Raw genomic sequence first — 56,557 nt, forward strand, 5'->3', positions numbered from 1 at the left:
CGGGCTATGTCGCGTACTGGAAGTACCTGCAGGGCGGCGGGCGGCCTTTCCTGACGCAACAGGAAGAGGCAAGGCAAGCGGCACCGGCCGCCTTCGCGCAGACGTAGCGGTGTCTCCTGCCGCCCGGAAACGCTCCGGGTAGGCGGTTTGTCATGGTCCCGAGCCCAAGCGAGCAGGGCGCTTGACTCCCCCGCAAAGGGGCGCTTCGCTCATGTGCGAAGACAGCGCGATTCCTAAAGTCATCCCCAGGCCGAACGCTTCTGCCCATGCCGGGCAAACAGGCGATTCAGGCCGGTCACGACAAACGGGGAACACGCATGGAACTGCTCGCACCACTGCCAAGAACCTTCATGAACCTGCTGCGGGAAGACGCAGGCATGTCGTTCATGGAGGTCGCGCTGATCGGCGCTCTGGTGATGGTCGTGTGCCTGCTCCTGCTGCTCGCCATCCGGCGCAGCGCCTGAACTCACGGAGCCGACCATGCAAGAACTCGACGCCGTTCTCGAACTGCTGGCAATGCTGGCTACAGACGTTCGAATGCTCGCGCTCGTCGCACTGCTCGCAGTGGCTGCCGTCAGCGACTGGCGCTCCTACCGCATTCCCAACTGGCTGACCTTCGGCGGGGCGCTCTTCGCGCTCATCTACGGGACGCTTGCCGCCCGCACGCCGACTGCAGGCGCAATGAGCGCTTTCGGCGGCCTGGGCGTGGGCTTCGCCGCGATGCTGCCCTTCTATGTGTTGGGATTGATGGGAGCGGGCGACGTGAAGCTCATGGCCATGGCCGGGGCCTTCATCGGTCCGCAGCAGACGCTGATGGCGGTGCTCTTCACCTTCATTGCCGGAGGCGTGGCGGCACTGGTGTTCGCCATCCACCGCCGTCGCCTGGCGCACATGCTGGCCAACGTCAAGACGGCGGCGCAAGGCATGGCGATCTCGAGCATGGCGGGCATCCGCCCTACGGGGCACGTTCACATGAGCCAGTCCGTGGGAAAGCTGCCCTACGGCATCTGCATCGCGGCGGGCACGGTGGTCGAAGTGCTCGCGCATCAACTGGGCTATGTCTAGCCCTCCCATCTTTTACCTGCGACGGAGGTTCGTATGAAGAACATCAAGGCAATCGGGCTGATCCTTCTGGCCCTTCTGACGGGGCTGGCGGCCGCGGTCTACGCGGCCGGGTGGATCTCCAGGCAAAGCGGCATCGCGTCCAACAAGGTCGTGGTGGCTGCCGTCGACATCGAACTGGGCAGCCGCGTCAACGCGCAGATGCTGTCCACGGTCGACTGGCCCAGCGGCTCCACGCCGCACGGCTCGTTCAGCGACATCAAGGCGCTGGAGGACCGCGTGGTGAAGGTCGGCGTGCTGCGCGGCGAAGCCATCATGGAAGGCAAGCTGGCGCCGGTGGGCACCCAGGGCGGGTTGTCGGCGGTGATCGCCAGTGGCAAGCGAGCCATGACGGTGCGCGTCAACGACGTGGTCGGCGTCGCCGGCTTCGCGCTGCCGGGCAACTACGTCGACGTGATGGTCAACGCCCAGCAGGACAAGGGCCGTGGCGAGGAGGCGTCGCAGATCAGCAAGACCGTGCTTGAGAAAGTGCTGGTGCTGGCGGTGGCACAGGAGGCCAACCGCGACGACACCAAGCCCAAGGTCGTGAGCGCCGTGACGCTCGAACTCTCGCTCGAGGACTCGGAAAAGCTCGACCTGGCACGCAGCGTGGGAACGCTGTCCCTGGTGCTTCGCAACCAGATGGACAAGACCACGGTCGCCACCGGCGGCATCACCAAGGGCCAGCTGTTCGGCGAGAAGGCCATCGTGCAAGTCTCCACCGCTGCTGCGCCGGCCCCGGCCCGCCCGCGTATTCATCGTGCAGGCCCCGCCGCTCAGCCGGCTTCCCAGTGCGTGGAAGTCATCCAGCACGCGGGCAGCTCGCTGACCTGTTTCTGATCCGGTCACCAGGAGGAACACCAAGTGCGCCATCTCTCAACAACACTCGCCAGTCTGCTGGCGACCCTCGCGACAGTGGCGGCTCCCGCCATGGGCGCGGAGGTCGCGGCAACCGCCTCGGCCACGGCCGCCATGCCCGCCGCAGCACTTGCAACGCCTCCGGCGGCGGCGGGCAACGCCGCCAACGCCCGACGCTGCACCGCCATCATTCCGGACGACCAGCCAACCCAGGCCGTGCTGGGCAAGTCGGTGGTCATTCCGCTGAAGGCGCGTGTGGTGCGCATCGTGGTCAGCGGCCAGCCGTCGGCAAGGGCACCCGCTGCCGCTGCCGCCGCCGTGCCGGCAGGCATGCAGCCCGCGCCGGCCATGGCCGCCAATGCGAACACCGGCGATGGCGTTGCCGACGTCGACGTGACGTTGCTGAGCCCGACCGACCTGTTCTTCCGCGGCCGCCAGGCAGGCTCGATGAACGTCGTGCTGCAGAGCGCCGACGGCACCTGCTACATCAAGGACGTGATCGTCACCATCGATCCGATGGCGCTGCAGGCCAAGCTGGCGGAGCTGATGCCCGAAGAGCGCCGCATCCGTGTGCGCAGTGCAGAAAAATCCATCGTGCTCACCGGCGAGATCAGCGACGCGCTCAAGCTCGACGACGTGATGAGCCTGGCATCGGCCTACGGCGCGGACGGCAAGAAGGTGGTGAACCTGCTGCGCATCGCGACACCGCAGCAGGTGATGCTCGAAGTGAAGATCGCCGAGGTCAGCAAGACCCTGCTCGACCGGCTGGGCGCGCGCGTCGGAATTGCGCGTTCGGGCAATGGCGGGCTGAACAACTACTCGCTGATTTCCAATTTCCTGAGCACGGGCGCGGGCCTGGTCCAGGCGCTACGCATCGGCCGCACCTCGCTGACCATCGACGGCCAGAAGGACGACGGGCTGGTTCGCATTCTTGCGGAGCCCAACATCATGGCCATCAGTGGCCAGCAGGCCAGCTTCCTGTCGGGCGGCAAGATCTTCATTCCGGTGGCGCAAAGCTCCGCCGGCGGCAGCGGGACGAACATCACGCTGGAAGAGAAGGAGTTCGGCATCGGGGTCAAGTTCACCCCCACGGTGCTCAACGGCGACCGGATCAACCTCAAGATGGTGTCCGAGGTGTCAGACCTGACGCAGACCGGTTCGCCCTTCACCACGGTCGGAGGCGTTACCGCGGTGCTGCCCTCGCTGACGGTGCGGCGCGCCGACACCACCGTGCAGCTCAACGACGGGCAGAGCTTTGTCATTGCGGGGCTCATCAAGAGCAATGTGAACGAGACCATCAAGCGCTATCCGGGCCTGGGCGAAGTGCCGGTCATGGGTGCGCTGTTTCGCAGCACCGAGTTCCAGAACGAACAGACCGAGCTGATGTTCGTCATCACGCCGCGCCTGGTTCGTCCGCTGGCCGAGTCGCCGCGGGTACCGACGGACAACCACGTCGTTCCCAGCCGCGCCGAGGTTTATTTCAACGGCGCCCTTGAAAGCGCCACCCCGGCACCGGCCGCCCCGGCCAGCGAAACCCCGTGAGGAGCACCGTCATGTTCATCAGATCGACCGCCATTGCGCTCGCATGCCTTTTTGCCACCGGCTGCTCGCATGTCACGCCCAACTACGACGCGCGCTTCGGCGACGCGGTGCGCGATGCAAGGAAAAAGATGACGCTGAACCCGAACGCCGGCAAGAACGGTGACCCGGTCGCGGGCATGGACGGCCGCTCGGCGCGCGAGTCGATGAATCAGTACCACGAGTCCTACAAGTCGCCGCCGCCGGCGGTCAACGTCATCAACATCGGCGGCAGCATCGGTGGCCAGGGCGGTGGTTCGGGCAAGTGACGGGTTGCGTTTTTCTCCCGAATTCGATCCTCGAAGTCTTTACCTGGAAAGGAGAGCGCCACGAACTGCAACGAACTTTTTTCCCTCACCACACCATTGTTTTCAAACCTTATTTCCAACTGTTCAAACCTTGAAAGGAAAGAACCATGAAGAACTTTCTCCAGGCCATCGGCCAATCGACTCGCGGTTTCATGCTCGAGGAAGAGGGCGCCCAGGTCGTCGAGTACGCGCTGATCATCGCCGTCGTCTCGATCGCACTGGTCGTCGCACTGAAGGCGCTCACCGCAAACGGCGGCGGCTTCTCGCTCTTCATCGATCGCGTGAAGACTTGCCTGACTTCGACAACCGGCGGTTGCGTGTAAGTAGTTGGTGGGGCGAGCTGGAGCACGCTCCAAGCTCGCCGCCCCACTTATCGGATCCGCATTCTTCTCAATGAAAAAGGAGTAGTCCCATGTTCAAGTCATTCTTGCAGGACGAGAGCGGCGCTCAAGTGGTGGAGTACGCGCTGATCATCGCGGTCGTCTCGATCGCGCTCGTCGTTGCGTTGAAGGCGCTTACCGACAACGGTGGCAGCTTCTCGCTCTTCATCGATCGCGTGAAAACTTGCCTGACTTCCACGACTGGCGGTTGCGTGTAAGTAGTTGGTGGGGCGAGCCGGAGCACGCTCCAAGCTCGCCGCCTCACTTATCGAGTCCGCAACTTTTCAATGAAAAAAGGAGTAGTCCCATGTTCAAGTCCTTTTTGAAAGAAGAGGGCGGCGCTCAGGTGGTGGAGTACGCGCTGGTCATCGCCTTGATCTCTATCCTGCTGATCATCGCGCTGCGACCACTGGTAGCCGACACCGGTCTCAGCGATCTTGTTGATCGCGTCTTCACTTGCTTCGGCGGCGTCGACTGCGCCTGAAGCGCAGGCTTTGTCAAACTGCCACTACTGCACAGGAAGCCGATCATGCAAGTCCACACTCCCGGCCACCGCCAGCGCGGCGCGATGATCATCACTGCAGCATTGGTTCTGTTGTTTCTCCTCGGATTCATGGGCATCGCGCTCGACTTCGGGCACCTGTTCGTAGTCAAGACCGAGCTGCAGACGGCGGTCGACAGCTGCGCTCTGTCCGCTGCGCGCGAGCTCGACGGGCAGAGCACAGCCCTCACGCGAGCCGTGAGCGCGGGCCAGACCGCCGGCAATGCGAACCGTGTGAATATGCAATCAAGTACCTGGAGCGGGCAGGGCAAGATCGTCACGGCCGACATCACATTCCGCGACTCGGCCTACGCCCTCACGACCACGCCCGCTGTAGCTCGCTATGCGCAGTGCACGCACACGCAGGCCAACGTCAACATCTGGCTCATGAAGGCCATGGGCGCCTTTTCTGGCGATACCGCCGGCAATCCCGCTACACGCAGCGTCGCGGCGAGCGCGGTCGCCACCCGTGCCAGCGCACAGACCACATGCCCCATCCCGGTCGCAATGAAGCCGAAGCCAGGCGGCACGGCACCGAACTACGGCTTCGCCGTCGGCGAATGGGTACCTCTCATCCAAGCGCAGAACGCGGCTACGGGTGGCCAGATCGGCTGGGCCAATCTCGATGGCAGCAACAGTGCTTCGGAAACCGAAGCAGAGCTCAACGGCCGTTGCGGCACCAGGGTGGGCGACACGCTCGGCACGCCCGGCGTGCAGACCTCGGTGGTCGACGTCTGGAACCAGCGCTTCGGCATCTACAAGAACACCGGCGATCCGAGCGTGGGACGGCCCGACTACACCGGCTATGCCTACACATCATCCAACTGGCCCACGCAGTTCAATGCCTACAACGGCGCGCCAGGTGCAGGAGCCGATGCGACCGCGCAGAACTTCGTGACCAAGCGGGCCGCCTTCGCGTCCTGTGCCGACACCGGCACCAAAGTGAATGGCGCGAACAGCTGCGAATCGATCACGGGGCTGTCGCTCAACAGCTTCCAGAAGCTGGCCAATCCCGGCAACGTTGCCGGAGGCCACATGCAGTACGGCTTCGACCGCCGCATCGTCACGGTGCCGGTCATTGACGGCAGCAACCACGTGATCGACTACGCCTGCATGCTGATGCTGCAGCCGCTGAGCATTCCGATGACCGACACGCAGCTGGAATTCCGCGGCAACGCGGGCGCCGTGGGCAGCCCCTGCACCACCAGCGGGCTGGCTGGCGGATCGGCGGGCCCGCTGGTTCCGGTGCTGGTTAGGTGAACGCCATGAAAAGATCCCATCGCACACAGCGTGGCGCGGCACTGATCGAGCTGGCACTGATCATTCCGCTGCTCCTGCTGATGACCTTCATCACCACCGAGTTCGGCCGCGCGATGTACGAGTACAACGCGGTCGTCAAGTCGACGCGAGACGCGGTGCGCTACCTGTCTGTGCAGACGCCCGGCACGCACGTCACCGAGGCGCGCAACCTGATCGTGTACGGCAACACGGCCGGCACCGGGGCGCCGCTGGCGCGCGGGCTGAGTCTTTCGAATGTGCCGGCTGGCAGCTGCTGCACCTGGCAGTCGGTAGGGGCGAATCCGATCATCACCACGGTGACGGTGCGCGTCAGCAGCTACACATTCCATTCGCTGTTTCCCTCGGTGATCGGCGTCGTCCTCGCCGATGCGAACGGCAACATCGTCTTCAGCGAAATCGCAGCCACCATGAGGGCGCCATCATGAGAAAACGCATTACCGGCGCGACCACGGTCGAGTTCGCCTTGGGCCTGATCATCTTCCTCATGTTCGTGCTGGGCATCGTCGACTTCTCGCGCATGCTGTTCACGTGGAATGCGGCCCAGGAGGCAACACGCGCGGGGGCCAGGTATGCGGTGGTGTGCGACGACACCGGCCAGCAAGCGCTGGTGCTTGCCCGCATGAAGGCGCTGCTGCCGCAGATCAGCGCTGTGTCGGTGGCGTGGGAGCCTTCGGCCTGCACGGCCGCGACCTGCCAGGGCGTCACCGTCAGCATCACCGGCCTCAACTACCAGTGGATTTCACCCATTGCGGGTGGTGTCGCGCCGCTGATCCCGATGCCGGGCTTTTCCACCTACCTGCCGCGCGAGGTGATGCGCAAAGACCCGAACAGCGCGGCCATCTGCTCCTAGCAACGCACCGGACACGACCATGAAGATCGCCATCATTTCCCCCAATCCGAACCATCTCCAGGACATGCGCAAGGTCCTCGAGGCGCGCTCGCATCACGTGTCGCTTTTCGAAGGCGGCAAGAGCCGTATGCAGTGGGTCGTCGAGAAGGCGGCTCCGGAGCTCCTGCTGGTGGACGGCATGTGCTGCGATCTCCAGGAGCTCGCGCTGGTGGAGAAGCTCACGATGCAGCACCCGGCAATCGCGGTGGTGCTGCTGTGCGCCATGCAGACGCCGGAGTTCCTGATCCACGCGATGCGCGCAGGCGTGCGCGAGGTGCTGCCGTCGCCCTCCGACACCGCTGCGCTCGAGGCAGCGGTCGAGCGCATTGGGCTGAAGATGGCTGGAACGCAGGCGCGCAGCCCCGGCCAGGTCGTGGCATTCATGCCCTGCAAGGGCGGCAGCGGAGCCACCTTTCTCGCGACCAACATCGCTCACCAGCTCTCGCGGGAGCGCTCGGTGCTGCTGATCGACCTGAACCTGCAGTTCGGCGATGCGCTGTCGTATGTAAGCGATATGCGGCCGACCTCCACGATGGCGGACGTTGCACGAGACATCGGCCGCCTCGACGCCTCGCTGCTCGCGGCCAGCGTGGTGCGCGTGGCGTCGGGCTTCAGCATCCTGCCCGCACCCGACGATCTTTCGCGCGCGCTGGAGGTGAAGGCCGAGCACATCGACGCGATCCTGCATGTTGCGCTGCCGATGTACGACTTCGTGCTGTTCGACCTCGGCACGCGCATCGACACGCTCTCGATCAAGGTGCTGGATCGCGCCGACCGCATCTTTCCCGTGCTGCAGCCAAGCCTGCCGCACATCCGCAACGTGACGCGGCTGATGCAGGTGTTCAAGTCGCTGGGCTACGCACCAGGCAAGGTCGAGCTACTCGTGAACCGCAGCGCCGGCGGCGGGGAGATCGGGTTGTCGGACATGCGCCGCTCACTCGTCGGCGCGACGCTCACGATCGTGCCGGACGGTGGCAAGGACGTGGATGCGTCCATCAACCGGGGCGTGCCGCTGGCGGAGATGTCGCGCGGCAGCGCGCTCGCCAAGCGGCTTGCCGAAATTGCTCAAACGCTCAGTCCGCGGCAGGAGGCGACGCCCAGCTTCATCGGGCGGCTCTTCCGCCGCGCATAAGTACCACCGGATCATTCCTCAACAGCAAGGCAGGTTCCCATGTCATTCAGAGAACAGCTCAACGCGATCGAAGCCGATCCCGCCTCGCGGTCGGAGGGGCACGCGGCCGATCTGACCACACCGCCCTTTGCGTCGGATGCCTACAAGTTGCTGAAGGAGCGCATGCACCTGAAGCTGCTGGAGCGCTTCGATCTGGCGGCGCTGGAAACCCTGAAGCCCGAAGTGCTGCGCCAGGAAATCTCGACCATGGTCACGCGGCTGCTGCAGGAAGAGCCCGAGGCGCTCAACGACATCGAGCGGCGCACGCTGATTCGCGACATCCAGCACGAGATGCTCGGCTTCGGGCCGATCGAGCTGTTGATGGCGGACCCGTCCGTCTCGGACATCCTGATCAATTCGCACGAGAAGATCTACGTCGAGCGCCGGGGCCGGCTGGAGCTGACCAACGTCAGCTTCACCGACGAGAAGCACCTGCTGCGCATCATCGACAAGATCGTCTCGCTGGTGGGGCGGCGCATCGACGAGTCCAGCCCCATGGTCGATGCGCGGCTGCCCGACGGCTCGCGCGTCAATGCGGTCATCGCGCCGGTGGCGCTGGACGGGCCGATGATGTCGATCCGCCGTTTCGCGAAGATCCCGCTGCGCATGGAGAACCTGGTGAACGAGCTCAAGACGCTGACGCCGCCGATGGCGCAGATGCTCGAGGGGCTGGCCCAGGCGAAGGTCAACATGCTCATCTCCGGCGGCACGGGCGCAGGGAAAACCACGCTGCTGAACATCCTGTCGGGCTTCATTCCGCCGACCGAACGCATCATCACCATCGAGGACGCGGCCGAGCTCCAACTGCAGCAGCCGCACGTGGCGCGCATGGAAACGCGGCCGATGAACATCGAGGGCAAGGGAGAGATCACGCAGCGCGCGCTGGTGCGCAACGCGCTGCGCATGCGGCCCGACCGCATCGTCATCGGCGAAGTGCGCGGCGCCGAGGCAGTCGACATGCTGCAGGCGATGAACACCGGCCATGAGGGCTCTCTCACCACCATCCACGCCAACACGCCGCGCGATGCGCTGGCACGGCTGGAAAACATGATCGGCATGGCGAACCTGAATCTGCCGCACCGCACCGTGCGCCAGCAGATCGCGTCGGCCATCACGGTGGTCGTCCAGGTCTTGCGGCTGGTCGACGGGCGGCGCAAGGTCACCAGCATCCAGGAGATCACCGGCATGGAAGGCGAGGTGGTCACCATGCAGGAGATCTTCACTTTTCACCAGACTGGCATGGGGCCCGACGGCCTGGTGCGCGGCCATTTCCACGCGACGGGTGTCAGGCCGAAATTTGCGGATCGGCTGCATGCCTACGGCGTGGATCTGCCCGACACCATGTTCGAGCCGACGAAGCACTACGAATAGGAGACCGCCATGTTCAGCAATCTTGGAGGCAATACGCTCATCACCGTCACGGTGCTGGTCTTCGTGACCGTGCTGCTGATGATCGAGGGTCTGTATCTGCTGTGGCGCTCCTACAAGGGGCCCGAGGCGCGCAAGATCGCGAAGCGGCTGCAAGCTTTTTCCGCCGCGGTCGACCGGACGCCGCAGGCCCACCTTGTCAAGGAGCGCATGCTCAGCGAGGTGCCGTGGATGCAGCGCATGCTGCTGACGCTGCCGCGGGCGCACCGGCTGGACCGCTTCATCCTGCAGGCGGGGCTGGACTGGACGGTTTCCAGCTTCCTGCTGGTGTGCGGGGCGCTCGGCGTGCTCGCGTTCTTCGTGACGGCGTGGATGGGCCGCCAGCCGATGCTGCTGGCGCTCGCCGCCGGGATCGGCGGGGCGATGCTGCCTGTGCTCTACCTGCAGCGCCAGCGCAGCCGCCGGCTGGCCCGCATGGAGAGGCAGCTTCCGGATGCGCTGGACCTGGTGACGCGCGCCCTGCGCGCAGGGCACTCGTTCGCGAGTGGCGTGCAGATGATCGGCGAGGAAATGGCCGACCCGATCGCCACCGAGTTCCGCATGGTTGCCGACGAGGTGAATTTCGGCGTCTCGCTGCAGCAGGCCCTGACCAACCTCAGCGAGCGCGTGCCGCTCACCGACCTGCGCTACTTCGTGGTGGCGGTGCTGATCCAGCGCGACTCCGGCGGCAACCTGACGGAGGTGCTGGGCAACCTGAGCAAGCTCATTCGCGACCGGCTCAAGCTGCTCGCGCGGGTGCGGGTGCTGTCGTCGGAAGGGCGGCTGTCGGCCTGGATCCTGGGGCTCATGCCGTTCGCCCTGGCGGCGCTCATGAACATCTTCAACCCGGAATTCATGGCGCCGCTATGGACGGACCCGATCGGGCAGATAGTGCTCAAGTACATGCTGGGGCTGATGCTCGTGGGCATCGTGCTGCTGCGCAAGATCGCGAAGATTCGCGTCTGAAGGAGAAGAGCCATGACCATACTGTTTCCCATCCTCGTTTTCCTGGCCGTGTCGCTGGCGATTGCCGGCCTGGCGGTCTGGATGTCTCCGACGCGTACCGAGCAGCGTCTGCAGGCGGTAACGCCATCGGCAGGCAAGTCGGCCTGGACCGAGACTGCCGTCAGGATCGTCGGTCCTTTCGCGCAGTTGTCGTCGCCTACCGGCGAGGCGGCTCTGTCGCCGCTGCGGGTGCGGTTCCTGAACGCCGGCATCCGCTACCCGGACGCCTACCTTGTCTACTTCGGCATGAAGACGCTGCTGCCGCTGGGCTTTGCCGCGCTCGCGTTCCTGGCGATGCGGACGACGGGAGCAGCGGACGGCACGGAGATGCTGCTGTACCTCGCGGTGGCCGCTCTGGCCGGCTGCTACCTGCCCAACCTGGTGCTGCGCCTGCTCATTCGCGCGCGTCGCCGCGAGATATTCGAGAACTTCCCCGATGCAGCCGACCTGATGCTCGTGTGCATCGAAGCGGGCCTGGGAATGGACGCCGGCCTGGCCAAGGTCACCGACGAAATCCAGGTCAAGAGCGTGGCGCTGGCGCAGGAACTGCACTGGACCAACCTGGAAATGCGTGCCGGTGCTACGCGCGAGAAGTCGCTGCGCAACCTGGCGCTGCGCACGGGTGTGGAAGAGATAGGCACCTTCGCGACCATGCTGACCCAATCGGACCGGTTCGGCACCAGCATCGGCGAATCGCTGCGTGTGTTCTCCGACGATCTGCGCCACAAGAGGCAGGTTCGTGCGGAAGAACTGGCGGCCAAGGTGCCGACCAAGATGCTGCTGCCGCTGGTGCTGTGCATCTTTCCGTGCATCTCGATGGTGATACTCACGCCGGCGGCGATCCGGGTCGTCCGGATGATCATGCCGATGCTGAGTGGAACTTGAATTGAGTGCCGCCGCTCTCAGGGCAACCTGGTGCGGCGCGCTGCTTCAGTGCGCCGGCGCCGTATCGAGCTGGTGCTTCACCGCGTAGATGTACAGCTCGAGGCGGTTCGTCACGCCGAGCTTCTGGTAGATCGACGTGAGGTGGTTGCGCAGCGTGTGCTCGGTGACGAAGAGCTTCTCGGCCAGTGCCTTGTTCGAGGCACCGCTGCCGGCCACGACGATGCGGACGATCTCCCGTTCTTTCTGCGTCAGGCTCGCCAGCCTGGCGGCTTCGGGGTCGGCCTTCGGGGGCTTCTTCACCGAAGTCAGCTGAGAGAAGACGCGGCCCATGGTTTGCGCATCGACGCAAAGCTCGCCTTTGTAGACGCGCTCGATGGCCTCTAGCACCTGCTGGGCCGGGGCGTCCTTGCGCATCACGCCGCGCGCGCCGTGCAGCACGGCAAGGTCGATCGTGCGCTGCTCGCGCTCCGCTGTGAGCACGACGACGCGCGACACCTCGTTCGACAAAAGCCTGGGCAGGATGTCGATGGCGCACCGGCCGTCGAGGTCGAGGTCGAGCACGATGACGTCGGGGGCGAGATCGTCCGAGGTTGCCACTGCGTCTTCGCAACAGCTGGCCGTGCCGACGACCCGCATGCGCGGCTGCTCGCCGTCGATCAGCCTTGACAGGCCCCACAGCATGGTCTGGTGGTCGTCCACGAGCAGGACACCGATGGAATGGGCAACTGGTTGCATGATTGATTCCTTCCTTGGCTTGTCTTTTTTAGATGGGAATTTCCACCAGCACCGCAGTGCCGCCACTCGCGCACTGGCGCACCTGCGCCCGCCCGCCGAGGGCCGCAGCGCGCTCGGTGATGGAGCGTGGGAGGAACTTCGTGAAGCTCTCTTCGCAGGCTTCGTTCTCGATGCGCAGCTGTAACTGCCCGTTCTTGCAACCGAGGCGGATGCTGCCGTGACGCGCCTGGGTGTGCTTGCAGATGTTGTTCAATCCCTCGCCCACCAGCTGCAGGACTTCCGCGGTCATCCGGTCGTCCAGTTGGACCTGGCCGTCGACGGTGATGGCGATCTCGATGCCGTAGAGCCCCTTGATCCGCTCGGCCTGGCGATGCAGATGGGGCAGTACAAGCCCGCAGGGGCTGTTCGCGCTGTGCTTGACCGCACCAGCGTAGCGGCGCAGGTCGGCGATCACGCCGTCGGCCACGCTCGCAAGCTTGTCGAGGTCTTCGCGCAGCGGGTTGTCGGCGGTCGCCTTCTTGCGCAGCGCGCACAGGCCCATCCGCAGGCCGATGTACGGCTGCACGGCCGTGTCGTGCAGGTCCAGCGCGAACTTCAGGCGCTCTGTAGCCGCGGCTTCGGAGGCCATCCGGTCGAGCACCTCGATGGTCTCGATGACCGGGAAGATCTGTTCCATCAGGTGCGCCAGGAACAGCGCGTCGGACTTGTTGAACAGTCCGTCACGGGACGACACGAAGACCCGGCCCTCGCCCAGCCGCATCGGCAGCGGGGCGCTGATGAAGGCGCGGGCCTCCAGCATGGCGATCACTGCGGCGCAGCGCTGCGCGCCTTCGTCGTCCTCTATGCGCCAGCCGCTTGCGCCGGCTTCGAAGACATGGCTTTGCGCGCACAGCCAGTTCATGGGCCAGGGCAGGCGGTTGCAGAGCACGGTGTGGTCCGGCGCCAGCGCCATGAGAGGCGATTCGGCAATGCGGCCGATCGTTTCGACGCTGATGTGTTCACAGGCGTCGTTCTTGCGCAGCGTGCGCAGGATCCAGTTGCCGGTGGATGTGTCCCGCGTCAGGAGGATGCAGTGGCTTGCCCTGAAGAAGGCCAGTGTCTTTTCCATCGTGCGGGCGACGGTGCGGCCGGCCCCGAAGCGGGGGTTCGAAAGCTGGCAGACATCGCCCAGGAGAGCGAGGCGCCGCTGCAGGCCCAGCTTCGAGCCGCCCCAATGCACGATCATGTGCCCCAGCGCCAGCAGGAAAGTGGTCCGCATCAGCAGCTGCGGCGAGTCGCCGCCCGTGCTGGTGGCCAGGCCGCAGGCGGCGAACGACGCGACCGACGCGACCGTCACGCGGGCGCCTTCCTCGAAACCCCAGCGGAAGGAGGAGGTGAGGATCGCGAAGAAGTAGAAGAGGAAGAAAAGACTCTGGACGCCGTCGGTCACGAAGATGATCAGCGTGAACCACAGCACGTCGGACCAATGGATGGCCTTGCCCTGGAAATACGGGCGGCCCATTCGCGTGCAGGCATACACCAGCAGGCTGTGCAGGATGTATCCGGAAAAAGCCAGCCAGACGGGAATCTGCAACCGGTTGTCACCGGCATCGACCGCGACAGCCAGCAGCGCGGAGACCGAGAGCACCAGCCGCATGCGGGCCACCATGAGGGCATCCGCGGCGACGCTTGCGTCGACGTCGGGAGCAGCAGTGGTGCGAGCCAGCATGGCGAAGGATCCTTGGCACCAGGCGCATCACGCCAGGCAGGCCATTCCGGAGTGGGTGGCAAAGCTCGGTGGTGTCATTTTGGAATTCATTCTTCGCACCTGAAAGCGATGTATGTGAAGGTTTCACATTACTACTTTCGTAGTCGAAGACAATTGGGGGTCGATGAGCCTGGCTGATTTGTGACGTCTGTTGCATTAAGAAACATTCATCCAGGTCACAGGCTTTTTCGAATACCTGTCGAGGGGGACGGCCCCGCCCGATGGCGAGAAGTACGTTATTTGCAGGTACCCGTTCGATGCGTTGCGGCGAGCCACCCGCCGCCCCTCCAAGTTCACATCCGCCGTGCAACCAGGGCCGTGCGCCCCAGGGGAGTGACCCGCAGGACTACCGCCTGCTTGAACTTCTGCTGGTTCTGCCGGGTGCGGCAGGTCGGGGGAAGCGTGGCTTCCACCATGCCCGCCGCATTCAACACGGCCACCGAGTTGATCTCCGCTGGATCGTCGATACGCAGGGGGAAGATCGAATTGCCGATCTTGCGCAGGTAGTCGAGTGGCATGACAGGCCATTCCTGGCCCTCGGCAGTCGTTGCAACATTGCCGGTCTGCAGGCTGGCGATCTCCGCGTGTCCCGCGTCCGTGATGGCGAACACCACGGCGCTCTCGTACTGTTGATAGCCGAAGTGATCGAGATGAAATTCGGCCTCGATGAGTCCGGTCGCCAGCAGGACCGATGCGTTCCTGATGTCCGGGTCAGCCGTGAGCGTCGCCGGAAACTTCTCGTGCAGAAGTCGAAGGAGGAGGGTAAGCGGCATACATGCTCCTATCTGGACCTTCCGTGCGTATCGAGCGGTTCGTCACGAGGTCCGAGGGTCGTTCGGGTTTAAATGTGATTTTTTCACTTTAGTTATTTTGTTTTACATCAACCGCCCGGCCTTGTCGATAGGAGGCACTCCACGACCATGAGGCCGTGGATGAAATCTGCTGTGGATAGCGAAAGAAGAGGGCGCCCAGGCAATGCGGGCGCCCCCTGGCAGCCTCAAGGCGTGGTGAATGTCACCCGCTGTGCGATCAGCACGCCGTCGACCACCCGGTCTCCGACAACGGTCACCCGCTGGCCGTTGCCCAGGTTCGCTGCGGTGCCGTTCTCGAAGATGACGCCGCTGCCGCTGGCGTCCACGGGCTGACCGCGGACCTTGAAACTGGCAGGCGACTGGTACGCGCCGATGGCGCCGATCAGCGTGAACGATGCCGGGCCGCCCGTGCCCGGAACGTTGCGGATGCGCAGCTTCTTCACCACCAGCACACCGCCCGACATGAAGCCGTCGACCTCGACTTTCACGCCGTTGCCGAGCGATCCCACAGGGCCGCCCGTGATCTGCGCATTGGTCGCGTCGACCGGCGTGCCCAGCACCTTGAACGAGCCGCGCGAGGCGAAGTCGGTGATGACGCCCGCCAGCTGCACAGCGATGCCGTCGCTCACTGGGATGGCATACCAGCCCTGCACTGTCGTGGCCGTGAGCACGCCCGCGATCGGCGCGACAGTGCCACGGGCGCGAACGATGATGCCGTTGGCGAGCGACGATGCGTTCATGCCCGTGAAGGCAGCCGAGCTGAAGTTGATCGTGAGCTGGCCGAGCGTGAAGGTCTTGCGCACGGTATCCAGGTTCTGCACGGTCCCTGTGACCAGCGGATCGGTCAGCGTGGGGGCGATCTGGATGCGCGTGGCGCGCAGGGCGCCCGGTGCGCTTGGCAGGCCCCACACCTGGACGATGCTGTTCAGGTTGATGTCCGCCAGTCCGTTCGCGTCGGCCCAGACGGTGGCCGAGTCGATGCTCACGACGGTGCCCATCACGACGAAGCTGCCGGCCGAGGTGTCGATGCCCGAGGCCGCGCCGCGCAGTTCGGCAGCCGACTGGACCTGCGTGGCGACGCCGCTGGTGAAGTTGGCGTCAACCTTGCCGGCGACGCGCGCACTCATGCCGATCTGCAGCTCGGTGGCGTCTTCAATGGTGAAGGTGGCGGTGTCGGTGTCGTAGCGCAGCCCATTGAGGATGATGCTGCCCAGGCCGTCCGCAGCACCGATGCCGGCGGCGTCGGCGGTCACGCCGGTGCCGCCCGAACCTACGCCGGAGCCGTCGGTGTTGCTGTTGCCGGCGGTCGTATCGCCGCCCGTGCCGCCTGAGCCGCCCGAGCCCGTGGAACCTGTGCCAGTTCCAGTTCCTGTCCCCGCTCCTGTAGAGGTATCCCCTCCGGTGTCTGTCTGCGTGGCGCCACCCGCGCCGACGCCCAGGCCGCCCACGGAGCCGCTGCCGCTACCTCCCCCCCCGCCGCAGGACAGCAGCAGGGCCATGAGGCCGACGGACAAAAGGCCGAGCATGAGCCGGCGGGGTGTCTTCATCGTGTTCATGGCTTGGGCTCGCTTTCAGAGGGGCGGGGCGGCACAGGCGCGCTCTCGTCTTCGTAATAGGTGTAGATGCCGACCCTGATGCGCCCCTTTGCTCCGTCAGGGGCGCGGTCGACTGCCTGTGTCATTTCCTGCGTCAGCTCGTGGTGCAGGGTTGCCCAGCGTTCCCGGACGAGGCGCTGGATCTGCTCGCATTCCTGCAACGTGAGCCCGCGCGCGTACACCGCCCGCTCGAGCATTCTGGGCTCCTCGCCCAGGGTGTTGGAGACGGCCGCCAGCAAATGGTCGCGGCCGTTGTCTCCCAGGAAGGCGAGCATGGACTGGAGATCCTGCACCGGCACGAAGCCGTCGGCCGTGAGTTCGACCACGCCTTCGCTCTCGGTCACCATTTGCAGGCGCACCAGCTCGTCGAGGATGGTGCGATGGTGCACGTCGCCGCGGCTGCTCATTCGCGCCACGGCCTCGAAAGAAGGCGCGGCATTGCCTGCCGTGATGGGCAGGCGCCTGAAAGTGTCATCCTGAGTAAGCATCTGCAACCACAACGTGAAAGTCTTGGCTGCTGCCGACAGCTCGGTGTGGGGCAGGGGGTCGACGGTGGAGCGGACCTTGGCGGTCACCGCCTTGCGGTTCAGGCCGGTCGTGATGGACAACTGGCTCAGATTGGGCTTGGGCACGCCCTGGTTGCGCCAGCTTCGCTGGGCCTCTTCGAGCAACAGGTCGCGCAGCAATTCCTCGAGGTGGGGGTGCTTGACCCCCATCGCGAGGGCGAGCCTTACCACCGGTCGAAGAATGCGAGCGCAGGCGGCGAGGGCCCAGTCCAGCCGATGTTCCATGGAGGCGAGCGTTATTCCTGAAGGTGCGGTTCAAAAGAGAATCAGCGGCACAAGCCGCCGATCACGGCCCACTATTGTCATGTGCAATAGTCACATGTGAAAGCTTTGGACCACTGTTTGCAGTTCGCCTTTACCCGACGCAGGTTCCATCGGCCACACGCTTGACGCTGGTCCGGCCCGTGGCGCTGATGTTGACCAGGCGGGTCTGGCCGGCGCTGGGCGAGGCCCGGCAGATCGTGATGCTGGCCGGGCTGGCGCCGACGCCGGTGGCCTGGAAGGTGAGGGCGCTCGCCCCTCCTGTGTCGCGCAACTGGTAACCGCCGGCCGCGGCCGGCTGCTGCAGCAGCACTTTTGTGCCGCTCACCACGATCCAGCCGGTTTCCCATTGGCCCGAAGTGCTGCAACTGGCGCCGTCGGCCGAAACGCACAGGGTGACAGGAGCATTGCGCTTGATGGCCTCGCTGCGCGCAAGCTGGCCGCCGGCGACCAGTGCCGTGGCGTAGGAATTCAGCCGTGTCGACAGGCGTACGCCGTCGAACGAGGGCACGGCAATGGTGATCAGCACCACCAGCACCGTCAGCGTGACCATGAGCTCGATCAGCGTGAAGCCGCCATGACGGCCTCGTGTGCTCTTGCTTTTGCGATTCACGGATCCGCCTATTTCTGGATGAACCAGTAGACCCGCCCCTTGGGCTGCTTGAACGCCGACTTTGGGGTGGCGCCCTTGGGGCTCAGGAAGGAGTCGGGTCTGGCGCCGATCACCACGTCGCGAATGCTGCCGTCGTCCAGCTGGACCCGGCCCACCACGGGCGAGGGTGCCAGGCCGCCGCCCACCACGTTCTGGAACCGCCCGTTGCTGTCCTGGGGCGCAGCGTTGGCATACGACACGTTGTAGACGTTGGCGGTGCCCAGGTCGGCGCGGCACGACTGCTGCACGCTTGGGTTGGTAGGCGTGTGCGTGTTGAAGGTGGTGATGCCGTAGGCCGTCACCGAAGCGGTCACAACCTGCTCGCCCGGGGCCAGGGCCAGATACCAGCCCTTCTTGCTCGCAAGGTCGGTGGCCGTGGGGGTCGCCGTGGTAGTGATGGCCTGCAGGGAGGCGTGGCACAGCACGGGGGTGCTGTTGCAATGGTCCGATTCGGAGCTCAGCCAGGCGGTGTCGGTGGGCTTGTCCACCAGCATGTAGAAGCGGTTGGCCACGCCGAGCGCGGAGTTGTAGTAGCGCAACGGCTTCTCGCGATCGCCGGAGCCCAGCAGGATCACGTACACGCCGTTGTCCATGACCACGTCCGGCCCGAACATGAACTTGCGGTTGGGCGTGCAGGTGCTCACCGTATCGCAGCCGAGCGAGGCGATCTTCGTCATGCTCCAGCTGCCCGGCGTCGCGTCGCCGATGGTGATCCGGTAGACGTTGCCGCCCAGGTCGGCCGCGTAGGCGATCTGTGCCAGGCCGAGACTGTCGCTGACGATGGTGACTTCGCCCGCCACCGCGCGGTCGGTGACGAAGCTGTTGAGCTGCGCGCCGGTGGCCGCATCGAGCACGTAGATGCGGTTGCCCTTGGTGCCCGTGCCGCAAGCCTGGGCGGCCGAGTTGGTGTCGACGTCTTCGCACTTGTCGTAGCCGCCGCCGAACACCAGCATCGGACTGTTGCCGGCGCCATAGCCGGTCGACTTGACAACCTTGGGCGCCGACCAGGTCTGTCCGATGCCGTCCATGCCGGTGTCGCAGCCGGTGTCGTTGTCCTGGTTCGGGCAGCCCTTGCGCCACTTGAGAGTGGGCGCCGCGGGATCGGACACGTCGAAGGCGTAGATCAACCGGCCGCCGCGGCGCATGCTCGCGAACAGCCAGGCGGTGGTGGTGCCCTGCCGGTAGGCAGCTACCGCGCCGTCCATGCCGTAAGGCTTGGGCGCCACGCTGCCGGTGGTAACCAGCAGACCGGGGAAATTGATGCGCGTGCTGTTGTCGTACAGCCGCTTGAGGCTGCCGTAGAACTCGGGCGGCACGAAAGACCATAGCTCATCGCCCGCCGCAGCCGAGCCGATGGCCGTGCTGCGGTTGCCGTTGACGGCGCGCAGCACGCCGTCGTTGCCGCCGTAGAAAACCACCACCTGGGGCACGGCATCGGTGCCGTAGTTGATGGCCACGGGGCGCGAGTGCACCACGTCGCCGTGCACCGAGGCACGCATGCTGGTGGAGGTAAGGGGGTTGCCGCTGGCGTCGGTGCGTTCGTCGCCCTTGTTGTCGGCGCCGCGGACCCAGTTGATCAGGTTGGTGCGGTCGGTGGCGCTTGCCACACCCAAAGCCGCCTGCGTGATGCTGCCGTTGCCGTCGGCAAAGCTGGTGAGCGCAGAGCAGGCGCCGGGTGCGCAGGTCTTCATGTTGCGGCTGGCCACCGCGAGGCGGCGCAGCATGTAGCCCTGCGCGCCTTTCTCGACCACGTTGCCGTCCGGGCTGTCGGCCGCCTCCTTGCCGAGGCAGTCGCCGGAGGGGCGGAAGCTCCAGTAGGCGTCGGTGTCGCTCGGCAGCGGCGTCCAGTAGCTGCGCGCGCAGGGCGCAACGAAGCCGGTCTGGTTGTTCACCGCGTTGGCGCCGGCAGCGTCCTGCAGGACGAGCTGGCTGCTGCTGTCCAGGCCCAGCTTGTATTGCTTGAGGTTGCCGTTCCAGCGCGGCAGTGCGTCCTGGTCGGGGCGGAACATGCCGACGAACACCTGGTTCAGGTAGGTGCCCTGCGTATTCACGCTTACCGGCAGGCTCACCGAAGAAAACACGCTGTTGACCGACTGGATCTTGCTGAAGATGTCATCGAGCGCCGCACCCAGCGAAGCGCCCAGGTCGGGATCGGACGAAATGTCGTAGTACTCCCCCTTGCTCTGGGTGGCCATGCTCTTGAGCAGTGCGCTCCAGCCTGGGCCCTGGCCGCCGGTGGCCTTGGCAGCCTCGACCGTGTAGACCTTGACGCCCATGCTGGTCTGCAGGAACCGCGCCCATTCGTCGGCTGTGTTGTCCTGCGAGCCGCTGGGGCTCAGCACGATAGAAGTGGTGCTGCCACCTGCGGCGAGCAGGGCGTCCGCGGAGGTCTTGCTGTCGCTGGTGTTGTCCTGCGCGGCGCCGTTGCTGATGTAGATGACGTACGTGCCAATGCAGTTTTCGGTGCTGGGGCCCACGTAGGTGGTGCTGTTCACCGCGTTCAGCGCGTTGCGCGGCAGCGCGTACACGGCCTTCGACGCGGCGGTGCCGTAGACGCTGCCGCTGTAGTCGGCCTTCAGCTTGTTGTTGCCGGCGATCGGGGTGCCGCTGGCCAGATAGCGGTAGACCTCGGCCATGGTCTTGCCGGCCTTGCCGCCATTGGACTTGTCGTCGAGCTTGTTCAGGCTGCGGATGAGCGCGCCGTACTTGACCTTGGTGCCGTCGTCCAGCGTGCGCACCGCAGCGCGCACATAGCCTCCATCGGAGTTGGAGTTGCCGCCACCGGTCTCGGTGAACATCATCAGGCCGACCTTGAATTTGTTGGACGGCAGGCTTTCGAAGGCTTTCGCCAGCGCGGTGATCTCGGCCGTGAACGGCTGATTCCAGTTGGCCGTGTTGTCCAGCACGAACAGCACATTGGGCGCCTGGGTGGCGGCCTGGTTGTAGCCCACGAAAAGGTCGATGTCCTCGGCTCGCGCCTGGCTCAACGGCAAGGCAAGCAGGGCGGCGGCGCACAGTGGTGCGAAGAGTTTCTTTGTCATCATGGTGTCGGCCCGGTCGTATTACACAGCGCTTCGAACTGCGCCTTGTTGAGCAGCGCTCGCACCCCCTGGCGCACGGCGGTGGTGGTGCCGCTGGTGGCATCGGTCACGGTGGTGCTGATGTCCCAGACCGAGTTGTATTGATCGGGCAGAGTGGACAGCCCCGAGCCGCTGCTGGAGGCCCCGCCGGTGATGCCGCTCGGTCCGGTCACGGTGCCACCGCCCGTGTCGACAGCCTTGGTTGCACGCACGCACACCGGCGCAGCGACCACGACCGTGTAGTCGGTGGTGCCGTCGTTATTGATGTCGACCAGGCTCACGGTGGCCTGGGGCGGCGTCAGCGACGGGGTGCCGTCGGAATCCGGCGCCAGCAGGCTGCTGGCAACTTCCTCGATGGCGCGGTTGGCCGCGGCAACGGCTTCGTTGCGAGTCTGCAGGTTGCCTACCGATTTGAGATTGGAGCTGCTGAGATTGAACGCCGCGGTGACCGTGAGGGTGATCAGCAGCAGCATGATCATCCCGATGAGCAGCGCAGCACCCTGCTGGCGGCGCATGGCCGGTGTATGAGTCATGGCGTCTCCCTCCGCCCGGTCACGTTGGTCAGGCGCACGGTGGTGGAAAACGCGTGGCGCTTGTAGTGATCGTTGAACGGGCCCAGGGTGGCGGAGCCCAGGTTGTAGGTGCGTGTGTCGGTGTGGCCCGGCGAAACCTCGGTGCTGCGCGCGAGCACATGGAGCTTGACCGCCACCACGTTCACCAGCTGGTCGGCAGTGCAGGGCGCGGCGACGCTGCAGTGCACGAAGCTGCCGTCGGGGCTGCCGTCGCCGCGGTTGGCGGGAGTCAGCCTGACCGCCGGATCGGCCCAGTCGATGGCCGCGGCGTAGTTCACGGCGGCGCTGGTCTTGCCGATCGTGTCCAGCCCGAACTCGACCCTGAACCCCTCGACGCCCTCGATCAGCGGTACCGGGGGCTGCTGCGCCAGGGCGCCGCCCACGAAGTCGAAGCGCGAGCGCGCCAGCGTGGGCACACCGTCACCCACGGTATCGGCGTAGTCGCGCACGTAGTAGATGTCGGCAACGAGCTTGCGCTTGGGCGAAGGCGTCGTGCAGTCCTTCTTCAGCATGTTGCCGAATCCGGCGGTGGACAGGTCGAAAGACGAAGGCTTCTGCGTGCCGCACAACGAAGACTGGAAGTACAGGTTGCCGGCGATGTCCGCCTCGCAGTTGGGTGCGCCGGGCAGGCAGGTCTCGGCGTGCCGCACCACGAGGACGTCGGTGTTGGCCTTCTTGTTCTTGAGCAGGTCGGTGCAGCTGGCGGGCACGGTCTCGTAGCTCTGCACCGGCAAGTCGAGCAGCTCGCGCTTGTAGTCATCGGTCCAGTTGACCAGGGAGTAGGGCAGGCAGGGGTCGGGCGGCGTGCCGGTTGGCACGTGCTCCGGCACACCGTTGACCGTCAGGTCGTCGAACTGGGGCATGTAGTTTTCCCAGAACCCGGCGTGGGTGAGCTCGTTCTCCAGCACGAAGACACTGAGGCGCCCACTTTCGATCTGGCGGTTCACGCGTTCCATTTCGCGCTGGGTGTTGCTCACGTTCAGGAACAGCGCGAGCAGGGCCGCCACCACGATGAGCATGATGGTGACCGCCACCATCAGCTCGATCAGCGTCAGTCCGCGCTGCCGGTTGCGCGACGGGCTCATGAAAGGGCTCCGATGCGCACGAGCGTGGTGACTGTCCTTCGGCACATGTCGCTCACGCAGCGCGTGCCAGCGGTGTCATACAGGTCCTTGCCGCAGGCCACGCCGGCGGGTGGAGCGCTGATCGGCACCAGGCCCTGCCAGGCGATGGTGACGAGGTATTCGTTGTTGCCCATGTCCTGCACGCAGCCGCGCCCGCCGATCACTGTGCCGAGCCTGCTGCTGCCCGAGGTTTCTGCGGCGCCCTGCAGCGCGTTGCACCACTCGGCGCTGTCCACCTGCTGGCGCGTGCCGGTGGCAGTGGGACACGTGTTGCCGCTGCCCAGCGGGGCGCTGGTGACGTAGCTCGAGGCCATCCGGCGATTGATCGCGATACGGCTGGCCATGTCGTTCAGCATGATCAGCGCCTGCGACCGCTGGTACGACTCCATCTCCGACGCCTGCAAGCGCGCCTGCAGGCCCACCAGGCCGAACAGTCCGAAGGCCACCACAACCAGGGTGACGAGCACTTCCAGCAGGCTGACGCCGCGCTGGGCGCTTCTCAACGCGCTTCTCACCATTTCTCCGCCGGCGTCTTCACGCCGTCGCTGTTGAGGGTGAGCGCGCCGTCGCCGGTCTGGCCGCCGATCGGGGTCAGGGTCAGCGTGTAACCGGGGACGCCGGTCGTCGACAGGACGATGTCGTAGCTGTAGTTGCTGTTGACTTCCGCCGGCAGCGCATAGCCGCTAGCCGTCAGCGCGGTTTTGTCGGCATAGCTGCGGTTTGCAAGGAGGAACTGCTGCTGCCGGTTGGCAATGTCCATCATCTGCGCCTGCGCCGCCGACCGTTTGGATCGGACGACGTACTGCCGGTAGCTGGGTAACGCGACAGCCGCCAGGATGGCCACGATGGCCACCGTGATCATCAGTTCGATCAGCGTGAAGCCACCGGTTTTGCGCTTGTGCGAGGGCTCGTTCATCCGTGATCCGTCAGAAGTGTTTCACATTGTTATAAATGTGAATTTATCACATTGAGGCTGGCCGCGGACCTTTTTCTAGCTTTCGCGGCATGGACGCAACGCGTCGCAGCAGGTGGTCAGAGGGGATGTTTTGTCGAGGCCGGAGCAGGCCGGAGGGCCTGCCAAGAACAGGACAAATGCCCCTTTCAGTTCCCGCGCGAGGTGCGCAAACTGAAGCAATGGACCCGAACCCGACCAGAAATTTCGAAAGCTTGCGTGCCGGCCTGAATGTCCTCAGAGCGGACGTCGGCCCAGGCGCAACCTTGACCAAGTTGTGCACTCAACGGCACGGAACAGGCGTGCTGATCCCGGACCCATTGGCTGGAATCTGTCGAACGGTCAGGAAGACATGCGACGCGTATCTGGAATTCGAGCCGACTCAGCTGAAAGGCGCGGCGCGCCTGGTACGTGCGCCCGCGGAAACTGCGACTCGCTTCTTCTGGCCGGAAGTCCCCGGTTCGAGCGTTCTTTTCCCCGTGAACGGGTTCATTGCCGGCTTCCTTTCCAGCAATGAGTTCATCGTGGATGACCAGATCACGTACTCCGTCTACTCGCTGAAGCCCGCAAATTCAGCGCTCATGGAGAAGATCGTGATCCGGTGCCACTGCTGCCAGCAGCGGATGCGAGTCCGGCCGGGCCGGAATCTGGTAGTCACGTGCCCGTCTTGCGGAGCCGACACGGATCTGGATCCGTTCTGCTGAAGCCGCCAGGCATTGACGCATCTCTAGTTCAGGCTGGTGTCGCCACCTGAGGCCCGAGGAAGAACTCGACCGCCCGCGCGACCACCCACGGCACGATGACGTGATCGCCGTCGAAGGGCTGCAGCGTCAGGTCGTGCCCACTCTCCAGCAGCCGTCGTGCATGCGGGTGGGCGCTGGTCTCGATCGGCAACTGGCTGTCCGAGCGCCCGTGCGCCAGGAACACGCGCGGCTTCCCCGTCTGCGTGAACGTGTTCATGAAGCCCGCCGACAGCCCGATCACGTGGCTGGCCACGTCGCCATTGGTCAGGCCGAGAGACAAGGCGTAGCTACCGCCATCGGAAAAACCGGCGAACGCCAGGCGCTCGGGGTCGATGCGGAAATGCGTGGCAACCGTCGACAACGCGCCGTCGAGCCGTTCCAGATCGGGGCCATGTCCGCCGACCACGATGTCCCACGTCGGGTACATCGACTGCGGGGCCAGCAGAAGAAAGCGCCGCGCACGCGCATGGGACACGAGATGCGGCAGCACCCGGTTGGCCTCGCCGCCCGCGCCGTGGAACATCACCAGCAGCGGCAACGGTGCATTGGTGGGCAGCCCCTCGGGTACCACCAGCACCGCTTCGCGCCCTTCGGCGAACGAGAGGCCGTGGCGTCCGGGTGGCAGCGGGGCGGCTACGGGCGCGGCGCCCGGACGGAAGCTCATGCGGCCGGTCAGCGCGCCGCCCAGCAGGCTGGCGTCGATCATTCGATCGCTCCCACCTGCGACGACATCTGCGACGAGGCGCAGGCAATGCCGCGAAACACCGCGCACTGCGCGAAAGACTGCGCCGACAGCGGCAGCTCCTTGCGGCGGCAGTACTTGCTGGTGAGCTTGAGCAGTTCCTTGATGTCGCGGCCGCTGGCGCCGGCATATTCGACCACCAGCCTGTCGATCACCGCGCCCGGAAGCTCCACGCCCAGTTGGGTCGACAGCGTGGACCAGAGTCGGCGCGCGTCGTCGGGTCCTGGCGGCTGATAGTCGATCACCGCGATGCAGCGCGACAGGATGGCCTCGTCGATATCGCCGACCCGGTTGGTGGTCATGAACAGCAGGCCGCTGAAATACTCCAGCGTGCGCAGGAACTCAGCCACGATGGCGTTGTGCTGCAGGTCGTTGTCGCGTCGTCGGATGTACACGTCGGCCTCGTCCAGCAGCAGCACGCAGTCCCAGCGCGCGGCGCGCTGAAGGATCTTCGTCAGGCTGGCCTCCACCGAGTCGGCCGTCACGCCGAGCTGGCCCGAATGCACGCGGTACAGCGGCTTGCCGACCACTTCCGCATAGACCTCGGCGGTGAGGGTCTTGCCCAGGCCCGGCGCGCCCTTGCACAGGATGGTGGTGCCGCCTGACTTGCCCGGCACCACGTCTTCCACGAGGAAGCAGCGGTCGGCCGTCAGGATGTCGATCAGGTCGCGGTGCGCCTGCGGCAGCACCAGTCGCTCGCGCAGGCCGGGCTGGTACTTGTATTCCTGCACGTGCTGCGCATGGACCCAGATGTTGCGATGCCAGTCGAGGTGGAACAGGTGCAAGTAGCAGTGCTGGGGAATGCGGTCGAAGCCGCTGTCGACACCACTCTCGCGCCAGTAGTGCGGATCGGCGGCCAGGTCGAAGCGGCGCTGCAGCAGTTCCTCGTCGTTCACGCAGCGCGCCAACGCGCCTTCGGGCAGCCGGTGGCACGCCATACTTGCCCGGGGGCCTTCGCCGGCCGTCCAGGCGCTGCCGTCGATGGTGAACTGGGCACCGAACTGCGGCTGCAGCTTCGTGAAGCACGCCACCTGCTTGTCGTACTCGCGCCTGAACTCGGCGCACTCCTTGTGGAAGCCGTGGTCGGCAAAGAGGCCGGCCAGCGTGCGGCCGGGCAGGTCTTCCGCGTAGAAGCTCAGGCCCCAGGTCATGCCCGCGAAACGCAAGCGCGGTTCGGAGGGCGGCTCGCGGCCGGCGGCCTGCAGCGTGTTGGCCAGCAGGCCCACCAGCACGTAAGCCTCGTTGTCCGCCGGTTGCACAAGGCGCACTGCATGGACCAGCCAGGGCAGCAGTACGCCGTCCTTGCCGCGCTGGTAGAGCCAGCCATCGATCAGGTCACGCGAGAGCCACTCGGTCAACGCCGGGACCATCGACTCCAGGCTGGAGATGGGCTTAGCGGGCGGTTCGCCGTTGAGGTTGTCCAGCGCGAGCAGCTGGAACACCAAGTCGCGTGAGCCGGCAGCCAGGCCCAGCTGGAAGAGCAGGTTGAGCGAGTGGCCGTCGAAATGGCAACTGGACACGACGCGCACACCGCTGCCGGCGCCAAGCCCACCCAGTTGAAGGCCAAGCGGCGTTTGCGCGCCGACCTGACCCTGCAGCGCAGCGGCCAGCATCTCCGGTATCTCGAGTTCCACGGTGTCTCCTCGTGTCGCCTTCGATGCTAGCCACGAGGTAGGGCCTGGCGCTTGACCTGGGTCAAGACCGGCGGCAGGACGCTAGGAGTCGTTCACCTGCGCCAGCAGCCATTGCCTGAAGACCTGCAGCGACTGCATCTGCGCCGACTCTTCCGGATACACGAGGTAGTAGCCCTTGGCATAGCGCCATTTGCGGCGCGACAGCCGCCGCAGGCGCCCCGACGCCACCGACTCGTCGCTCATGTAGGGCGGCAGCAGCGCCACGCCCATGCCGGCCAGCGAGGCGTTGAGGGCCATCGACATGATGTCGTAGCGCGGCCCTTCGCGTCCTGCCTCGCCCACAATGCCTTCGCGTGCGAACCATTCGTCCCATGCGCCGGGCAGGGTCTGGTGGTGGATCAGCGCCGAGCGCGGCGTGTTCACATCGACCGCCTTGCCGTGCTCGGCGATCCAGGCTGGCGCCGCGTAGGGCGAGAGGTCCAGCGGCAGCACGAACTCGCTGCGCAGGCCCGGCCGCTGGCCGTCGCCGAATTCCAGCGACGCATCGACCGGCGTGGCGCTGAAGTCCACCGGCCCCACGCGTGTGCCCAGGTTGAGCGTGATCTCGCCATGGTCGCGCGTGAACCCGGGCAGGCGCGGAATCAGCCAGTAGCTGCCGACCGAAGCGCCAACCGACAGCGAAAGCTCGCCACCCCGGCCCTTGAGCGCCATCACATTGGCGGTGGCGCGCTCCAGCCGCTGCAGCAGCGGCCCGACTTCGCCCAGGTAGTAGCGGCCCGCGTCCGTCAGGGCCAGGGCCTCGCGCCGGCGCGTGAAGAGCTTTACGCCGAGCCGGTCTTCCAGTGTCTGCACCTGCCGGCTCACAGCGCCTTGCGTGAGGCGGAGCTCCTGCGCGGCAGCAGTGAAGGAGCGCAGCCGCGCGCTGGCCTCCAGGCACATCAGGGACATCGTCGAGGGAGCGCGAACGTGATGGTTCATGAGAAAAGAGCAAGTCTGGTGCATGCAACCGATGGAGCTGCCTATACGCACCGGCCTCGTGCATGAGGAAAGCTCATGCTAAACCCAGGAAACATGGCTTGTCCAACCCGGTTCGCGGGCAGATCATCCGCACACCGATCCTTCATTGCCGGAGTTCTCTGCCATGCGTCTACGTGCCTTGCTGTGTACTCTCGTCCTCGCCGCGCTGTCGGCGGTTTCGATGCCGGGCCTCGCGGCCTATCCCGACAAGCCGATCCGCCTGATCGTGCCCTCGGCCCCGGGCGGCGCACCCGACGCGTTGATGCGCGCGCTGGGCGCTCAGTTGTCGCAGCAGATGGGCGTGCCTATCGTGGTCGACAACAAGCCCGGCGGCTCCTACACGATCGGCACCATGGACCTGGTGCATTCCGCGCCCGACGGCTACACGCTGGCCTACGGCAACATCGTCTCGCTGGCCACCAACCGGTCGCTGCTGCCCAGCGTGCCGTACGACGTCGAGAAAGACCTGACGCTGGTCGCCAACACGCTGCGCCTGTCCAACCTGCTGATCGTCAACAACGACCTGCCGGTCAAGACCGTGCCCGAGCTCGTTGCCTACGCGAAGAAGAACCCCGGCAAGCTGGCCTTCGCGTCCGACGGCAACGGCACCACCGCGCACCTGGGCGTCGAGCTCTTCAAGGCCATGACCGGCACCGACATGCTGCACGTGCCCTACAAGGCCGCAACGGCGGCCATTACCGACCTGATCGGCGGCGGCGTGCAGCTCATGATGGTCAACACGCCGGTGTCCGGCCCGCAGGCCCAGGCGGGCAAGGTGAGGGCGCTGGGCATCTCGTCGCGCCAGCGCTCGCCCACCTATCCGGACATTCCTACCATCGCCGAGGCCGGCGTGCCGGGCTTCGAGGTGGAAGCCTGGGGCGGCATCATCGGGCCGGCCCGCATGCCCAAGGACGTGGTGGCGCGCCTCAATGCCGAGATCCGCACCGCACTGGCCAACCCGGCATTGCGCGAGCGCTTCAGGCTGCTGGGCGCCGAGACCGATTTCGCCACGTCGGAGCAGTTCCTCGACCTCTCGCGCCGCGAGACGCTCAAGTGGGCCAAGATCATCAAGGACTCGGGCGCGAAGATCGACTGAAGGCCAACTCACCATGACTCCCTGGAAAGCCGCAAGGCCCGGCGATCGCCTCGACGCCATCGACACCCCCGCGCTCGTGCTCGACCTCGATGCCTTCGAGCGCAACCTCGCGCGCATGGCCGAGGCACTGCGCGGCAGCGGCGTGCGCCTGCGCGCCCATGCCAAGTGTCACAAGACGCCGGAAATCGCCCTGCGCCAGATCGCCCTGGGCGCGGCCGGCATCTGCTGCCAGAAGGTCAGCGAGGCGGCCGTGTTCGTCGAAGCCGGCATCGCTGACGTGCTGGTCACCAACCAGGTGATGGGCGAAACCAAGCTGCGCCGCCTGGCCGCACTGGCCCGCCGCGCACGCATGGGCGTGCTGGTCGATCACCCGCAACAGGTGCAGGCGCTGGTTGCCGTAGCGCAGGCTGAGGACGTGACGCTGGATGTGTATGTCGAGGTCAACGTCGGGGCCAACCGCTGTGGTGTGGCCCCCGGCGAAGAAGCAGTGCGGCTTGCGCAGCAGATCGCGGCCAGTGCACCGCTGCGCTTCATGGGCCTGCACTGCTATCACGGGCCGGCCCAGCACCTGCGAGCGCCGCAAGACCGCGCCGCGGCCATTGCCGTCGCCGCAGAGGCCGCGCGCTTGACCCGCGCCGCCATCGAGGCCTGCGGCATCCCCGTCGAGCGCGTAACGGGGGCGGGCACCGGCAGCTTCCTGCACGAGCGCGACTCTGGCGTCTTCAACGAAATCCAGGCCGGCTCCTACGTCTTCATGGATCGCGACTACGGCGACAACCAGCGTGGCGAGCACGACATCGCGTTCGAGCACGCCCTGTTCGTGCGCACCACCGTCATGAGCCGAGCCACGCCCGAGCGTGCCATCGTCGACGCGGGCCTCAAGGCCTCCAGCGTGGACTCGGGCATGCCCACCGTGTGGCAGCGGCCCGACCTGCGCTACGTGAAAGCCGCCGACGAGCACGGTGCGCTGGCCACGCCCGATGCCGCCGCGCTTTCTCTGGGTGACCAGCTGATGCTGGTGCCCGGCCATTGCGACCCGACCGTCAATCTCTACGACGACCTGATCTGCGTGCGCGGCGAGCGGGTGGAAGCCCTGTGGCTGATCGCCGCTCGCGGCGCGCTGCTTTAACTCCTTTCAATCCAAGGCAATCGATGCAGGAAAAATTCGACCTTCTGATCCGCAACGCAAGCATCGTCGACGGCACCGGCGCGCCCCGCTTCACGGGCGACATCGGCATTCGCGGCGACCGCATCGCGCGCATCGGCGATCTGTCCGCAGCGCACGGCGAGGTGGAGATCGACCGGGCAGGGCGTGTCGCGGCGCCCGGCTTCATCGACGCCCACACCCACGACGACCGCCTAATGCTGTCCAGCCCCGACATGGCGCCCAAGGTCAGCCAGGGCATCACAACGGTGATCGCGGGCAACTGCGGTATTTCGCTGGCGCCGATGCCGGGCGGCATCACGCAACCGGTCACGCCACCGCTGAACTTGCTCGACGAGCAGGGCGACTGGTTCTCCTTTCCCACCTTCGCCTCGTACATCGAGGAACTGCGCGCCAAGCCAGCCGCGACCAACTGCGCCTTGCTGGTGGGCCACACCACCTTGCGGGTTGCGACGCTGGACGACCTCGGACTGCCGGCGACGCAGGAACAGATCGCCCGCATGCGCGAACTGGTGCAGGAGGCGCTGCAGGCCGGCGCCATCGGCGTGTCCACCGGCCTGTTCTACGAACCGTCGATTGCCGCGCCCACCGAGGAGGTGATCGAAACCTGCCGTCCGCTGAAGGAATTCAACGGCGTGTATTGCACCCACATGCGCAACGAGGCTGACCAGGTGATCGACTCGCTCGAAGAAACCTTTCGCGTCGGCCGCGAAGTCGGGGTGCAGGTGGTGATCTCGCACATGAAGGTGGTGGGGCCGGCGAACCATGGCCGGTCGGAAGAGGCGCTGTCCTTCATCGAGAAGAACATGGCCAAGCAGCCGATCTGCCTGGACTGCTACCCCTACACGGCAGGCTCCACCATCCTGTCGGCAGACCGGGCGGCAAGCTCTTCGCGCGTGATCGTGAGCTGGTCGAAATCGCTGCCCGAACATGCCGGCCGCGACCTGGACGTCATCGCAAAGGAAATGGGCGTTACCGAGGAAGAGGCAATCCGGCGCCTCAGTCCCGCCGGCGGTATCTACTTCAGGCTGGACGAGGCCGACGTGCAGCGCATCCTGAAGTTCGACCAGACCATGATCGGCTCCGACGGCCTGCCGCACGATGCCGCGCCGCATCCGCGGCTGTGGGGCAGCTTTCCGCGCGTGCTGGGTCACTACGGGCGCCTGCTCGGGCTGTTCCCGCTGGAAACCGCGATCTACAAGATGACCGGACTGACCGCGAAGAACTTCGGCCTGAAGGACCGCGGTGTGCTGAAGGAGGGCGCATATGCCGACCTGGCCCTGTTCGACGCGGACACCGTGGGCGAAGCCGCCACGTACGAAGCGCCCATTGCACCGGCCCATGGCATCGAGGCGGTGATCGTCAATGGTGCGATCGTGTGGCGCGATGGCGGGTCGACGGGCGCGCGGCCGGGGCGGGTGCTGGCGCGCGAAGTGCCGCAGACGGCGGGTCATTGAACCATCTGGACGCACTGGTCGCATTGGCTCCACGGTCCTTCACCTCCAGGCTGCTGCGCTGGCGACCGCCTTCAATGCACGGTCCTGAGCATCGACAACGGCAACGCGATGACCGCAATGCTGCGAAAGACCGAACCGGTCCGGGGACTACTTCAACGCGGAAATCTCCCGACTCTTGATGAGCCTGGAGCGCAGGATGTTGCGGCTGATCCCAAGCAGCCTGGCCGCCTGCACTTGATTGCGGTGGCAGAACTCGAAGGCGGTGCGCATCACGGTGTCCTCGATCAGTTCGAACATCTGTTCGTGAGGCTCGTTGAACAGCTCGCGCAGCACCGTCTCCAGCGCTTGCTGCGGCGTTGCGTGCGCGGAGACCTCGCTCTCGGCTGGACGCCTCTGGATGTTCAACGAGGACAGATGCAGATGCTCCGCGCCCAGCACGCCGTGCTGGCAGATCAGCAGCGCGTGGTGAATCACGTTCTCCAGCTCGCGGATGTTGCCGGGCCAGGTGTGCTCGGAGAGCTTCTGTTCGGCACTCGCATCGAGCCGCACCGCGCCGTAGCCCAGCCGCTGGCGGTACTCCTCGATGAAATGCCGCGCCAGCGGAAGAATGTCGCCGGGCCGCTCGCGCAGCGTCGGCAGCGCAAGGTGCACCACGTGCAGCCGGTAGAACAGGTCTTCGCGGAAGTTGCCGGCGGCCACCGCGTCCTGCAGCCGCACATTGGTCGCGGCCACCACGCGCACGTCGATGGGCACGCTCTTGCGCGAGCCCAGCCGCACCACCTCGCGCTCCTGCAGCACGCGCAGCAGCTTGACCTGGATCGACAGTGGCAGGTCGCCGATCTCGTCGAGGAACAGCGTGCCGCCGTTGGCCGCCTCGAACCAGCCCGACTTGGCCGAGAACGCGCCGGTGAAGGCGCCTTTCTCGTGGCCGAAGAGCTCGCTCTCGACCAGGCTCTCGGAGAAGGCACCGCAGTTCACAGCCACGAAAGGCCGGCTGCTGCGGCGGCTCAGGTCGTGTACGTGGCGCGCGATCAGCTCCTTGCCGGTGCCGGTCTCTCCGATGATGAGCACGTTGGCATCGCTGGGCGCCACCATGCGCACACGTTCGAGCAGCGCAGCCGAGCGCGGATCCTGGAACACCTGGGCCGTGGCGCGGATCGAGGTGGTGAGCTTGCGCGGGTTGGGCAGCGTCAGCAGGGTGGGGGCATCCCAGTCCTCGTCCGATGCGGGGGAGGCGTCGGCCGGCGGCAGCACAGCGAGAGGGCGGGTGAAGGCGGTCATGAGTAGAAGGTCGGTACGGGGTATTGCTGCTTGAGGGCCCATTCGCCGAGTTCGCGCAGTTTGTAGGCCACGGGGTCATGCAAGGTCTGGGTGCGCAGGTTGCGCCAGTGACGGTCAAGGCGCAGGCCGCCATGCGTGGCACGCGCGCCGGCCACATCGAACATGCGCGTACAGATGTCCAGCCCCGTGTTTGTCGCCGCGACCTTCGCGGTGGCCACGGCCACCGCGACGTCGCCGCGCTCGGCCTCGGTCAACGCGGGGCCGAGCCGCCATGCCGCGTCGAGCCGGTCGGCCGCGCGGTCGGCCAGCACGCGCACGCTCTCCAGGCCGACCCAGAAGTCGCCGTAGTGGCCGAGCACATAGGGGTCTTCGTGCATCTGCGACACATGGGCCGTATGCCACGGGCGCGACTCGTGCAGCGTGTAATGCCTTGCATCGTTGAAGGCCGCCTCCGCAATGCCGAGGTAGATGTTGGCCAGCACGAGTTGCGACACCAGCGGCCGCAGGCAGGCGAAGGGCGTCGAGAGCGGGCCCGGATCGGCCAGCACCTCGTGCTGCTCGACGCGCACCTTCTCGAAGGTCACGCTGCCGCTGTCGGTCTGGCGCTGGCCGATATTGTTCCAGTCGGGCGCGACGAAGATGCCCGAGCGGCCGGTGGGTACCGCCGCGACGATGAAGGCGCCACTGCCTTCCTCGCGCGCCGAGGCGATCAGCATTTCGGAATCGAGCGCGCCCGAGCAGAAGCTCTTCTGCCCGGTGAACTCGCGCCAGCCCTCGTGCGCGCTGGACACCGTGCGGTCGTCCAGCGGGTTGAGGGCGTTGCCCCAGAACCACCGGCGGCGCGCGGTCTGCTCGAACCATGGCTGCCATTGCACGGGCCGCGCGAAGAGGCGCACCGTGGCGAGCATCAGATGATGAAAGCCGAATACATGCGCGAGCGAACTATCGGCCTGCGCGAGCAGGCGCACGACGTCGAGCGTCTCGCGCCAGTCCGCGCCACCGCCGCCGAATTCGGACGGGATGCTCAAGGCGAGCAGGCCGCTTTCACGCAGGGCATCGCGCTCGGCCTTCGGCGTGCCACCGCGCTCGTCGCGCTCCACCGCGGTGGCCGCGAAGCGCTGCATCAGCTCGCGGGCGATGTCGCGAGGGGATTCGGAAGCAGGAATGGAAAGAACGGAACTCACTGAACTCACACAAGGCCTCGGTATGTGCAGGCAGCACGGTTGCTGCGCCAGCAGCATGTTGGCGGCGCGCAAGCGCCCGGCCAACGATGCGATGCGTATATCGATCCTTGTTTTGCTTCCATGGCAGCAGTGCGGGCGGGCAATGTGCCGCGCGCAGCAGATGTGGTGTTCCGCTGCTGCTGGAGCAGCACAAATCGCGCGTTTCGGCGCGTTCCCACAGGCAGCTCGACTGGCACGCTAACTGCTGAACCGCCTCATGCAACTTTTCTGGTTTCTTCCCACGCACGGCGACAGCCGCTACCTCGGCACCTCGCGCGGCGCACGCACCGTGAGCCATCGATACCTGCGGCAAGTGGCACAGGCCGCCGACGAACTGGGCTACGAAGGCGTGCTGATTCCCACGGGGCGTTCCTGCGAAGACTCGTGGGTGGTCGCCTCGTCACTCGCGGCGCAGACCGAGCGACTCAAATTCCTGGTGGCGATCCGTCCCGGCATCATTTCGCCAACGGTCTCCGCGCGCCAGGCCGCGACGCTCGACCGCTTTTCCGATGGCCGCCTGCTCATCAACGTGGTGACCGGCGGCGACCCCGATGAGCAACATGGCGACGGCAGCTTCCTGACGCATGCCGAGCGCTACGAGGTCACCGATGAATTCCTGCGCATCTGGCGCGGCGTTGCGGCCGGCGAGACCGTCAACTTCTCGGGCAAGCACCTGCGCGTGGAGAACGCCAAGACGCTCTATCCGCCGGTGCAGAAGCCCTATCCGCCCCTGTGGTTCGGCGGCTCGTCGGACGCAGCCATCGCACTCGCGGGCGAGCAGGTCGACGTGTACCTCACCTGGGGCGAGCCGCCGGCCGACGTGGCCGACAAGATCGCGAAGGCCCGCGCCGCGGCGGCAAAGCACGGCCGCACGCTGCGCTTCGGCATCCGCCTGCATGTGATCGTGCGCGAGACCAGCGAGGCGGCCTGGCGCGCTGCAGACGAACTCATTTCCTACGTGACCGACGACACCATCGCGGCCGCGCAGAAGGCCTTCTCGCGCTTCGACTCGGTGGGCCAGCAGCGCATGGCCGCATTGCACGGCGGGCGGCGCGACAGGCTGGAGGTGTCGCCCAACCTGTGGGCCGGCGTGGGCCTGGTGCGCGGCGGCGCGGGCACGGCGCTGGTGGGCAGCCCCGAAGAGGTGGCGGCGCGCATCAAGGAATACGCGGCACTCGGCGTGGAGACTTTCATCTTCTCGGGCTATCCGCATCTTGAGGAGGCCTATCGCGTGGCCGAGCTGCTGTTTCCGCTGCTGCCGCTCGACCATGCGCGCCCGGCGGGGCAAGCCAACATCACCGGCCCTTTCGGTGAGGTCATTGCCAACGACATCGTGCCGCCGCCTTCGCAGGCTCTGCAGGCGCCCCTGTCTGTGCCCGTGCCCGAGAAGGCCGCCGCATGAAGCATTTCTCCGCGGAGGCCGGCGACGAAGTCGTGCCGTGGCATGCGAGCGCGCAGCGCGTCGCGCAGACATTGGCGCAGACCGCCGTCGAGCGCGACCAGCGTGGCGGCACCCCGAAGGTCGAGCGCGACCTGCTGCGGGGCAGCGGCCTGCTGATGCTCAGCGTGCCGACCGAACTCGGCGGCCTGGGCGCGAGTTGGCAGCAGACGCTCGACGTGGTGCGCGGCTTTGCGCGTGTCGACAGCTCGGTGGCGCACCTGTTCGCCTTTCATCATCTGCTGCTCGCGACCACGCAGCTCTTTGCGCAACGCGGGCAGTGGCAGCCGTGGATCGAACAGACCCGCGCGCAGCGCTGGTTCTGGGGCAATGCGTTGAACCCGCTCGACAAGTCCACGCGCGCGCAAGCCGTCGACGGGGGCTATGTGTTCTCGGGCCGCAAGAGCTTCTGCTCCGGTGCCAGCGACTCCGACATGCTGCTCGCCTCGGCCCTCGACGCGAACGATCGCCTGCTGATTGGCGTCGTGCCCACGGGGCGCGCCGGCATTGCGGTGCAGGGCGATTGGGACAACATGGGCCAGCGCCAGACCGACAGCGGCAGCGTGGTGTTCGATGGCGTGCGCGTCGAGACGAATGAACTGCTACTCGACCCCGGCCCGCTCTCGACGCCGTTCGCCTGCCTGCGCCCGCTGCTTGCGCAACTGATCCTCGCGAACATCTACCTCGGCCTGGGGGAGGGCGCGCTCGAAGAGGCGAGGTCGTTCACGCTGCAGCAAGGCCGGCCCTGGCTGTTCTCGACGGCTTCGGCGGCAAACGAAGATCCTTACGTGCTCACGCACTACGGCGATTTCTGGCTCGCGCTGCAAGGCGCCCGCATGCTGCTGGACCATGCGGCCGCGGCCTTCGATCAGGCGTGGCTGCGCGGCACTTCGCTCGATGAGCACGAGCGCGGGCAGGTGGCTGTTGCTGTTGCCGCAGCCAAGGTCGCGAGCACACGCGCGAGCCTCGAGGTGGCGCACCGCATGTTCGAGGTGACGGGCGCGCGCGCCACCACTGCCGCGCTGCGCCTGGACCGCTACTGGCGCAACCTGCGCGTGCACACGCTGCACGATCCGGTCGACTACAAGCTGCGAGAACTCGGCGACTGGGCGCTCAATGCGCGCGTGCCGCAACCCAGCTTCTATTCCTGAACTTCGGCATTGCCTTGCAACGGGCCTGCGGCTTCGCGTCGCAGGCCCGTTGTGCTTTCCAACGCGCACATCACCCTGCTGCGGGGGAAGCAGATTTTTCATCGGATTGCTGCCTGGCGTTCATGCGACGGCCGCATACCGATCTACCCCAAACAACTATCGCTGCGGAACTGCTGACCCATCAGCAACCTACCCGCAGCCTGCTGCCGATCCAGCATGAGCGCAGATAGCCATTTCGCCCTAACTCGTTGATTCATAAGGAAAAAGGAAGTGGCACGCCATTCGCTTATATCGAGTGCACCGCGAATCGATCGCAGCTTCCAAACAGAGGTCATATCAACATGAGTCGAAAACTGAAAGTCGTTGCCGTCTCCGGCAGCCTGCAACGTCCCTCACGCACCCTGGTGCTGGTCGATCAACTGCTGGCCGCGCTCGGCAACGAGATCGCCATCGATGCGCACGTGCTCTCGCTCGGCGAGATCGGCCCGCAGTTTGCCGGCGTGCTCTACCGCAACCAGTTGCCTGCCGCCGTCGAAGAGAGCATTGCCGCCATCGAGTCCGCCGACCTGCTGCTGGTGGCGAGCCCGGTCTATCGCGGCTCGTACACCGGCCTCTTCAAGCACCTGTTCGACTTCGTTCACCACGAGGCACTGACCGACAAGCCCGTGCTGCTCGCGGCCACCGGTGGAAGCGACCGCCACGCACTGGTCATCGACCACCAGTTGCGCCCGCTCTTCAGCTTCTTCCAGGCCCGCACGCTGCCCATCGGCGTCTACGCGGTCGAGAAGGACTTCGAGGGCTACGAGATCGCCAACCCCGCGCTGCGCGAACGCATCGCGCTGGCCGTGGCGCGCGCCGTGCCGCAACTGCGCGATGCCTCGCCGGCCACCACGTCCGCCACGCCCGCCATCCGCAAGCCCGCGCCCGTTGCGCTGGCCGCCTGAAGCCCTCCCACCGACCGTTCACAGAGAGAAACCTGCCATGAGCCAACCGTCTTCCACCGCCGCCCCCGTCAAGTTCGCCTACTGGGTGCCCAACGTCAGCGGCGGCCTCGTGGTCAGCACCATCGAGCAGCGCACCGACTGGAGCCTCGAATACAACCAGCGCCTCGCACTCGCGGCCGAGAAGGCCGGCTTCGAATACGCGCTGAGCCAGATTCGCTTCACCGCTGGCTACGGTGCCGAGTACCAGCACGAGTCGGTGTCCTTCAGCCAGGCGCTGCTGCATGCGACCACCAAGCTCAAGGTGTTGGCTGCGATCCTGCCAGGGCCGTGGAACCCGGCCGTGGTGGCCAAGCAGATCGCCACCATCGACCACATCTCCAATGGCCGCATCGCCATCAACGTGGTGAGCGGCTGGTTCAAGGGTGAGTTCCAGGCCATTGGCGAGCCGTGGCTGGAGCATGACGAGCGCTATCGCCGCTCCAACGAATTCATTCGCGCGCTCAAGGGCATCTGGACGCAGGACAACTTCACCTTCAAGGGCGACTTCTATCGCTTCAGCGACTACACGCTGAGCCCGAAGCCGGTGCAAAAGCCCCACCCCGAAATCTTCCAGGGTGGCAGCTCGCGTGCAGCGCGCGACAACGCGGCCAGCGTGTCGGACTGGTACTTCACCAACGGCAACACGCCCGAGGGCCTGAAGGCGCAGATCGACGACATCCAGGCCAAGGCCGCGCAGAACGGCCACACGGTGCGCATCGGCGTGAACGCGTTCGTCATCGCCCGCGACACCGAAGAGGAAGCCAAGGCCGTGCTGGCCGACATCATCAAGCACGCACACGTCGAGGCGGTGCACGCCTTCGGCGATGCGGCCAAGCAGGCTGGCAAGTCTTCGCCCGAAGGTGAGGGCAACTGGGCCAAGTCCACCTTCGAAGACCTCGTGCAATACAACGACGGTTTCCGCACCAACCTCATCGGCACGCCGCAGCAGATTGCCGAACGCATCGTGGCGCTCAAGGCCATCGGCGTCGACCTCGTCCTGACGGGCTTCCTGCACTTCATCGAGGAGGTGGAGTACTTCGGCGAGAAGGTGCTGCCGCTGGTGCGCAAGCTCGAAGCGGAGCAGGCCGCTCGCGGAGAAAAGCCGAGCAAGGCGGCACTGGAAGCCGTGGCGTGAGCCTCGTGATGCCCGATCTTTTCTTCGAGGCGGGGCCCGTCTCGCTGGGCGTCGATCCGGTGGCCTTCGTGCCGGCGGGGCGTGCGGCTGCGGCAGGGGACGACGCCACGACCTCGGCCGTGCTGCGGCTGGAGGGCATCGACCTGTCCTTCGGCGGCGTCACCGCGCTGTCGGGCGTGGACCTGTCCATCGCGAAGGGGGAGATCCGCGCCGTCATCGGCCCCAACGGCGCCGGCAAGAGTTCGCTGGTCAACGTCATCAGCGGGCTGTACCGGCCCGATCGCGGGCGCGTGTGGATCGGCGGACGCAGCTTCGGCCATGTGCCGACGGCGCGGCTGGCACGGCTGGGCGTTGCGCGCACTTTCCAGAATCTCGCGCTGTTCAAAGGCCTGAGCGTGCGCGACAACATCGTGCTTGGCCGCGTCGATGCGGCGCGCTCCACTTTCATCGAACAACTGGTCGGGCTGGGCCGCGCACGTCGTGAGCGCGAGGATGCGCGCGCACGGGCCGAAGCGATCATCGGCTTTCTCGGGCTGCGCACCGTGAGCGAGCGGCTGGCCGGCACGCTGGCCTATGGCCTGCAGAAGCGCGTGGAGCTGGCGCGTGCGCTGGTTGCATCGCCTCGACTGTTGCTGCTTGACGAGCCGATGGCCGGCATGACCGTCACCGAGAAAAGCGAGATGGCGCATTTCGTGCGCGCCGCGCGCGACGAATTCGGCACCACCATCCTGCTGATCGAGCACGACATCGGCGTGGTGCTGGGCCTGTCGGACCGCGTGGCCGTGCTCGACTACGGCCGCAAGATCGCGGACGGCACGCCGGCCGAGGTGCGCAGCGACCCGGCCGTGATCGATGCCTACCTGGGCGTGGCGCATGACGACGCAGAGGGGCAGGCCTGATGGACGGCGCTGACTTCAGCTTCTTCGCCGAGGTGCTCATCGGCGGCCTGCTTTCGGGCGTGATGTATTCACTGGTGGCCATCGGCTTCGTGCTGATCTACAAGACTTCAGGCGTGCTCAACTTCGCGCAGGGCGCGCAGCTGCTGTTTGCTGCGCTCACCTTCGTGAGCCTGGTCGAGCGCGGCGTGCCCTTTGCGCTTGCGCTCGTGCTGACCTTCGCCCTCATGGTGCTGCTGGGCCTGACCATCGAGCGCACCGTGCTTCGCCCGCTGGTGAACCAGCCGCCGATCACGCTGTTCATGGCAACGCTGGGCCTGTCGTACGTGATCGAGGGCGTGGCCCAACTGGTGTGGGGCACGCAGGTGCATGCGCTGGAGCTTGGCATCGCAGACGAGCCGCTGCAGTTCTTCGGCATCATGGTCTCGACCTTCGACCTGTTCGCCGCCGCGACGGCCGGCGTAATGGTGGCGGCGCTTTCGGCCTTCTTCCGCTACACCCGCGTGGGCCTGGCGTTCCGCGCGGTGGCGGACGACACCTATGCGGCGATCGCGGTGGGCCTGCGCCTGCCGCGCATCTGGGCCACGGTGTGGGCGGCGGCCGGCGTCATCGCGCTGGTGGCCGGGCTGTTGTGGGGCGCGCGGCTGGGTGTGCAGTTCTCGCTCTCGCTCGTGGTGCTGAAGGCACTGCCTGTGCTGGTGCTGGGTGGGTTCGACTCCATTCCTGGCGCGATCGTCGGCGGGTTGGTGATCGGCGCACTGGAGAAGCTGGCCGAGGTGTACATCGGGCCTTTCGTAGGCGGTGGCATCGAGAGCTGGTTCGCTTACGTCGCAGCGCTGGCCTTCCTGCTGATCCGGCCAAGCGGGCTGTTCGGACAGAAACTGGTGGAGCGCGCCTGAGCCATGCGTACCGCTTCTGTGCATCCATTGACCTGGCCGCTGGCCGTGCTGGTCATTGCCTTCGGCGTCGTGCCGTTTGTCGCATCCGGCTATGTGTTCGACGCGCTGCTGATCCCGTTCCTTGCGCTGTCGCTCGCGGCTGTCGGGCTGAACCTGCTGACCGGCTACGCAGGCCAGCTGTCGCTGGGTACCGCGGCCTTCATGGCGGTCGGCGCCTTCGCGGCCTACAACTTCAACCTGCGCGTGGAAGGACTGCCGCTGCTCGTGAGCATCGGCCTCGCTGGCCTTGCCGCCACGGCCGTCGGCCTGGTGTTCGGGCTGCCGAGCCTGCGGCTGCGCGGCTTCTACCTTGCGGTGTCGACGCTGGCCGCGCAGTTCTTCGTGCAATGGGCGCTGACCAAGTTCGGCTGGTTCAGCAACGACAACGCCTCTGGCGTGATCGACGCGCCAGCGCTCGAAGTGGCGGGCATCGTGTTCGACACGCCGGTGGGACGCTACATCTTCTCGCTGACCGTCGTCACGGTGTTGACGCTGCTGGCATGGCGCCTCGTGCGCACGCAGACGGGCCACCACTTCATCGCCGTGCGCGACAACGAACTGGCGGCGCGCGTCATCGGCGTGCCGGTGCTGCGCACCAAGCTGCTGGCGTTCGCGGTGTCGTCGTTCATCGTCGGCGTGGCGGGCGTGCTGTGGGGTTTCGTGTACCTGCGCACCGTGGAGCCGGCGGGCTTCAACCTCGACCGCTCGTTCCAGATCCTGTTCATCGTGATCATCGGCGGGCTCGCGACGATCCGCGGGGCCTTCTTCGGCGCGGCGCTCATCGTGGTGTTTCCGCTGCTGCTGTCGCGCGTGGGCAGCTTCTTCTTCGGCGGCTGGTTCGATTCGGGCGTGCTCGACATGAGCCAGCGCATCGTGCTGGGCGCGCTGATCATTTTCTTTCTTGCCGTGGAGCCACGAGGGTTGGTCGCCCTCTGGGATCGCGCGCGCAAGCGGCTCTCACCGGCCTGAGTGCAGATTTCTCTGGTTTTTTCCTTCGCATCCCAGGATGCCTTCATCACCATGTCCTTCATCAAGCACCTGAAAACCGCGGCCGTGGCCGTCACCCTGGCCGCGAGCGGCCTGCAGCTCGCGCATGCCGACGGCAACGAACAGTTCTTCCCGCTGCAGAGCTATCGCGTCGGTCCTTATGCGGCTGGCGGCACGGGCTTCTTCGGCGGCTTCATCGACTACCTCAACCTGGTGAACACGCGCGACGGCGGCGTGGGCGGCGTCAAGCTGACCTGGGAGGAAGGCGAGACGCAGTACGAAGTGGAGCGCGGCGTGGAGGTGTACGAGCGCCTCAAGCAGCGCCCCGGCATCGCGACCTGGAACCCGCTGTCGGTCGGCATCGCCTATGCGCTGATCGACCGCGTGACGGCCGACAAGGTGCCGCTGCTCACCATCAACCACGGCCGCACCGACACCACTGACGGCCGCGTGTTCAAGTACATCTTTCCGCTGTTGCTCAACCCGTACAGCGAAACCTCCGGCATCGTGAACTACATCGCGGGCAAGGAGGGCGGCACCGACAAGCTCAAGGGCAAGAAGATCGTGGTGCTGTACCACGGCTCGCCCTACGGCAAGGAGACCATCCCGATCTATGAACTGCTCGCGAAGAAGTACGGCTTCACGCTGCAGCAGATCGAGGTACCGCACCCGGGCAACGAACAGCAATCGCAGTGGCTCACCATCCGCCGCGTGAAGCCCGACTACGTGGTGCTGCGCGGCTGGGGCGTGATGAATCCGGTGGCGCTCAAGACAGCGCAGAAGACGGGCTTTCCGGTCGACCACATCGTGGGCAACGTCTGGTCCAACTCCGAGGAAGACGTGATCCCTGCCGGCGATGCGGCCAAGGGCTACGTGGCCATCACCACCGTGGCCGCGGGCGCGCAGTACCCGGTGCTGCAGGAGATCACCAAGACCGTCTACGGCGCGGGCAAGGGCAACCTGCAGGACCCCAAGCGCATCGGCAGCGTCTATCACAACCTCGGCGTGCTCAACGGCATCCTGAACGTGGAGGCCATCCGCATCGCGCAGGCGAAGTTCGGCAAGCGCACGCTCACCGGCGACGAAGTCCGCTGGGGCCTGGAAAACCTGAAGATCGACGAGGCACGCGCCGCGGCGCTCGGTGCCAAGGGCCTGTTCCATTCGATCAACGTGACCTGGGACAACCACGAAGGCGATGGCCGCGTGGCCTTCCAGCAGTGGGACGGCAGCAAGTGGAACGTGGTGTCCGACTGGATCGCGCCCGACTGGAAGCTGCTGCGGCCGATCATCGAGAAGTCTTCGCTGGCCTATGCCAAGGAAAAGAACGTCAAGGTGCGCAAGAGCATCGACGACTGAACCCCACGCACGTCCTCATTCGAAATCACTCGCAAGTCGAAAGGCCATCAGATGTCCGCTGTTCTCCAACCTTCCGCATCCGCACCGCCCGCAGCCAACGACGCAGTGCCCGGCCTGCCACTTCCCGACACGCCCGCGCATGTGATCCGCGACGACGCCGAGGCCATCGCCGTCGCGCATGCCCTGGCCGCGAAGCTGATCGTCGGCGCCTCCGAGCGCGACCGCCTGCGCCGCTGGCCTGTCGAAGAGATCGACGCCTACTCGCAAAGCGGCCTCTGGGCCATCAACGTGCCCAAGGCCTTCGGCGGTGCGGAGGTGTCGTATGCCACGCTGGCCGAGGTGATCGCGATCATCTCGGCGGCCGACCCCTCGCTCGGGCAGATCACCCAGAACCACCTGGGTTTCGTCGCCGCGGTGCGCACGGTGTCCGACGCGGCGCAGCAGAAGCTGTTCTTCGCCGACTTCCTGCGCGGCGTGCGCTGGGGCAATGCGTTCTCGGAATCGGGCTCCAAGCGCGCGGCCGATTTCGAGACGCGCTTCACCGATGCGGGCGACCACGTGGTGGTGACCGGCAAGAAGTTCTATTCGACCGGCGCGCTGCTCGCGCACTACGTGCCCATCGTGGCCAACGACGAACAGGGCAACACCTGGTACGTGGTGGCCGAGCGCAATGCGCCGGGCCTCACGGTGATCGACGACTGGTCGGCCTTCGGCCAGCGCACCACGCTCAGCGGCACGGTGGTCATCGACCACGTGAAGGTGCCGAAGACGCGCCTGATCCCGGCCTTCAAGGGCTACGACACGCCCTCGGCCGACGGCGCCATCTTCCAGATCATCCAGGCGGCGGTCGACGTGGGCATTGCGCGCGGCACCATCGCGGAGACGGTCGATTTCATCCGCACCAAGACGCGCCCGTGGATAGACAGCCAGCGCGACCATGCATGGGAAGACCCGTACTCGATCCAGGCGGTGGGCGACCTGCAGATCCGGCTGCATGCGAGCGAGGCCCTGCTGGAGCGTGCGGGCCGTGCGATCGACCGCGCGGTGGCCGCGCCAGATGCCGACAGCGTGGCCGCGGCGCAGATCGCGACGGCGGAGGCCAAGGTGCTGTCTACCGAGATCGCGATTCTTGCGACCAACAAGCTGTTCGAACTGGCGGGCACGCGCTCGACGCTGGGGCAGTACAACCTCGACCGCCATTGGCGCAATGCACGCACGCACACGCTGCATGACCCGGTGCGCTGGAAGTACGCCATCGTGGGCAACTATTTCCTCAATGGCGTGAAGCCGCCATTCCATGCATGGAGCTGAGGTGACGGCCCCCTTGTTGCGCATCGAAACCATCGAGGCCGCGTACCAGCGCTCCATCGTCGCGCTGCACGGTGTGAGCCTGGACGTGCGCGCCGGCGAAATCCACGCGCTGCTCGGCGCCAACGGTGCAGGCAAGTCGACCACGCTCAAGGCGGTGTCGAACCTGCTGCCGGCCGAGCGCGGGCAGGTGACGGCCGGGCGCATCGTCTTCGACGGGCACGACACGGGCCGCACCAGCCCGGCAGATCTCGTCAGGCTTGGCCTGGTTCAGGTGCTGGAGGGCCGCCACTGCTTTCGCACGCTGACTGTGGAAGAAAACCTGCTGACTGGCGGGCTCGGCCGCAGCACGCGGCGCTCGGAAGTCGCCGAAGACCTCGCGCGTGTCTACGCGATCTTTCCCGAGCTGAAGGAAAGGCGACGCACGCTCGCCGGCCTGAGCTCCGGCGGCGAACAGCAGATGACGGCCATCGGCCGCGCGCTGATGTCGCGGCCCCGGCTGCTGGTGCTCGACGAGCCGTCGATGGGGCTGGCGCCGCTGGTGGTGCGCGACATCTTCGAGCAACTGCGGCGGCACAACCGCGAGCAGGGCCTGTCGATCCTCGTTGCCGAGCAGAACTCCACCGTTGCGCTTCAGTACGCCGACCGCGCAACGGTGCTCGATGCGGGAGTCGCGGTACTTGGCGGCGATGCGCAGGCCCTGCGCCAGCGTGCCGACATCCAGTCTTTCTATTTCGGCGAAGGCGTTGCCGAAGCCGTGGCCTGAAGACCGAACCTAGCGCCCGGCAACGTCGGCCAGCAGCGCCTGGCTGCTCATTTGCGGCGACGGGGGAAGGGCCTCCGGCGCGCCGGTCGTGCGGATCACGCGGTTGCTGCTCAATACCCGGTTGCGGACCTGCTGCGCACCTGCCGTGAGGTTGTAGTCGATGCGGTAGTCCCATGCCGCGACCGGCACCTTGCGATCACCAAGGCGCTCGATGCGCACTTCCGCCGCGCTGCGCTCGCCCGGCCTGATCTCGCTGGCCTGCGAGAAGCCCCGGCCGAAGCCGATGACCGTTCCGGCACCGTCGTACAGCGTGACCAGCACCTCGATGCCGACCAGTGCCATTTCGTCCTTGCGCGCATTGACGAGGCGGCCGAACAGCCATGTCTCGCCATCCTGCTGCACCAGTCGCACGCGCGTGAACTGCAGCGGCGGACCCTCGATCTTCCAGTAAGGTGCCGATAGCGCATCCACCTGCAGCTCCTGCCGCGTGAGGGTTCCGTCGCCCGGCAGCTTGACCAGCACCGGCACCATTTCGCCGGGCATCAGCGTGCCGATGGGGACCGATTCGCTGTTCTCGCCGATGCGGCTGTCGCGGTCGAAGAAGATCGCCTTGACGTTCGGCCGCTCGAGGGCCGTGCCGGTTTCGTTGCGCGCAATCACCAGCAGTTGGGGTTTGGCCGAGCTGCCGTTGCCCACCAGCACCTGGCGCGCCTCGAGCTTGAGGCCTTCGCTCGGAATGGTGCGCTGCGCTGTCGAAGCCCCGCCGGGCCTGTACGCGCCCGCCGGCTGGTTGCGGTCGATGACGTAGGCCATGACACCGAAAAAGCCCGTGACCAGCACCACCACCGCCGCGGCGCCCAGGGCGATCATCCGGGCCATGCTCTTGCTGCGTGCCGACTGCTCGATCGCCAACCGTCGGCCGGCTTCGTTCTTGACCTGCTCGAGCACCCGCTCCAGCCGGTCGGAGACGTCGTCCTCGACGACCGACATCGACCCGCAATGCGCGCAGGTGTACTGGTTGAGGCCGGCGCGTTGAAGCACGCTGCTGCCGCATTCACCGCACTTCAGCGTCTGCAGGTCGATGGTCAAAGGTGCTCCCTCGTGGCGATTGCGCCGCGGCGGCAATGCCGGGCGTTACCGTGCGCATCTTAGCGAGGAGCCTGATTGCCAACGGCGCTCAGATCGGCGTGCCAGTGTTCTCCGTCCATCCACCGCCCAGCGTCTTGTAGAAGGTCACGAGGTTCGTCAGGCGCGACAGGCGCGTGGTGATGAGGTTCTGCTGCGCCGTGTAAAGCGAGCGCTGCGAATCGAGCACGCTGAGGTAGCTGTCGACACCGCGGCGGAATCGCGCGTCCGAAAGGCGGTAGCTCTCCGCCGTCGCGTTCACCAGCGATTGTTGTGCATCGAGCTGGCGGCCCAGCGTGTTGCGTTGCGCCAGCGCATCCGAAACCTCGCGGAACGCCGTCTGGATCGCCTTTTCGTACTGCGCCACCGAGATGTCGCGGCTCACGGTCGCGATCTTGAGGTTGGCGCGGTTGGCGCCACCGTCGAAGATCGGCAGCGAGATCTGCGGTGCGAAGCTCCAGCTGCCCGAGCCGCCCTTGAACAGGCCCGAGAGCTGGCTGCTCGACGTGCCGGCCGACGCGGTGAGGCTGATGCTCGGATAGAAAGCCGCACGCGCCGCGCCGATGTAGGCATTGGCGGCTTTCAGGTCGCGCTCGGCCTGCAGGATGTCGGGTCGCCGTTGCAGCAGCTCCGAGGGCAGCCCGGGCGGAATGGTGGCCAGCGGGCTCGCTGCGGCTGCCGTGCCATCGGGCAGCGATTGCGGCAGCAGTTCGTCCGGCACGTCTGCGCCCACGAGCAGCACCAGCGCATTGCGGTCTTGCGCTACCTGCGAGGTATAGCGCTCGACGTCGACGCGTGCGGTGTCGACGCTGGTCTGCGCCTGGCTCAGCGTGAGCGCCGACGCCGCGCCCAGTTCAAAGCTGCGCTGGTTGAGGCTGTAGGAGTCGCTCTGGCTACGCAGGGTGTCGCGCGCGAGCTTCAGCTGGTCCTGGTCGGCCGCGAGCGTGAGGTAGCTCGTCGCCACCTCGGCCACTAGCGCGATCTGCGTGCTGCGGCGCGCCTCGGCCGTGGAGAAGAACTGCTCCAGCGCCTGCGCGCTCAGGCTTCGCACGCGACCGAACAGGTCGATTTCGTAGGAGCTGAACCCGACCGAAGCGCTGTACTGCCGCGCCGTGAGGGCTTCGCCGGTCGACGACAGGTCGGCCGGCGTGCGGCTGCCGCTGCCGCCGGCACTGGCGTTGACGGTGGGGAAGAGCGCTGCGTCCTGCACCCGGTACTGGGCGCGGGCCTTCTCGATGTTCAGCACCGCGACGCGCAAGTCGCGGTTGTTGGCGAGGCTCATCTCGATCACGCGCTGCAGCGACGGATCGGTGAAGACATCGCGCCAGCCGAGGTCGGCCACCGGCGTGGAGGCCAGGGCGTTGCTCGTGTCGCCGGCGAACTTGCCGGCCACGGGCGCCGCGGGTTGCTGGTAGGTGGGAATCAGGCTGCAGCCGGCCATCAGGGCGGCGAGCGCGAGCGGAGCAAGGCGGAATGGTTTCATGGCAGACACCTCAGGAAGCGGCCGCGGCCGGTTGTGCATGCGAGTCCGGCAAGGCGGGCAAAGCAGGCGAGGGCGACCGTCCCTTGAAGAGACCGCGCACCAGCACGAAGAAAAGAGGCACGAAGAAGATCGCGAGCAGCGTGCCCGACAGCATGCCGCCGATGACGGCCGTGCCCAGCGCATGCTGCGCGCCGGCCCCCGCACCGGTGCCCAGCACCATCGGCAACACGCCGAGCACGAAGGCCAGCGAGGTCATGAGGATGGGCCGCAGCCGCATGCGAGCAGCCTCCATCGCCGACTCGACCAGGCTCTTGCCGTGCGCATGCAGGTCCTTCGCGAACTCGACGATCAGGATGGCGTTCTTCGACGCCAGCCCGATGGTCGTGAGCAGGCCGACCTGGAAGTACACGTCGTTCATCTTCCACGTCAGGATCGCGCCGATCAGCGCGCCCAGCACGCCGAGCGGCACCACCAGGATCACCGAGAACGGAATCGCCCAGCTTTCGTACAGAGCCGCAAGGCACAGGAACACGATCAGGATCGACAGCCCATAGAGCAGGCCGGTCTGGCCGCTCGATGCCTTCTCCTGGCGCGACAGGCCGGTCCATTCGTAGCCGATGCCTGGCGGCAGTTTGGCGACTGCGGCCTCGACGATGGCGAGTGCGTCACCGCTCGATGCGGCTCCCGGCATCGCCATGCCCAGGATTTCCACCGAGGGCACCCCGTTGTAGCGCTCCAGGCGGGGCGAGCCGGAACTCCAGCCCGCCTTGGCGAATGAGGTGAAGGGCACCATCGTTCCGACGCTGTTGCGCACGTACCAGCGGTCGATGTCCTCCGGCAGCATCCGGTACTGTGCATCGGCCTGCAGCATCACCTTCTTCACGCGCCCCTTGTCGATGAAGTCGTTGACGTAGCTGCTGCCCCAGGCGGTGGAGAAGGTGTCGTTGATGTCGGACATCGAAAGACCCTGGGCCTGTGCCTTGTGCGGATCGATCTCGAGCCTGAATTCGGGCGTGTCTTCCATCCCGTTGGGGCGCACGGCCACCAGGCGCTTGTCCTTGGCCAGCGTGCCGAGCAGTTGGTTGCGCGCCTGCATCAGGGCCTCGTGCCCGAGGTTGGCGCGGTCCTGCAGCATCAGGTCGAAGCCGGTCGCGTTGCCGAGCTCTGCCACGGCGGGCGGTGCGAAGGCGAACACCTTTGCGTCCCTGATTGTGTTGAAGAAGGCGCCGGCCTTTGCGGCCACTCCCGTCACGCTCAGTGCTTCGCCCTCGCGTTCATTCCAGGGCTTGAGCTTGATGAAGGCAAAGCCCGTGTTCTGCCCGCTGCCCGCGAAGCTGAAACCCGCCACCGTGAAGATGCCCGAGACCGCGTCTTTCTGATCGACCAGGAAGTGATGCTCCACCTGGCGGATGACTTCTTCCGTGCGCGCGTTCGTCGCGCCCGGCGGCAGCTGCACCAGCGCAAACATCGTGCCCTGGTCTTCGTCGGGCAGAAACCCGATGGGCAGCTTCATGAATCCGAACACCACCACGGCAAACAAGACCGCGTACAGGGCCATGTAGCGCCAGCCCTTGCCCACCATGTGCCGCACGATGCCCTGGTAGCGGTGGTTGCCGCGATCGAAGCTGCAGTTGAACCAGCCGAAGAAGCCGGTGGTGGCCATTGCATGATCCTTGTCGACCGGCTTGAGCAGCGTCGCACAAAGAGCGGGCGTGAGCACCAGCGCCACGAGCACCGACAGCGTCATGGCCGAGACGATGGTGATGGAGAACTGCCGGTAGATCACGCCCGTGGAGCCGCCGAAGAAAGCCATCGGCACGAACACCGCCGCCAGCACCAGGGCCACGCCGACCAGCGCGCCGGTGATCTGGCCCATGGACTTGCGCGTGGCCTCCTTGGGCGGGAGGCCTTCATCGGCCATCACGCGCTCGACGTTCTCGACGACCACGATTGCATCGTCCACCAGCAGCCCGATGGCGAGCACCATCGCGAACATCGTCAGTGTGTTGATGGTGAAGCCGAAGGCCGCGAGCACGCCGAAGGTGCCCAGCAGCACCACGGGAACCGCGATGGTCGGGATCAGCGTGGCGCGGAAGTTCTGCAGGAAGAGATACATCACCAGGAACACCAGCACCACGGCCTCTACGAGCGTCTTGATGACCTCCTCGATGGAGATCCGCACGAAGGGCGTGGTGTCGTAGGGCTTCTGAACCTTCATGCCCTGCGGAAAGAACTTCTCGAGCTCGGCGACGCGCGCATCGACGGCCTTGACCGTGTCGAGCGCATTGGCGCCGGTGGCCAGCTTGATGGCCAGGCCCGCGGCCGGCTTGCCGTTGTAGCGACCGACCGTGTTGTACGACTCGCTGCCGAGCTCGATGCGGGCTACGTCGCGCAGGCGGACCTGCGAGCCGTCGGTCTGCGTGCGCAGCAGGATGTCCTCGAACTCCTGCGCGGTCTTCAGGCGCGTCTGCGAGGTGATGGTGGCGTTGAGCTGCTGGTTGCTTGCCGCAGGCATGCCGCCGAGCTGGCCGGCCGAAACCTGCGCGTTCTGCGCCGTGATCGCGTTCTTCACATCCAGCGGCGTGAGGCTGAAGCTGGAGAGCTTGTTCGGGTCGAGCCATACGCGCATGGCGTACTGCGAGCCGAAGAGCGTGGTGTCGCCCACGCCCTCGACGCGGCTGATTGCGTCCTGGACGTTGGCCGCGACGTAGTCGGACAGGTCCGACCCGTTCATGCTGCCGTCTTCGGAGGTGAAGGCCAACACGTTCAGAAAGTTGGTGGCCGACTTCGTGACGGTGACACCCTGTTGCTGCACCTCTTGCGGCAGCAGCGGCGTGGCGAGCGAGAGCTTGTTCTGCACCTGCACCTGAGCGGTGTCGGGGTCGGTTCCGTTCTCGAAGGTGAGCGTGATGGTGACCGAGCCCGACGACTCGCTGGTCGAGGCCATGTAGCTCAGCCGGTCCAGTCCCTTCATCTTCTGCTCGATGACCTGGGTGACGGTGTCTTCGAGCGTCTTGGCGGAAGCACCGGGGTAGTTGGCGGTGATTGCGACGGCGGGCGGCGCGATGCTCGGGTACTGCGCGATCGGCAGCGTGGCGATGGACATGACGCCGCCCAGCATCACGATGATGGCGAGGACCCACGCGAAGATGGGGCGGTCGATGAAGAAGCGTGCCATGGTGGTCTTCCTGGATCAGTCCGCCGTGGTGCCGGGCGAGGGGAGGGCCGCCTTGGCCGTGGTTTCGGTGCCGGGCTTGGACTTGGACTTGGGGTTCCACTGCACCGTCTTCACCTCGACGCCCGGCGCCGCGCGCTGCTGGCCGTCCACCACGAGCTGGTCGCCGGCCTGCAGGCCGCTGCGCACCAGCCATTGGTCGCCGATGGCGCGTTCCGTTTCGAGCACGCGCCGCTGCAGCTTGTGCTGGGCATCCACCACGTAGGCCGTCGGCTTGCCGGTGCTGTCGCGCGACACAGCCTGCTGCGGCACCATGAGCGCCTGTTCCTTCACGCCTTCCTGCAGCACGGCGCGCACGTACATGCCGGGCAGCAGGTCCGCCTTGGGGTTGGGGAACACCGCGCGCAACGTGATGGCGCCGGTGTTCTGGTCTACGGTGACGTCAGAGAACTCGAGCTTGCCTTCGAGCGGATAGGCGCTCCCGTCTTCGAGCAGCAGCCGCACCTTCGCGGCGTTGGCGCCGCTCTTTTGCAGATCGCCGCGGGCCATGGCCTGCTTCAACTGAAGCATCGCGGCGCTGGACTGCGTCACGTCGACATAGATCGGATCGAGCTGCTGGATGGTGGCCAGCGCGGTCGACTGGCTTGCCGTGACCAGCGCGCCGGGCGTGACCGTCGACTTGCCGATGCGCCCGGAGATCGGTGCGTCGATGCGCGCATAGGCTAAGTTGATGCGGCTCGTCTCCACATTGGCTCGCGCCGAGGCGACGTCGGCCTCGCCTTGGCCCAGCGAAGCAGCGGCGTCGTCATAGTCCTGCTGGCTCACGGCCTTGATGGCGACCAGCTCCTTGTAGCGCTCGGCCTTCAGCCGCGTGGTCGTGAGGCTGGCCTGCGCCTTGGCGAGCGCGGCGACGTTGCTGTCGTAGGTTGCCTTGTAGGTGGCGGGATCGATCTGGTAGAGCGTTTCGCCGGCCTTCACGTCGCTGCCTTCGCGGAACTGGCGGGCCTTCACGATGCCGCCGACCTGGGGCCGTACGTCGGCGATGAGAAAGGGCGCCGTGCGCCCGGGCAGCTCGGCCGTGATGGCCACGCGCTGCGGCTGCACAGACACCACCCCCACCTCGGGCATGCCCTGCGCGGCGGGCGGTCCGCCCGGTGGCTTGCCGCAGGCGACAAGCATGAAGGTGGACGCGAGGGCTGCCGTGAAGGTCAGGCCATAGGTGAGAGGTGGACGCATGGCGAATCTCCTGAAGAGCGACGGATTGGTGATGGGGTCGGCCTGCTGTTAAACAGACAGTAGTGTCTAGTAATGTATTTTGACTTCCAGGGGCTGTCAATTAATAATGAACACTGTTGTCTAGAAATGAGGAGACATTTAGATGCGAGTCAAAACAGAGGCCAAACGCGATGCCATCGTTCAGGTGGCCGCCGAGGTCTTCCGGGAGCTGGGGTTCGAAGGGGCCTCCATGGTGGAGATCGCTGCGCGCGTGGGCGGCTCGAGGGCCACGCTGTATGGCTACTTCAGCTCCAAGGAGGAGTTGTTCGTTGCCGTGACCCACGGCACGGCCAAGGTCCATTTCGCGCCAATTTTTGAGGCGCTCGGGCAGGAGAGCGACGACGACCTCGAGCAGGTGCTGCAACGCTTCGGCGAAAAAATCCTGGCAGTGGTGTGTTCGCAGGAGGCCATCCAGGCGCGCAGGGCCGTGATCGCGGAGTCCGGCCGCAGCGACATCGGGCGGTTGTTCTACGAAGGTGGGCCCAAGAAGGGGCTGACCGAGCTGGCGGGGTTCCTGGAACTGCAGATGCAAAAGGGTCGGCTGCGCAAGGCCGATCCGCAGGTAGCGGCACGCCACCTGACGGCATTGCTGGATTCGGAGACCGTCATGCCGGCTCTTATCGGTATCGATGGACCGTTGTCCCGAAAGGATTTGCGGGAAGCGACGCGACGGGCTCTGCAGACCTTTCTCGGAGGCTATGCGCCCGAAGGAAAGAAGGCCAAGTGAGCCTGCGGCATGCGCGCCACGCGCACCCGGCTTGCGTTGGCACGGTCAATCCCGTACGCTGACCCGGCGTCTTTGCGCACCGCCCGAGCCCTTGCGGGCCGCCGGGCCAGCTTTGCGGACGCCAAGGAGTCCATGCCATGCCAAGCCGATCGAACGGCCTCGCGGCCGAAGTGGAAGCAGTGCGAACGCTGGCGCTCGTCGGCGCCGCGGCCGCCGGCAAGACCTCTCTTGCCGAGGCTTTGTTGTACAAGGCGGGTGCTATCGGGGCCTGCGGCAGCATCGAACGCGGCAGCACCGTCAGCGACCACGACCCGCTCGAGCGCCGCATGCAGCACTCGCTCAATGCATCGGTGATGCACCTCACGCATGCCGGCACGCGCATCCACTTCATCGACACACCCGGCGGCCCCGACTTCCTTGGCCAGAGCCTGCCGGCGCTGGAGGCGGTCGAAACGGCGGCGGTGGTCATCAATGCCGCCACCGGCATCGAGCCGATGGCGGTGCGCATGATGGAGTACGCGGCCTCGCGCCACCTCGCCCGCATGATCATCGTCACCAAGATCGACTCGCAGGGCGTCTCGCTCGCGGGCCTGCTGGCCGACATCCAGGCCACCTTCGGCCGCGAATGCCTGCCGCTGAACCTGCCCGACGGGGTCGGCAGGCAGGTGGTGGACTGCTTCTTCAACCGCTTCGGGCGGTCCGATTTCGGCCCTGTCGAAGCGGCGCACCGCGCGCTGGTGGAGCAGGTGGTCGAGGTCGACGCGGCCTTCGTCGACCGCTACCTCGAAGAAGGCGACGTGGATCCGGCCGAGCTGCATGCGCCGCTCGAGCAGGCGCTGCGCGAAGGCCACCTGATCCCGGTGTGCTTCGTCTCGTCGCGCAGCGGCGCCGGTGTGGCCGAGCTGTTGGATGTGATCGTCAAGCTCCTGCCAGACCCGACCGAGGCCAACCCGCCGGACTTCATCGTCGGCGAGGGCGCGCAGGCCAAGCCCATGGAGGCCAGGCCCGACCCGTCGCTGCACGTGCTGGCGCACGTGTTCAAGGTCACGATCGACCCCTATGTCGGCAAGATGGGCATCTTCCGCGTGCACCAGGGCACGCTCACGCGCGACAGCCAGCTCTACATCGGCGACGGCCGCAAGCCCTTCAAGGTGGGGCACCTGTTCATGCTCCAGGGCAAGGACCATGTCGAGGTGTCGCACGCGGTGCCCGGCGACATCGTGGCGGTGGCCAAGGTCGAGGAGATCCATTTCGACGCCGTGCTGCACGATGTGGCCGAAGACAGCCACGTGCATCTCGCACCTCTGGCGTTCCCGGTGCCGGTGTACGGCCTGGCCGTGGAGCCCAAGCGCCATGGCGACGAGCAGCGCGCCTGGGAGATCCTCGGCAAGCTCACGGCCGAGGATCCGTGCCTGCGCATCGAGCATGTGGCCGCGACCAACGAGACGGTCCTCTACGGGCTCGGCGAACTGCACCTGCGCATCGTGCTCGAACGCCTGCGCGAGGTGTATCGCTTCGAGGTCCAGACGCGACCGCCCCGCATTGCCTACCGCGAGAGCGTGACCGTGCCGGCCGAGGGCCACCACCGGCACAAGAAACAGACCGGCGGCGCTGGCCAGTTCGGCGAAGTCTTCCTGCGCATCGAGCCGCTGGCGCGCGGTGCCGGCTTCCAGTTCGCCGATGAGGTCAGGGGCGGGGCGATTCCGGGCCAGTTCATCCCTGCGGTCGAGAAGGGCGTGCGCGAGGTGCTGGTGTGCGGCGCGATTGCCGGCTACCCGGTGGTCGATGTGCGCGTTGTTGTGCACGATGGCAAGCACCACAGCGTCGACAGCAAGGACATCGCCTTTGCGACTGCCGGCCGCAAGGCCTTCATGGCCGCCATCCGCGAGGCCCGGCCGGTCGTGCTCGAGCCGATCGTCCAGATCGAGATCGACGTGCCGGAGCATTCCGTCGGAGATGTCACGAGCGACCTGTCGTCGCGGCGCGGCCTGGTCACCGGAACGTCGGCCCTGGGGGGCGGTGTTGTGGCCGTCGGCGGGCAAGTGCCCATGGCCGAACTGGCCAACTACCAGTCGCGGCTCAATGCAATGACCAGCGGCCAGGGCCGCTACACCATCGCGTTGTCACATTACGAAGCCGTGCCGCCGGCCGTCCAGCAGACGCTGACGGACCAGTACCGGGTGCATGAAGAGGACTAGGGGAATTGTGTTTGCGAGATATCGCAATGAGCCCGGCTAGCGAAGCACCAGCACAGGCAGCGCCGAATGCGCCAGCACGTGCTGCGTCTCGCTGCCAAGCAGCAGCCGCTTGATGCCCTTGCGGCCGTGCGAGGCCATCACGATCAGGTCGCTCTTGTGCTTTTTCGCCGCGGCGATGATCGACTCCGCCACCAGGTCCGAGTTGGCCGTTGCCGTCTTGACACGCACGCCGCTTTCCTTGGCGCGTGCGCTTACGGTGTCGAGCATTGCCTGTGCCTTCTCGGCCCATTGCTTCTCGACGCGGCCAATGTCCTCTGGCGAAAAGGTCATGGAGCCCTCGAAGTAGCTTCGGGGGTAGCGCGGAACCACGTTGAGCGCCACCAGGTCGGCATCGTTCTGTGCGGCGAGAGCGATCGCGCTCGCGACAGCCTTCTTCGAGAGTGTGGAGCCGTCGGTGGCGACGAGGATGCGCTTGAACATGTGAGGTCTCCAGGGAAAGGTATGCCGCGAGCTTAGGCAGGCCGGGGCCCCGAGCGTTGATACAGATCAAAGAGCGTGGTGCGGCCCGCCCTTAGCCTCGCTCCGATGCAAGCTGCGCTCGCCCCGTTCTCTACGCATCCGTCGGCCGCTGCGGCCACCGCCGACACCTGGCAGGTGCTCGACGACCTGGCCGAATGGCCGGCGTTCGGCCAGCTGGAGGAGGGCGATGCAGCCACCGGCCAGTGGGCATCGCAGGTCGCGGTCGAGGGCATGCACTGTACCGCTTGCGCTTTCACCGTCGAGGCTGCGCTGCTGAAGGTGCCCGGAGTGCGCGAGGCACAGGTCAATGGGGCCAGCCGGCGGGCGCGCGTTGTGTGGTCGGCCGCGGTCACCCGGCCTTCACGCTGGTTCGAGGCTTCGGCCGCGGCCGGATACCCGCTGGTTCCCGCCGGCAGCCAGTTGGCAAGCGCGGGGCGCGCGCGCGAACTGCGCATGGCGCTGTGGCGCTGGCTGGTCTCGGGCTTCTGCATGATGCAGGTGATGATGTATGCCTACCCGGCTTACATCGCCAGGCCGGGCGACATGACGGGCGACGCCGCGCAGTTGCTGCGCTGGGCCTCCTGGGTGCTCACGCTGCCCGTCGTGCTGTTCTCCTGCGGTCCCTTCTTCCGCAGCGCCTGGCGCGACCTGCGCGCGGGCCGTATCGGCATGGATCTTCCGGTGGCGTTCGGCGTGCTCGCGACCTTCGCGGTCAGCAGCGCCGCCACCTTCGACGCCAGCGGGCCGCTGGGCCACGAGGTCTACTTCGACTCGCTGACGATGTTCGTCTTCTTCCTGCTGACCGGGCGCTGGCTCGAGGCACGCCTGCGAGACCGTACCGCCGGCTCGCTCGAGGCCCTGATGAACCGCCTGCCCGACAGCATCGATCGACTCGCTCCCGATGGCAGCTGGACCCGCGTGGCCGTGCGCAGGCTCGCAGCCGCAGACGTGGTGCGCGTGCGCCCCGGCGAGGCGTTTCCGGCCGACGGCGTGGTGATCGAAGGCGACACCAGCGCCGACGAGGCCCTGCTGACCGGCGAATCCCGCCCCGTGCCGCGCCCCCGCGGCGACCGCGTGCTGGCCGGCAGCCACAACCTCTCGGCGGTGGTCAGTGTGCGGATCGAATCAGTGGGCGAGGGCACGCGCTTCGCCCAGATCGTGCGGCTGATGGAAAGCGCCGCCTCGCGCAAGCCGCGCCTGGCGCTGCTGGCGGACCGGGTG

54 protein-coding genes (2 of these 54 only partly in view) are annotated in these 56,557 nt (G+C 66.2%); 33 read left to right on the top strand and 21 right to left on the bottom strand.

Features of this window, described 5'->3' with window-relative positions; genetic code table 11:
- The 16 genes from BLV60_RS26955 to BLV60_RS27025 all read left to right on the top strand — a co-directional run.
- A protein-coding gene (locus BLV60_RS26955; protein WP_093058366.1) for a Mur ligase crosses the window boundary here: on the top strand, positions 1-107 show its 3' end. Its footprint begins 1,636 nt before the window's first position; only the last 107 of its 1,743 coding nucleotides appear in the window; the start codon falls outside the window, past its left edge; the stop codon is at positions 105-107.
- A 210-nt stretch (positions 108-317) separates the two neighbouring features.
- Complete coding sequence (locus BLV60_RS34500; protein ID WP_176928961.1) at positions 318-464, top strand: hypothetical protein; 147 nt, start codon at positions 318-320, stop codon at positions 462-464.
- A gap of 16 nt (positions 465-480) precedes the next feature.
- Entirely contained in the window at positions 481-1,065 is a 585-nt protein-coding gene (locus BLV60_RS26960; RefSeq protein WP_093058367.1) for an A24 family peptidase, read from the top strand.
- A 33-nt stretch (positions 1,066-1,098) separates the two neighbouring features.
- Complete coding sequence (gene cpaB, locus BLV60_RS26965; protein WP_093058368.1) at positions 1,099-1,941, top strand: Flp pilus assembly protein CpaB; 843 nt, start codon at positions 1,099-1,101, stop codon at positions 1,939-1,941.
- 24 nt (positions 1,942-1,965) lie between these two features.
- A complete protein-coding gene (locus tag BLV60_RS26970; protein ID WP_093058369.1) occupies positions 1,966-3,501 on the top strand; it encodes a type II and III secretion system protein family protein in 1,536 nt (511 codons plus the stop codon).
- An 11-nt stretch (positions 3,502-3,512) separates the two neighbouring features.
- Positions 3,513-3,806, top strand: coding sequence for a hypothetical protein (locus tag BLV60_RS26975; protein WP_093058370.1), 294 nt, complete (start codon positions 3,513-3,515; stop codon positions 3,804-3,806).
- Between the two features lie 146 nt (positions 3,807-3,952).
- Positions 3,953-4,168 (top strand): Flp family type IVb pilin, encoded by a 216-nt coding sequence (locus tag BLV60_RS26980; protein WP_093058371.1) that lies wholly within the window; start codon positions 3,953-3,955, stop codon positions 4,166-4,168.
- Between the two features lie 89 nt (positions 4,169-4,257).
- Positions 4,258-4,443: a Flp family type IVb pilin gene (locus BLV60_RS26985; protein WP_093058372.1), complete on the top strand. Its 186-nt coding sequence runs from the start codon at positions 4,258-4,260 to the stop codon at positions 4,441-4,443.
- Between the two features lie 89 nt (positions 4,444-4,532).
- Entirely contained in the window at positions 4,533-4,709 is a 177-nt protein-coding gene (locus BLV60_RS26990; RefSeq protein ID WP_093058373.1) for a Flp family type IVb pilin, read from the top strand.
- Between the two features lie 45 nt (positions 4,710-4,754).
- Positions 4,755-6,026: a pilus assembly protein TadG-related protein gene (locus BLV60_RS26995; RefSeq protein WP_093058374.1), complete on the top strand. Its 1,272-nt coding sequence runs from the start codon at positions 4,755-4,757 to the stop codon at positions 6,024-6,026.
- Positions 6,027-6,031: 5 nt separating this feature from the next.
- On the top strand, positions 6,032-6,490 hold the full coding sequence (locus BLV60_RS27000; RefSeq protein ID WP_093058432.1) for a TadE/TadG family type IV pilus assembly protein: 459 nt from the start codon (positions 6,032-6,034) through the stop codon (positions 6,488-6,490).
- On the top strand, positions 6,487-6,915 hold the full coding sequence (locus BLV60_RS27005) for a TadE family protein (protein ID WP_093058375.1): 429 nt from the start codon (positions 6,487-6,489) through the stop codon (positions 6,913-6,915). The genes BLV60_RS27000 and BLV60_RS27005 overlap by 4 nt, the downstream gene beginning before the upstream one ends.
- Positions 6,916-6,934: 19 nt before the next feature.
- A complete protein-coding gene (locus BLV60_RS27010; protein ID WP_093058376.1) occupies positions 6,935-8,086 on the top strand; it encodes a CpaE/TadZ family protein in 1,152 nt (383 codons plus the stop codon).
- Positions 8,087-8,125: 39 nt separating this feature from the next.
- A complete protein-coding gene (locus tag BLV60_RS27015) occupies positions 8,126-9,496 on the top strand; it encodes a TadA family conjugal transfer-associated ATPase (protein ID WP_093058377.1) in 1,371 nt (456 codons plus the stop codon).
- 9 nt (positions 9,497-9,505) lie between these two features.
- Positions 9,506-10,498 carry a type II secretion system F family protein gene (locus BLV60_RS27020; protein WP_093058378.1) on the top strand — a complete coding sequence of 331 codons (993 nt, stop codon included), beginning with the start codon at positions 9,506-9,508 and terminating at the stop codon, positions 10,496-10,498.
- A 12-nt stretch (positions 10,499-10,510) separates the two neighbouring features.
- Positions 10,511-11,422: a type II secretion system F family protein gene (locus tag BLV60_RS27025; protein ID WP_093058379.1), complete on the top strand. Its 912-nt coding sequence runs from the start codon at positions 10,511-10,513 to the stop codon at positions 11,420-11,422.
- Positions 11,423-11,467: 45 nt separating this feature from the next.
- On the opposite strand, the gene BLV60_RS27030 is transcribed toward BLV60_RS27025, so the two are convergent.
- From BLV60_RS27030 to BLV60_RS27080, 11 genes are all read right to left on the bottom strand, one after another.
- Positions 11,468-12,157 carry a response regulator gene (locus BLV60_RS27030; protein ID WP_093058380.1) on the bottom strand — a complete coding sequence of 230 codons (690 nt, stop codon included), beginning with the start codon at positions 12,155-12,157 and terminating at the stop codon, positions 11,468-11,470.
- Between the two features lie 28 nt (positions 12,158-12,185).
- On the bottom strand, positions 12,186-13,865 hold the full coding sequence (locus BLV60_RS27035) for a sensor histidine kinase (protein ID WP_093058381.1): 1,680 nt from the start codon (positions 13,863-13,865) through the stop codon (positions 12,186-12,188).
- Positions 13,866-14,197: 332 nt separating this feature from the next.
- Positions 14,198-14,677, bottom strand: coding sequence for a hypothetical protein (locus tag BLV60_RS27040; protein WP_093058382.1), 480 nt, complete (start codon positions 14,675-14,677; stop codon positions 14,198-14,200).
- A gap of 224 nt (positions 14,678-14,901) precedes the next feature.
- Positions 14,902-16,263, bottom strand: coding sequence for a DUF5666 domain-containing protein (locus BLV60_RS27045; protein ID WP_256329598.1), 1,362 nt, complete (start codon positions 16,261-16,263; stop codon positions 14,902-14,904).
- A 5-nt stretch (positions 16,264-16,268) separates the two neighbouring features.
- Positions 16,269-17,102 carry a DUF6502 family protein gene (locus BLV60_RS27050; protein ID WP_093058384.1) on the bottom strand — a complete coding sequence of 278 codons (834 nt, stop codon included), beginning with the start codon at positions 17,100-17,102 and terminating at the stop codon, positions 16,269-16,271.
- 130 nt (positions 17,103-17,232) lie between these two features.
- Positions 17,233-17,751, bottom strand: a complete 519-nt coding sequence (locus tag BLV60_RS27055) for a GspH/FimT family pseudopilin (RefSeq protein ID WP_256329599.1) — start codon at positions 17,749-17,751, stop codon at positions 17,233-17,235.
- Between the two features lie 8 nt (positions 17,752-17,759).
- The gene (locus tag BLV60_RS27060) at positions 17,760-20,831 is read right to left on the bottom strand and encodes a pilus assembly protein (RefSeq protein ID WP_256329600.1); all 3,072 of its coding nucleotides are present in this window, start codon (positions 20,829-20,831) and stop codon (positions 17,760-17,762) included.
- Positions 20,831-21,403 carry a hypothetical protein gene (locus tag BLV60_RS27065; RefSeq protein WP_093058386.1) on the bottom strand — a complete coding sequence of 191 codons (573 nt, stop codon included), beginning with the start codon at positions 21,401-21,403 and terminating at the stop codon, positions 20,831-20,833. Before BLV60_RS27065 ends, BLV60_RS27060 begins: the two co-directional genes overlap by 1 nt.
- Positions 21,400-22,527, bottom strand: a complete 1,128-nt coding sequence (locus tag BLV60_RS27070) for a PilW family protein (protein ID WP_093058387.1) — start codon at positions 22,525-22,527, stop codon at positions 21,400-21,402. Before BLV60_RS27070 ends, BLV60_RS27065 begins: the two co-directional genes overlap by 4 nt.
- Entirely contained in the window at positions 22,524-23,084 is a 561-nt protein-coding gene (locus BLV60_RS27075) for a type IV pilus modification PilV family protein (RefSeq protein ID WP_093058388.1), read from the bottom strand. The genes BLV60_RS27070 and BLV60_RS27075 overlap by 4 nt, the downstream gene beginning before the upstream one ends.
- Positions 23,078-23,482, bottom strand: a complete 405-nt coding sequence (locus BLV60_RS27080; protein ID WP_093058389.1) for a type IV pilin protein — start codon at positions 23,480-23,482, stop codon at positions 23,078-23,080. The genes BLV60_RS27075 and BLV60_RS27080 overlap by 7 nt, the downstream gene beginning before the upstream one ends.
- A gap of 338 nt (positions 23,483-23,820) precedes the next feature.
- On the opposite strand from BLV60_RS27080, the gene BLV60_RS27085 reads away from it, so the two are divergent.
- The gene (locus BLV60_RS27085; protein WP_143042646.1) at positions 23,821-24,222 is read left to right on the top strand and encodes a hypothetical protein; all 402 of its coding nucleotides are present in this window, start codon (positions 23,821-23,823) and stop codon (positions 24,220-24,222) included.
- Positions 24,223-24,250: 28 nt separating this feature from the next.
- Here BLV60_RS27085 and BLV60_RS27090 read toward each other — a convergent pair whose 3' ends face one another.
- The 3 genes from BLV60_RS27090 to BLV60_RS27100 form a co-directional block, all read right to left on the bottom strand.
- Positions 24,251-24,967: an alpha/beta hydrolase gene (locus BLV60_RS27090; protein ID WP_093058391.1), complete on the bottom strand. Its 717-nt coding sequence runs from the start codon at positions 24,965-24,967 to the stop codon at positions 24,251-24,253.
- Positions 24,964-26,637: an ATP-binding protein gene (locus BLV60_RS27095; RefSeq protein WP_093058392.1), complete on the bottom strand. Its 1,674-nt coding sequence runs from the start codon at positions 26,635-26,637 to the stop codon at positions 24,964-24,966. The genes BLV60_RS27090 and BLV60_RS27095 overlap by 4 nt, the downstream gene beginning before the upstream one ends.
- A gap of 81 nt (positions 26,638-26,718) precedes the next feature.
- Positions 26,719-27,615 carry a LysR substrate-binding domain-containing protein gene (locus tag BLV60_RS27100; protein ID WP_256329601.1) on the bottom strand — a complete coding sequence of 299 codons (897 nt, stop codon included), beginning with the start codon at positions 27,613-27,615 and terminating at the stop codon, positions 26,719-26,721.
- Positions 27,616-27,778: 163 nt separating this feature from the next.
- Between BLV60_RS27100 and BLV60_RS27105 the strand changes: the two genes are divergently transcribed.
- From BLV60_RS27105 to BLV60_RS27115, 3 genes are read left to right on the top strand one after another with little or no spacing between them, the layout of a single operon-like run.
- Positions 27,779-28,750: a Bug family tripartite tricarboxylate transporter substrate binding protein gene (locus tag BLV60_RS27105; protein WP_093058394.1), complete on the top strand. Its 972-nt coding sequence runs from the start codon at positions 27,779-27,781 to the stop codon at positions 28,748-28,750.
- Positions 28,751-28,763: 13 nt separating this feature from the next.
- Positions 28,764-29,879 (top strand): DSD1 family PLP-dependent enzyme, encoded by a 1,116-nt coding sequence (locus BLV60_RS27110; RefSeq protein ID WP_093058395.1) that lies wholly within the window; start codon positions 28,764-28,766, stop codon positions 29,877-29,879.
- Between the two features lie 23 nt (positions 29,880-29,902).
- The gene (locus BLV60_RS27115) at positions 29,903-31,372 is read left to right on the top strand and encodes an N-acyl-D-amino-acid deacylase family protein (RefSeq protein ID WP_093058396.1); all 1,470 of its coding nucleotides are present in this window, start codon (positions 29,903-29,905) and stop codon (positions 31,370-31,372) included.
- A 147-nt stretch (positions 31,373-31,519) separates the two neighbouring features.
- Here the strand turns inward: BLV60_RS27115 and BLV60_RS27120 are convergent, their stop codons facing one another.
- Both BLV60_RS27120 and BLV60_RS27125 read right to left on the bottom strand, forming a co-directional pair.
- On the bottom strand, positions 31,520-32,653 hold the full coding sequence (locus tag BLV60_RS27120) for a sigma-54 interaction domain-containing protein (protein ID WP_093058397.1): 1,134 nt from the start codon (positions 32,651-32,653) through the stop codon (positions 31,520-31,522).
- Positions 32,650-33,837, bottom strand: coding sequence for an acyl-CoA dehydrogenase family protein (locus tag BLV60_RS27125; protein ID WP_371127408.1), 1,188 nt, complete (start codon positions 33,835-33,837; stop codon positions 32,650-32,652). The genes BLV60_RS27120 and BLV60_RS27125 overlap by 4 nt, the downstream gene beginning before the upstream one ends.
- Positions 33,838-34,093: 256 nt before the next feature.
- On the opposite strand from BLV60_RS27125, the gene ssuD reads away from it, so the two are divergent.
- The 10 genes from ssuD to BLV60_RS27175 all read left to right on the top strand — a co-directional run bounded on the left by ssuD (position 34,094) and on the right by BLV60_RS27175 (position 44,834).
- Entirely contained in the window at positions 34,094-35,278 is a 1,185-nt protein-coding gene (ssuD, locus tag BLV60_RS27130) for an FMNH2-dependent alkanesulfonate monooxygenase (RefSeq protein WP_093058399.1), read from the top strand.
- Entirely contained in the window at positions 35,275-36,465 is a 1,191-nt protein-coding gene (locus tag BLV60_RS27135; protein ID WP_093058400.1) for an acyl-CoA dehydrogenase family protein, read from the top strand. Before ssuD ends, BLV60_RS27135 begins: the two co-directional genes overlap by 4 nt.
- Positions 36,466-36,806: 341 nt before the next feature.
- The gene (msuE, locus tag BLV60_RS27140) at positions 36,807-37,409 is read left to right on the top strand and encodes an FMN reductase (RefSeq protein WP_093058401.1); all 603 of its coding nucleotides are present in this window, start codon (positions 36,807-36,809) and stop codon (positions 37,407-37,409) included.
- 37 nt (positions 37,410-37,446) lie between these two features.
- Positions 37,447-38,583 carry a dimethylsulfone monooxygenase SfnG gene (gene sfnG, locus BLV60_RS27145; protein WP_093058402.1) on the top strand — a complete coding sequence of 379 codons (1,137 nt, stop codon included), beginning with the start codon at positions 37,447-37,449 and terminating at the stop codon, positions 38,581-38,583.
- An 8-nt stretch (positions 38,584-38,591) separates the two neighbouring features.
- On the top strand, positions 38,592-39,482 hold the full coding sequence (locus BLV60_RS27150) for an ABC transporter ATP-binding protein (protein ID WP_093058434.1): 891 nt from the start codon (positions 38,592-38,594) through the stop codon (positions 39,480-39,482).
- Positions 39,482-40,378, top strand: coding sequence for a branched-chain amino acid ABC transporter permease (locus BLV60_RS27155; protein ID WP_093058403.1), 897 nt, complete (start codon positions 39,482-39,484; stop codon positions 40,376-40,378). Before BLV60_RS27150 ends, BLV60_RS27155 begins: the two co-directional genes overlap by 1 nt.
- Before the next feature lie 3 nt (positions 40,379-40,381).
- Positions 40,382-41,386 (top strand): branched-chain amino acid ABC transporter permease, encoded by a 1,005-nt coding sequence (locus BLV60_RS27160; protein ID WP_093058404.1) that lies wholly within the window; start codon positions 40,382-40,384, stop codon positions 41,384-41,386.
- Between the two features lie 51 nt (positions 41,387-41,437).
- Positions 41,438-42,760, top strand: coding sequence for an ABC transporter substrate-binding protein (locus BLV60_RS27165; RefSeq protein ID WP_093058435.1), 1,323 nt, complete (start codon positions 41,438-41,440; stop codon positions 42,758-42,760).
- A 51-nt stretch (positions 42,761-42,811) separates the two neighbouring features.
- Positions 42,812-44,071 (top strand): SfnB family sulfur acquisition oxidoreductase, encoded by a 1,260-nt coding sequence (locus tag BLV60_RS27170; RefSeq protein WP_093058405.1) that lies wholly within the window; start codon positions 42,812-42,814, stop codon positions 44,069-44,071.
- 1 nt (position 44,072) lies between these two features.
- Positions 44,073-44,834, top strand: a complete 762-nt coding sequence (locus BLV60_RS27175; RefSeq protein WP_093058406.1) for an ABC transporter ATP-binding protein — start codon at positions 44,073-44,075, stop codon at positions 44,832-44,834.
- Positions 44,835-44,843: 9 nt separating this feature from the next.
- Here BLV60_RS27175 and BLV60_RS27180 read toward each other — a convergent pair whose 3' ends face one another.
- The 4 genes from BLV60_RS27180 to BLV60_RS27195 all read right to left on the bottom strand — a co-directional run bounded on the left by BLV60_RS27180 (position 44,844) and on the right by BLV60_RS27195 (position 51,853).
- Positions 44,844-45,923, bottom strand: coding sequence for a hypothetical protein (locus BLV60_RS27180; RefSeq protein ID WP_093058407.1), 1,080 nt, complete (start codon positions 45,921-45,923; stop codon positions 44,844-44,846).
- 88 nt (positions 45,924-46,011) lie between these two features.
- Positions 46,012-47,442: an AdeC/AdeK/OprM family multidrug efflux complex outer membrane factor gene (gene adeC / locus BLV60_RS27185; protein ID WP_093058436.1), complete on the bottom strand. Its 1,431-nt coding sequence runs from the start codon at positions 47,440-47,442 to the stop codon at positions 46,012-46,014.
- Positions 47,443-47,452: 10 nt separating this feature from the next.
- The gene (locus BLV60_RS27190; protein WP_093058408.1) at positions 47,453-50,620 is read right to left on the bottom strand and encodes an efflux RND transporter permease subunit; all 3,168 of its coding nucleotides are present in this window, start codon (positions 50,618-50,620) and stop codon (positions 47,453-47,455) included.
- Positions 50,621-50,635: 15 nt separating this feature from the next.
- On the bottom strand, positions 50,636-51,853 hold the full coding sequence (locus BLV60_RS27195; protein WP_093058409.1) for an efflux RND transporter periplasmic adaptor subunit: 1,218 nt from the start codon (positions 51,851-51,853) through the stop codon (positions 50,636-50,638).
- 142 nt (positions 51,854-51,995) lie between these two features.
- Here BLV60_RS27195 and BLV60_RS27200 point away from each other — a divergent pair, with 142 nt between their 5' ends.
- Positions 51,996-52,619 (top strand): TetR/AcrR family transcriptional regulator, encoded by a 624-nt coding sequence (locus BLV60_RS27200; protein ID WP_093058410.1) that lies wholly within the window; start codon positions 51,996-51,998, stop codon positions 52,617-52,619.
- A 137-nt stretch (positions 52,620-52,756) separates the two neighbouring features.
- The gene (fusA, locus tag BLV60_RS27205) at positions 52,757-54,817 is read left to right on the top strand and encodes an elongation factor G (RefSeq protein ID WP_093058411.1); all 2,061 of its coding nucleotides are present in this window, start codon (positions 52,757-52,759) and stop codon (positions 54,815-54,817) included.
- Between the two features lie 36 nt (positions 54,818-54,853).
- Here the strand turns inward: fusA and BLV60_RS27210 are convergent, their stop codons facing one another.
- Positions 54,854-55,297, bottom strand: a complete 444-nt coding sequence (locus BLV60_RS27210; RefSeq protein ID WP_093058412.1) for a universal stress protein — start codon at positions 55,295-55,297, stop codon at positions 54,854-54,856.
- A 105-nt stretch (positions 55,298-55,402) separates the two neighbouring features.
- Here BLV60_RS27210 and BLV60_RS27215 point away from each other — a divergent pair, with 105 nt between their 5' ends.
- Positions 55,403-56,557: the start of a heavy metal translocating P-type ATPase gene (locus tag BLV60_RS27215; protein WP_093058413.1), read on the top strand. It continues 1,164 nt past the right edge of the window; 1,155 of the gene's 2,319 nt are visible here — the first part of the coding sequence; its start codon is at positions 55,403-55,405; its stop codon lies off the right edge, out of view.

The organism is Variovorax sp. YR634 (assembly GCF_900106655.1).
GTDB lineage: Bacteria > Pseudomonadota > Gammaproteobacteria > Burkholderiales > Burkholderiaceae_C > Variovorax.

Bases quoted from the DNA above. Each gene is read 5' to 3' on its own strand.
- BLV60_RS34500 (WP_176928961.1), top strand. From the start codon at position 318: ATGGAACTGCTCGCACCACTGCCAAGAACCTTCATGAACCTGCTGCGG.
- BLV60_RS26960 (WP_093058367.1), top strand. From the start codon at position 481: ATGCAAGAACTCGACGCCGTTCTCGAACTGCTGGCAATGCTGGCTACA.
- cpaB (WP_093058368.1), top strand. From the start codon at position 1,099: ATGAAGAACATCAAGGCAATCGGGCTGATCCTTCTGGCCCTTCTGACG.
- BLV60_RS26975 (WP_093058370.1), top strand. From the start codon at position 3,513: ATGTTCATCAGATCGACCGCCATTGCGCTCGCATGCCTTTTTGCCACC.
- BLV60_RS26980 (WP_093058371.1), top strand. From the start codon at position 3,953: ATGAAGAACTTTCTCCAGGCCATCGGCCAATCGACTCGCGGTTTCATG.
- BLV60_RS26985 (WP_093058372.1), top strand. From the start codon at position 4,258: ATGTTCAAGTCATTCTTGCAGGACGAGAGCGGCGCTCAAGTGGTGGAG.
- BLV60_RS26990 (WP_093058373.1), top strand. From the start codon at position 4,533: ATGTTCAAGTCCTTTTTGAAAGAAGAGGGCGGCGCTCAGGTGGTGGAG.
- BLV60_RS26995 (WP_093058374.1), top strand. From the start codon at position 4,755: ATGCAAGTCCACACTCCCGGCCACCGCCAGCGCGGCGCGATGATCATC.
- BLV60_RS27000 (WP_093058432.1), top strand. From the start codon at position 6,032: ATGAAAAGATCCCATCGCACACAGCGTGGCGCGGCACTGATCGAGCTG.
- BLV60_RS27005 (WP_093058375.1), top strand. From the start codon at position 6,487: ATGAGAAAACGCATTACCGGCGCGACCACGGTCGAGTTCGCCTTGGGC.
- BLV60_RS27010 (WP_093058376.1), top strand. From the start codon at position 6,935: ATGAAGATCGCCATCATTTCCCCCAATCCGAACCATCTCCAGGACATG.
- BLV60_RS27015 (WP_093058377.1), top strand. From the start codon at position 8,126: ATGTCATTCAGAGAACAGCTCAACGCGATCGAAGCCGATCCCGCCTCG.
- BLV60_RS27020 (WP_093058378.1), top strand. From the start codon at position 9,506: ATGTTCAGCAATCTTGGAGGCAATACGCTCATCACCGTCACGGTGCTG.
- BLV60_RS27025 (WP_093058379.1), top strand. From the start codon at position 10,511: ATGACCATACTGTTTCCCATCCTCGTTTTCCTGGCCGTGTCGCTGGCG.
- BLV60_RS27030 (WP_093058380.1), bottom strand. From the start codon at position 12,157: ATGCAACCAGTTGCCCATTCCATCGGTGTCCTGCTCGTGGACGACCAC.
- BLV60_RS27035 (WP_093058381.1), bottom strand. From the start codon at position 13,865: ATGCTGGCTCGCACCACTGCTGCTCCCGACGTCGACGCAAGCGTCGCC.
- BLV60_RS27040 (WP_093058382.1), bottom strand. From the start codon at position 14,677: ATGCCGCTTACCCTCCTCCTTCGACTTCTGCACGAGAAGTTTCCGGCG.
- BLV60_RS27045 (WP_256329598.1), bottom strand. From the start codon at position 16,263: ATGAAGACACCCCGCCGGCTCATGCTCGGCCTTTTGTCCGTCGGCCTC.
- BLV60_RS27050 (WP_093058384.1), bottom strand. From the start codon at position 17,102: ATGGAACATCGGCTGGACTGGGCCCTCGCCGCCTGCGCTCGCATTCTT.
- BLV60_RS27060 (WP_256329600.1), bottom strand. From the start codon at position 20,831: ATGACAAAGAAACTCTTCGCACCACTGTGCGCCGCCGCCCTGCTTGCC.
- BLV60_RS27065 (WP_093058386.1), bottom strand. From the start codon at position 21,403: ATGACTCATACACCGGCCATGCGCCGCCAGCAGGGTGCTGCGCTGCTC.
- BLV60_RS27070 (WP_093058387.1), bottom strand. From the start codon at position 22,527: ATGAGCCCGTCGCGCAACCGGCAGCGCGGACTGACGCTGATCGAGCTG.
- BLV60_RS27075 (WP_093058388.1), bottom strand. From the start codon at position 23,084: ATGGTGAGAAGCGCGTTGAGAAGCGCCCAGCGCGGCGTCAGCCTGCTG.
- BLV60_RS27080 (WP_093058389.1), bottom strand. From the start codon at position 23,482: ATGAACGAGCCCTCGCACAAGCGCAAAACCGGTGGCTTCACGCTGATC.
- BLV60_RS27090 (WP_093058391.1), bottom strand. From the start codon at position 24,967: ATGATCGACGCCAGCCTGCTGGGCGGCGCGCTGACCGGCCGCATGAGC.
- BLV60_RS27100 (WP_256329601.1), bottom strand. From the start codon at position 27,615: ATGAACCATCACGTTCGCGCTCCCTCGACGATGTCCCTGATGTGCCTG.
- BLV60_RS27105 (WP_093058394.1), top strand. From the start codon at position 27,779: ATGCGTCTACGTGCCTTGCTGTGTACTCTCGTCCTCGCCGCGCTGTCG.
- BLV60_RS27110 (WP_093058395.1), top strand. From the start codon at position 28,764: ATGACTCCCTGGAAAGCCGCAAGGCCCGGCGATCGCCTCGACGCCATC.
- BLV60_RS27115 (WP_093058396.1), top strand. From the start codon at position 29,903: ATGCAGGAAAAATTCGACCTTCTGATCCGCAACGCAAGCATCGTCGAC.
- BLV60_RS27120 (WP_093058397.1), bottom strand. From the start codon at position 32,653: ATGACCGCCTTCACCCGCCCTCTCGCTGTGCTGCCGCCGGCCGACGCC.
- ssuD (WP_093058399.1), top strand. From the start codon at position 34,094: ATGCAACTTTTCTGGTTTCTTCCCACGCACGGCGACAGCCGCTACCTC.
- BLV60_RS27135 (WP_093058400.1), top strand. From the start codon at position 35,275: ATGAAGCATTTCTCCGCGGAGGCCGGCGACGAAGTCGTGCCGTGGCAT.
- msuE (WP_093058401.1), top strand. From the start codon at position 36,807: ATGAGTCGAAAACTGAAAGTCGTTGCCGTCTCCGGCAGCCTGCAACGT.
- sfnG (WP_093058402.1), top strand. From the start codon at position 37,447: ATGAGCCAACCGTCTTCCACCGCCGCCCCCGTCAAGTTCGCCTACTGG.
- BLV60_RS27150 (WP_093058434.1), top strand. From the start codon at position 38,592: ATGCCCGATCTTTTCTTCGAGGCGGGGCCCGTCTCGCTGGGCGTCGAT.
- BLV60_RS27155 (WP_093058403.1), top strand. From the start codon at position 39,482: ATGGACGGCGCTGACTTCAGCTTCTTCGCCGAGGTGCTCATCGGCGGC.
- BLV60_RS27160 (WP_093058404.1), top strand. From the start codon at position 40,382: ATGCGTACCGCTTCTGTGCATCCATTGACCTGGCCGCTGGCCGTGCTG.
- BLV60_RS27165 (WP_093058435.1), top strand. From the start codon at position 41,438: ATGTCCTTCATCAAGCACCTGAAAACCGCGGCCGTGGCCGTCACCCTG.
- BLV60_RS27170 (WP_093058405.1), top strand. From the start codon at position 42,812: ATGTCCGCTGTTCTCCAACCTTCCGCATCCGCACCGCCCGCAGCCAAC.
- adeC (WP_093058436.1), bottom strand. From the start codon at position 47,442: ATGAAACCATTCCGCCTTGCTCCGCTCGCGCTCGCCGCCCTGATGGCC.
- BLV60_RS27190 (WP_093058408.1), bottom strand. From the start codon at position 50,620: ATGGCACGCTTCTTCATCGACCGCCCCATCTTCGCGTGGGTCCTCGCC.
- BLV60_RS27195 (WP_093058409.1), bottom strand. From the start codon at position 51,853: ATGCGTCCACCTCTCACCTATGGCCTGACCTTCACGGCAGCCCTCGCG.
- BLV60_RS27200 (WP_093058410.1), top strand. From the start codon at position 51,996: ATGCGAGTCAAAACAGAGGCCAAACGCGATGCCATCGTTCAGGTGGCC.
- fusA (WP_093058411.1), top strand. From the start codon at position 52,757: ATGCCAAGCCGATCGAACGGCCTCGCGGCCGAAGTGGAAGCAGTGCGA.
- BLV60_RS27210 (WP_093058412.1), bottom strand. From the start codon at position 55,297: ATGTTCAAGCGCATCCTCGTCGCCACCGACGGCTCCACACTCTCGAAG.